This is a genomic window from Acetoanaerobium sticklandii (assembly GCF_000196455.1).
Classification (GTDB): domain Bacteria; phylum Bacillota; class Clostridia; order Peptostreptococcales; family Filifactoraceae; genus Acetoanaerobium; species Acetoanaerobium sticklandii.
The window spans coordinates 2,080,295-2,137,965 of record NC_014614.1 but is presented as its reverse complement, the minus strand read 5'-3'; the positions used below and the strand labels follow the sequence as shown (position 1 = coordinate 2,137,965).

Annotated in this window: 56 protein-coding genes, 1 other RNA gene and 1 other annotated feature (2 of these 58 running past the window's edge); of the genes, 40 read left to right on the top strand and 17 right to left on the bottom strand. The window is 33.5% G+C overall.

From position 1 onward, the window contains the following. Together CLOST_RS10110 and CLOST_RS10105 are read right to left on the bottom strand one after the other, a co-directional pair. A protein-coding gene (locus CLOST_RS10110) for a bleomycin resistance protein (RefSeq protein ID WP_013362217.1) crosses the window boundary here: on the bottom strand, positions 1-38 show its start. 376 nt of this gene lie to the left of the window's left edge; the window shows 38 of its 414 coding nt (coding positions 1-38); the start codon lies at positions 36-38; its stop codon lies beyond the left edge, outside the window. Positions 39-88: 50 nt separating this feature from the next. Next, positions 89-829, bottom strand: a complete 741-nt coding sequence (locus CLOST_RS10105; RefSeq protein ID WP_013362216.1) for a stalk domain-containing protein — start codon at positions 827-829, stop codon at positions 89-91. 194 nt (positions 830-1,023) lie between these two features. Here CLOST_RS10105 and CLOST_RS10100 point away from each other — a divergent pair, with 194 nt between their 5' ends. From CLOST_RS10100 to htpG, 16 genes are all read left to right on the top strand, one after another. Continuing rightward, positions 1,024-1,545, top strand: a complete 522-nt coding sequence (locus CLOST_RS10100; protein ID WP_013362214.1) for a transcription repressor NadR — start codon at positions 1,024-1,026, stop codon at positions 1,543-1,545. A 63-nt stretch (positions 1,546-1,608) separates the two neighbouring features. After that, positions 1,609-2,610, top strand: a complete 1,002-nt coding sequence (locus CLOST_RS10095) for a PTS sugar transporter subunit IIC (protein ID WP_013362213.1) — start codon at positions 1,609-1,611, stop codon at positions 2,608-2,610. Positions 2,611-2,724: 114 nt separating this feature from the next. Beyond that, positions 2,725-3,342, top strand: a complete 618-nt coding sequence (locus CLOST_RS10090; protein ID WP_013362212.1) for an acetate uptake transporter — start codon at positions 2,725-2,727, stop codon at positions 3,340-3,342. A 198-nt stretch (positions 3,343-3,540) separates the two neighbouring features. Then, complete coding sequence (locus tag CLOST_RS10085; protein ID WP_013362211.1) at positions 3,541-3,927, top strand: RrF2 family transcriptional regulator; 387 nt, start codon at positions 3,541-3,543, stop codon at positions 3,925-3,927. 112 nt (positions 3,928-4,039) lie between these two features. Further along, positions 4,040-4,957, top strand: coding sequence for a 2-thiouracil desulfurase family protein (locus CLOST_RS10080; protein WP_013362210.1), 918 nt, complete (start codon positions 4,040-4,042; stop codon positions 4,955-4,957). Positions 4,958-4,982: 25 nt separating this feature from the next. Then, positions 4,983-5,885: a zinc transporter ZupT gene (gene zupT, locus CLOST_RS10075; RefSeq protein ID WP_013362209.1), complete on the top strand. Its 903-nt coding sequence runs from the start codon at positions 4,983-4,985 to the stop codon at positions 5,883-5,885. 114 nt (positions 5,886-5,999) lie between these two features. Beyond that, a complete protein-coding gene (locus CLOST_RS10070; RefSeq protein ID WP_013362208.1) occupies positions 6,000-6,704 on the top strand; it encodes an ATP-binding protein in 705 nt (234 codons plus the stop codon). A 364-nt stretch (positions 6,705-7,068) separates the two neighbouring features. Beyond that, positions 7,069-8,523 carry an anthranilate synthase component I family protein gene (locus CLOST_RS10065; RefSeq protein WP_013362207.1) on the top strand — a complete coding sequence of 485 codons (1,455 nt, stop codon included), beginning with the start codon at positions 7,069-7,071 and terminating at the stop codon, positions 8,521-8,523. A gap of 3 nt (positions 8,524-8,526) precedes the next feature. Further along, complete coding sequence (locus tag CLOST_RS10060) at positions 8,527-9,114, top strand: anthranilate synthase component II (RefSeq protein ID WP_013362206.1); 588 nt, start codon at positions 8,527-8,529, stop codon at positions 9,112-9,114. Then, positions 9,111-10,127: an anthranilate phosphoribosyltransferase gene (gene trpD / locus CLOST_RS10055; RefSeq protein ID WP_013362205.1), complete on the top strand. Its 1,017-nt coding sequence runs from the start codon at positions 9,111-9,113 to the stop codon at positions 10,125-10,127. The genes CLOST_RS10060 and trpD overlap by 4 nt, the downstream gene beginning before the upstream one ends. Beyond that, positions 10,120-10,908, top strand: coding sequence for an indole-3-glycerol phosphate synthase TrpC (gene trpC / locus CLOST_RS10050; RefSeq protein ID WP_013362204.1), 789 nt, complete (start codon positions 10,120-10,122; stop codon positions 10,906-10,908). The genes trpD and trpC overlap by 8 nt, the downstream gene beginning before the upstream one ends. Further along, complete coding sequence (locus tag CLOST_RS10045; protein WP_013362203.1) at positions 10,905-11,510, top strand: phosphoribosylanthranilate isomerase; 606 nt, start codon at positions 10,905-10,907, stop codon at positions 11,508-11,510. Before trpC ends, CLOST_RS10045 begins: the two co-directional genes overlap by 4 nt. Positions 11,511-11,513: 3 nt before the next feature. Beyond that, positions 11,514-12,323, top strand: a complete 810-nt coding sequence (gene aroF, locus CLOST_RS10040; protein ID WP_013362202.1) for a 3-deoxy-7-phosphoheptulonate synthase — start codon at positions 11,514-11,516, stop codon at positions 12,321-12,323. A gap of 25 nt (positions 12,324-12,348) precedes the next feature. Then, complete coding sequence (gene trpB, locus CLOST_RS10035; RefSeq protein WP_013362201.1) at positions 12,349-13,539, top strand: tryptophan synthase subunit beta; 1,191 nt, start codon at positions 12,349-12,351, stop codon at positions 13,537-13,539. Continuing rightward, positions 13,536-14,306 (top strand): tryptophan synthase subunit alpha, encoded by a 771-nt coding sequence (trpA, locus tag CLOST_RS10030; RefSeq protein ID WP_013362200.1) that lies wholly within the window; start codon positions 13,536-13,538, stop codon positions 14,304-14,306. Before trpB (CLOST_RS10035) ends, trpA begins: the two co-directional genes overlap by 4 nt. A gap of 259 nt (positions 14,307-14,565) precedes the next feature. Beyond that, entirely contained in the window at positions 14,566-16,446 is a 1,881-nt protein-coding gene (gene htpG / locus CLOST_RS10025; protein ID WP_013362199.1) for a molecular chaperone HtpG, read from the top strand. Positions 16,447-16,512: 66 nt separating this feature from the next. Here the strand turns inward: htpG and CLOST_RS10020 are convergent, their stop codons facing one another. Together CLOST_RS10020 and CLOST_RS13610 are read right to left on the bottom strand one after the other, a co-directional pair. Continuing rightward, positions 16,513-17,247 carry a TraX family protein gene (locus CLOST_RS10020; RefSeq protein ID WP_013362198.1) on the bottom strand — a complete coding sequence of 245 codons (735 nt, stop codon included), beginning with the start codon at positions 17,245-17,247 and terminating at the stop codon, positions 16,513-16,515. Between the two features lie 9 nt (positions 17,248-17,256). Further along, positions 17,257-17,940: an MgtC/SapB family protein gene (locus CLOST_RS13610; RefSeq protein WP_049779793.1), complete on the bottom strand. Its 684-nt coding sequence runs from the start codon at positions 17,938-17,940 to the stop codon at positions 17,257-17,259. Between the two features lie 357 nt (positions 17,941-18,297). Between CLOST_RS13610 and CLOST_RS10010 the strand changes: the two genes are divergently transcribed. The 6 genes from CLOST_RS10010 to trpB (CLOST_RS09985) all read left to right on the top strand — a co-directional run bounded on the left by CLOST_RS10010 (position 18,298) and on the right by trpB (CLOST_RS09985) (position 26,261). Continuing rightward, entirely contained in the window at positions 18,298-19,404 is a 1,107-nt protein-coding gene (locus tag CLOST_RS10010) for a PfkB family carbohydrate kinase (protein ID WP_041487188.1), read from the top strand. A gap of 15 nt (positions 19,405-19,419) precedes the next feature. Beyond that, positions 19,420-20,334, top strand: a complete 915-nt coding sequence (locus CLOST_RS10005; RefSeq protein WP_013362195.1) for a pseudouridine-5'-phosphate glycosidase — start codon at positions 19,420-19,422, stop codon at positions 20,332-20,334. 30 nt (positions 20,335-20,364) lie between these two features. Next, positions 20,365-22,959 (top strand): ATP-dependent chaperone ClpB, encoded by a 2,595-nt coding sequence (gene clpB, locus CLOST_RS10000; protein WP_013362194.1) that lies wholly within the window; start codon positions 20,365-20,367, stop codon positions 22,957-22,959. An 87-nt stretch (positions 22,960-23,046) separates the two neighbouring features. Beyond that, positions 23,047-24,216, top strand: a complete 1,170-nt coding sequence (locus tag CLOST_RS09995) for an AI-2E family transporter (RefSeq protein WP_013362193.1) — start codon at positions 23,047-23,049, stop codon at positions 24,214-24,216. A gap of 43 nt (positions 24,217-24,259) precedes the next feature. Beyond that, positions 24,260-24,718 (top strand): methylated-DNA--[protein]-cysteine S-methyltransferase, encoded by a 459-nt coding sequence (locus CLOST_RS09990; protein ID WP_013362192.1) that lies wholly within the window; start codon positions 24,260-24,262, stop codon positions 24,716-24,718. Between the two features lie 66 nt (positions 24,719-24,784). Then, positions 24,785-25,019: a binding site (T-box leader), on the top strand. A gap of 54 nt (positions 25,020-25,073) precedes the next feature. Beyond that, positions 25,074-26,261 (top strand): tryptophan synthase subunit beta, encoded by a 1,188-nt coding sequence (gene trpB / locus CLOST_RS09985; RefSeq protein ID WP_013362191.1) that lies wholly within the window; start codon positions 25,074-25,076, stop codon positions 26,259-26,261. Between the two features lie 60 nt (positions 26,262-26,321). Here trpB (CLOST_RS09985) and CLOST_RS09980 read toward each other — a convergent pair whose 3' ends face one another. The 6 genes from CLOST_RS09980 to CLOST_RS09955 form a co-directional block, all read right to left on the bottom strand. Beyond that, positions 26,322-27,311 carry a D-cysteine desulfhydrase family protein gene (locus CLOST_RS09980; protein WP_013362190.1) on the bottom strand — a complete coding sequence of 330 codons (990 nt, stop codon included), beginning with the start codon at positions 27,309-27,311 and terminating at the stop codon, positions 26,322-26,324. A 102-nt stretch (positions 27,312-27,413) separates the two neighbouring features. Next, the gene (locus tag CLOST_RS09975) at positions 27,414-28,046 is read right to left on the bottom strand and encodes a cyclase family protein (protein ID WP_013362189.1); all 633 of its coding nucleotides are present in this window, start codon (positions 28,044-28,046) and stop codon (positions 27,414-27,416) included. A 155-nt stretch (positions 28,047-28,201) separates the two neighbouring features. Beyond that, the gene (locus CLOST_RS09970) at positions 28,202-28,552 is read right to left on the bottom strand and encodes a PqqD family peptide modification chaperone (RefSeq protein WP_013362188.1); all 351 of its coding nucleotides are present in this window, start codon (positions 28,550-28,552) and stop codon (positions 28,202-28,204) included. Next, positions 28,539-30,458: an OPT/YSL family transporter gene (locus CLOST_RS09965; RefSeq protein WP_013362187.1), complete on the bottom strand. Its 1,920-nt coding sequence runs from the start codon at positions 30,456-30,458 to the stop codon at positions 28,539-28,541. Before CLOST_RS09965 ends, CLOST_RS09970 begins: the two co-directional genes overlap by 14 nt. Before the next feature lie 377 nt (positions 30,459-30,835). Next, on the bottom strand, positions 30,836-31,333 hold the full coding sequence (locus CLOST_RS09960) for a GNAT family N-acetyltransferase (protein WP_013362186.1): 498 nt from the start codon (positions 31,331-31,333) through the stop codon (positions 30,836-30,838). A gap of 15 nt (positions 31,334-31,348) precedes the next feature. Next, positions 31,349-33,082 carry an EAL domain-containing protein gene (locus CLOST_RS09955; protein WP_013362185.1) on the bottom strand — a complete coding sequence of 578 codons (1,734 nt, stop codon included), beginning with the start codon at positions 33,080-33,082 and terminating at the stop codon, positions 31,349-31,351. 256 nt (positions 33,083-33,338) lie between these two features. Here CLOST_RS09955 and proC point away from each other — a divergent pair, with 256 nt between their 5' ends. From proC to CLOST_RS09930, 5 genes are all read left to right on the top strand, one after another. Next, complete coding sequence (gene proC, locus CLOST_RS09950; protein ID WP_013362184.1) at positions 33,339-34,139, top strand: pyrroline-5-carboxylate reductase; 801 nt, start codon at positions 33,339-33,341, stop codon at positions 34,137-34,139. Between the two features lie 164 nt (positions 34,140-34,303). After that, on the top strand, positions 34,304-34,690 hold the full coding sequence (locus tag CLOST_RS09945; protein ID WP_013362183.1) for a DUF302 domain-containing protein: 387 nt from the start codon (positions 34,304-34,306) through the stop codon (positions 34,688-34,690). Between the two features lie 367 nt (positions 34,691-35,057). Further along, positions 35,058-36,605 carry a type I restriction-modification system subunit M gene (locus CLOST_RS09940; protein WP_013362182.1) on the top strand — a complete coding sequence of 516 codons (1,548 nt, stop codon included), beginning with the start codon at positions 35,058-35,060 and terminating at the stop codon, positions 36,603-36,605. A 14-nt stretch (positions 36,606-36,619) separates the two neighbouring features. Continuing rightward, positions 36,620-37,819, top strand: coding sequence for a restriction endonuclease subunit S (locus CLOST_RS09935; protein ID WP_231853130.1), 1,200 nt, complete (start codon positions 36,620-36,622; stop codon positions 37,817-37,819). Positions 37,820-37,821: 2 nt separating this feature from the next. Next, a complete protein-coding gene (locus tag CLOST_RS09930; protein ID WP_013362180.1) occupies positions 37,822-40,920 on the top strand; it encodes an HsdR family type I site-specific deoxyribonuclease in 3,099 nt (1,032 codons plus the stop codon). 275 nt (positions 40,921-41,195) lie between these two features. Here the strand turns inward: CLOST_RS09930 and CLOST_RS09925 are convergent, their stop codons facing one another. After that, the gene (locus CLOST_RS09925; RefSeq protein WP_049779792.1) at positions 41,196-41,543 is read right to left on the bottom strand and encodes a winged helix-turn-helix transcriptional regulator; all 348 of its coding nucleotides are present in this window, start codon (positions 41,541-41,543) and stop codon (positions 41,196-41,198) included. Positions 41,544-41,751: 208 nt separating this feature from the next. On the opposite strand from CLOST_RS09925, the gene CLOST_RS09920 reads away from it, so the two are divergent. Next, positions 41,752-42,546 carry a PhzF family phenazine biosynthesis protein gene (locus CLOST_RS09920; protein WP_013362178.1) on the top strand — a complete coding sequence of 265 codons (795 nt, stop codon included), beginning with the start codon at positions 41,752-41,754 and terminating at the stop codon, positions 42,544-42,546. Positions 42,547-42,599: 53 nt separating this feature from the next. Beyond that, positions 42,600-43,580 carry an NADPH:quinone reductase gene (locus CLOST_RS09915; protein ID WP_013362177.1) on the top strand — a complete coding sequence of 327 codons (981 nt, stop codon included), beginning with the start codon at positions 42,600-42,602 and terminating at the stop codon, positions 43,578-43,580. A gap of 141 nt (positions 43,581-43,721) precedes the next feature. Here CLOST_RS09915 and CLOST_RS13805 read toward each other — a convergent pair whose 3' ends face one another. From CLOST_RS13805 to CLOST_RS09895, 3 genes are all read right to left on the bottom strand, one after another. Beyond that, a complete protein-coding gene (locus CLOST_RS13805; protein ID WP_081455111.1) occupies positions 43,722-44,327 on the bottom strand; it encodes an SDR family oxidoreductase in 606 nt (201 codons plus the stop codon). Between the two features lie 546 nt (positions 44,328-44,873). Further along, positions 44,874-45,359 (bottom strand): hypothetical protein, encoded by a 486-nt coding sequence (locus CLOST_RS09900; protein ID WP_013362175.1) that lies wholly within the window; start codon positions 45,357-45,359, stop codon positions 44,874-44,876. Between the two features lie 21 nt (positions 45,360-45,380). Next, positions 45,381-45,593: a hypothetical protein gene (locus CLOST_RS09895; RefSeq protein WP_013362174.1), complete on the bottom strand. Its 213-nt coding sequence runs from the start codon at positions 45,591-45,593 to the stop codon at positions 45,381-45,383. A 291-nt stretch (positions 45,594-45,884) separates the two neighbouring features. On the opposite strand from CLOST_RS09895, the gene CLOST_RS09890 reads away from it, so the two are divergent. Next, the gene (locus CLOST_RS09890; protein WP_013362173.1) at positions 45,885-47,183 is read left to right on the top strand and encodes a S41 family peptidase; all 1,299 of its coding nucleotides are present in this window, start codon (positions 45,885-45,887) and stop codon (positions 47,181-47,183) included. A 43-nt stretch (positions 47,184-47,226) separates the two neighbouring features. Here CLOST_RS09890 and ssrA read toward each other — a convergent pair. Beyond that, positions 47,227-47,579: a transfer-messenger RNA gene (gene ssrA, locus CLOST_RS13800) on the bottom strand. 171 nt (positions 47,580-47,750) lie between these two features. Between ssrA and CLOST_RS13930 the strand changes: the two genes are divergently transcribed. Continuing rightward, positions 47,751-47,909: a hypothetical protein gene (locus CLOST_RS13930; protein WP_013362172.1), complete on the top strand. Its 159-nt coding sequence runs from the start codon at positions 47,751-47,753 to the stop codon at positions 47,907-47,909. A 1-nt stretch (position 47,910) separates the two neighbouring features. Here CLOST_RS13930 and CLOST_RS13600 read toward each other — a convergent pair whose 3' ends face one another. Beyond that, the gene (locus CLOST_RS13600) at positions 47,911-48,681 is read right to left on the bottom strand and encodes a purine nucleoside phosphorylase YfiH/LACC1 family protein (protein ID WP_013362171.1); all 771 of its coding nucleotides are present in this window, start codon (positions 48,679-48,681) and stop codon (positions 47,911-47,913) included. 117 nt (positions 48,682-48,798) lie between these two features. Between CLOST_RS13600 and CLOST_RS09880 the strand changes: the two genes are divergently transcribed. From CLOST_RS09880 to CLOST_RS09870, 3 genes are read left to right on the top strand one after another with little or no spacing between them, the layout of a single operon-like run. Then, positions 48,799-49,719 (top strand): alpha/beta hydrolase, encoded by a 921-nt coding sequence (locus tag CLOST_RS09880; RefSeq protein ID WP_013362170.1) that lies wholly within the window; start codon positions 48,799-48,801, stop codon positions 49,717-49,719. A gap of 44 nt (positions 49,720-49,763) precedes the next feature. After that, positions 49,764-50,237 carry an HAD family hydrolase gene (locus CLOST_RS09875; RefSeq protein ID WP_013362169.1) on the top strand — a complete coding sequence of 158 codons (474 nt, stop codon included), beginning with the start codon at positions 49,764-49,766 and terminating at the stop codon, positions 50,235-50,237. 21 nt (positions 50,238-50,258) lie between these two features. Beyond that, positions 50,259-51,191, top strand: a complete 933-nt coding sequence (locus tag CLOST_RS09870; RefSeq protein ID WP_013362168.1) for a magnesium transporter CorA family protein — start codon at positions 50,259-50,261, stop codon at positions 51,189-51,191. Positions 51,192-51,251: 60 nt separating this feature from the next. On the opposite strand, the gene CLOST_RS09865 is transcribed toward CLOST_RS09870, so the two are convergent. Further along, positions 51,252-51,530 (bottom strand): hypothetical protein, encoded by a 279-nt coding sequence (locus CLOST_RS09865; protein ID WP_041487186.1) that lies wholly within the window; start codon positions 51,528-51,530, stop codon positions 51,252-51,254. Between the two features lie 121 nt (positions 51,531-51,651). Between CLOST_RS09865 and CLOST_RS09860 the strand changes: the two genes are divergently transcribed. The 6 genes from CLOST_RS09860 to CLOST_RS09835 form a co-directional block, all read left to right on the top strand. Then, the gene (locus CLOST_RS09860; protein WP_013362166.1) at positions 51,652-52,230 is read left to right on the top strand and encodes a glycerol-3-phosphate responsive antiterminator; all 579 of its coding nucleotides are present in this window, start codon (positions 51,652-51,654) and stop codon (positions 52,228-52,230) included. Between the two features lie 251 nt (positions 52,231-52,481). Continuing rightward, a complete protein-coding gene (locus CLOST_RS09855; RefSeq protein ID WP_013362165.1) occupies positions 52,482-53,189 on the top strand; it encodes an MIP/aquaporin family protein in 708 nt (235 codons plus the stop codon). Between the two features lie 66 nt (positions 53,190-53,255). Continuing rightward, the gene (gene glpK / locus CLOST_RS09850; protein WP_013362164.1) at positions 53,256-54,755 is read left to right on the top strand and encodes a glycerol kinase GlpK; all 1,500 of its coding nucleotides are present in this window, start codon (positions 53,256-53,258) and stop codon (positions 54,753-54,755) included. A gap of 92 nt (positions 54,756-54,847) precedes the next feature. After that, positions 54,848-56,290 carry an NAD(P)/FAD-dependent oxidoreductase gene (locus CLOST_RS09845; RefSeq protein ID WP_013362163.1) on the top strand — a complete coding sequence of 481 codons (1,443 nt, stop codon included), beginning with the start codon at positions 54,848-54,850 and terminating at the stop codon, positions 56,288-56,290. Continuing rightward, positions 56,290-57,543, top strand: a complete 1,254-nt coding sequence (locus CLOST_RS09840) for an NAD(P)/FAD-dependent oxidoreductase (RefSeq protein ID WP_013362162.1) — start codon at positions 56,290-56,292, stop codon at positions 57,541-57,543. Before CLOST_RS09845 ends, CLOST_RS09840 begins: the two co-directional genes overlap by 1 nt. Further along, positions 57,536-57,671 carry the 5' portion of a DUF1667 domain-containing protein gene (locus tag CLOST_RS09835; protein WP_041487185.1) on the top strand. The gene runs 227 nt beyond the window's last position, so only the first 136 of its 363 coding nucleotides appear in the window; its start codon is at positions 57,536-57,538; its stop codon lies off the right edge, out of view. The genes CLOST_RS09840 and CLOST_RS09835 overlap by 8 nt, the downstream gene beginning before the upstream one ends.

The following is a 57,671-nucleotide window of genomic DNA, read 5'->3' as shown; positions in this document are numbered from 1 at the left end:
GTTACAGTGATTTCAGGTATCAGTCTGTTATAGGTCATAAACTCCTCCTAGTTATAAAAAAATAAATTATACTCTAATTATAATGTATTTAATAATAAATGGATAAAATTTTTGTTTGAGCACCCCAGGCATAATCTGCGCCAAAGGCATCCACTATAAATGAAATAGGAACCATAGTTCTATTATTTAATATTATAGGAGCCGTATCTATACTTACATTCTCGCTATCAACACTTGCAACAGCACTATTTATTGTAAGCTTTACTGATTTTGGGCCGCTTGTTAAGGTAACTGTTTTGTCTGATTGATTCCAGTTTACTTCATAATCAAAATTCGAAGCTATTGTTGAAATAGGAACTAACATTCTATTGTTTATTATGACAGGTTTTTGCTCCAAAACTATTTGCTCGCTATTTATATAAAGTTTGATATCATCTGAAAGTTCTGTTATATTGTTCCAATTGACACTAGATTCTGCTACATATTTATAGGGATAAGTGACAGGAGCTGTTTTGTTCATAGCACCAGTAAAGAAAAAAGATTCCCCTGGTTCAAAGCTGATAGCTTTTAAATCATCTATCTCAAAAGTTCCTTGCGCAATTAGCTCGTCATTCATACTTTTCAAAACTACATCGATATCATTAAAACCATTTATATTTGTATTGCCTAGGTTGTAAACTATAGCTTGAATTATTACACTTTCTTCATCCTCGTAAATATCATTGACTTTAAAATTTACATCTACGATTGGAGATTGTGCATAGCTAGGATTTAGTCCAAACAAACAAGAAAATATAACTGAAGTTATTATAATATATTTTTTTAACATAATTAAGACTCCTTTAAAAATAAAATGGATGGTGAATAAAATCAAAAACAATGGAGGTTCCATCGTAGCCTCCATTATACTATATAAATAATAATATAGAATAGGCTTGATAGTTAAAAGTGCAAATTATGATATAATTGAAATCAAAATTAAAGATATATTCCGAATAAGTTTAATTGCAGGAGATGATAACAATGGAAGCAACGAAAAGAAGACTGGAGATAGAAAAAAGATTGGTAGATAGCGATATTTATTTAAGTGGGTCAGAGCTAGCTAAGGAATTTAAAGTTAGCAGACAAGTAATAGTTCAAGATATTGCGATACTGAGGGCTAAAGGTATTCCAATCCTTGCGACACCTCAGGGCTATATCATTTCAAAAATAAATGAAGAAGGCTATAGAAAGGTAATTGCATCAAAACATGATACCTTGGAAGATTTAGAGGAAGAGCTAAAAATAATTGTTGATAATGGTGGAAAGATATTAGATGTAATTATAGAGCATGATATATACGGCGATATTAGAGTTGATTTAGGTATTTCATCTAGAAAGGAGCTTAAAAATTTTATTGCAAAGCTCTCAACGGGAAACTCAAAGCCATTGTCGGCAATAACTGATGGAGTTCATTTTCACACTATAGAAGTAAATAAAAAAGATGATATGACAGACATCCTAAAAGAGCTAGATGAAAAAGGATACTTGATTGCAGAACAATAAAATAGTATACTTGTTTAGTAGCTGACAAGACAGGTGTTTTACATATGAAAGGAGGTGTGTAGTGTGAAAAATTATTTGATAAAAACCCTCAACGGAATGGCTCTAGGATTGTTTTCATCGCTTATTATTGGACTTATACTCAAACAAATCGGAGATCTGAGTTCTATAGAGCAGTTATCTTTATTCGGTAGAACTGCACAGTTTATGATGGGACCAGCTATTGGAGCAGCAGTAGCTCATGCCATAGGGGCAGGACCTCTTGTGATTTTTGCTTCACTTGTAACTGGAGCAATGGGAGCAGGCACTGTAAAGTTCGTAGAGGGCGTCGCAACTATAGGAATAGGTGAACCTATGGGGGCATTTGTAGCAGCTCTTATAGGAGCAGAGATAGGAAAAAGGATTACAGGAAAAACAAAAGTTGATATAGTGCTAGTACCAGCTATAACTATTATAGTAGGGAGCTTAGCAGGAATATTTATAGCACCTTTTGTAGCTATGATGATGAAGGCGATAGGGTCTTTGTTAAATAGAGCAACGGAGCTTCAGCCAATACCTATGGGAATAGTACTTGCAGTATTTATGGGTATGATTCTAACTCTTCCGATAAGCTCAGCGGCACTATCTATTGCGTTAGGATTAGAAGGCTTGGCAGCGGGGGCTGCACTTACAGGCTGTTGCTGTCAGATGATAGGTTTTGCAGTTATGTCTTATAAAGAAAACAAAGTAGGTGGGTTGATTTCTCAGGCATTAGGTACATCAATGCTTCAGATACCAAATATAATAAAAAATCCTCTTATTTGGATACCGCCTACATTAGCAAGTGCACTACTGGGACCTATTTCAACTACAGTTTTCAAAATGAAAGCTGATAGCGTTGGCGCAGGTATGGGAACTAGTGGACTAGTAGGACAGTTTTCAACATACTCCGTTATGGGAAATGAAGCGTTTATAGGTATAGCCTTACTTCATTTTTTACTTCCAGCTGTGCTTAGCTATGTAATTGCTATGTACATGAGAAAAAAAGGATATATTAAAGAAAATGACTTGTTGCTACAAAATAAGTAAGATTTATATATAATAAAAATTATGGTTGTATATTATACAAATTTGATTGACTTTTGTTTGTGAATCTGTTAACTTATGTAGGAATATATATTTTTTTACATATTGGAGGGAAGTATGCAAAACAATCAAATTATTGAAAACAAAGTAGTTACTGCAGATCCTACGGCATTAGGTCAGTTTGGTCTAGCAATGGTAACTCTAGTAGCAGCATCACAAAAACTAGGATTAACTGAAGGAACTGCTCTTGTAATACCATGGGCTATTTTCTTAGGAGCCTGCGCACAGCTTTTTGCTTCATTTAAAGATGCTCAAAAGAACAACATTTTCGGAACTACAGTTTTTGGAGCTTACGGGTTTTTCTGGCTAGGAGTAGCTATGACTTGGATGATTCAAAACGGAGTGTTTGGAGAAGCTATGGCAGCAAAAGCAGATGTTCGTCAGCTAGGAGTCGCATTTATAGGATACTTTATATTTAGTATGGGAGCTACACTTGTAGCTGCTGAAACAAACAAGCACTTATTCATAGTTATGTGTTTTATCGACTTACTTTTCTTAGGTCTGTTCTGCTCAGTTCTTGGAATCATGGAGCATGAAATGCATTTATTAGCAGCTTATTCAGAACTTATTATTTCATTACTTGCTTTCTACGGAGCTATAGCACATTTAGCAAACAACCATTTTGGAAGAGTTTTCCTTCCACTTGGAAAGCCATTTGGAATATTTAAAAAGTAATTAAGACATAAATACTCAAGGCGACTTGGGTATTTATTTTGCCAAAATTTCAATATTTGAGTTATAATTTAAATAATTTATCAAATTAGTATAAATTTTATTTTCTAGCATTTGACAGATTTAGTTTTAGGCGGTAATATTTTGTTATATAGAAAAGAATTAAAATGCATATTTATGCATAGATTGGGGTAGTTTTGTATGAAAATAACTCAAGAGTCAGATTATGCGCTTAGGATAGTACAATACTTGGCAAACCAAGAAGAGAGCAGAGTAGGTGCCTCCATAATTGCAAAAGAGCAGGATGTACCCCTTAGATTTGTTCTGAAAATTCTTAGAAAACTCAATGCTGCTGGTATAACAAAAGCTTATAGAGGAGTCTCAGGTGGCTATGCCCTGACAAAAGAGCCTGGTGACATATCATATAAAGAAGTAATAGAAGCTATCGAAGGTGACATTTACTTAAATAGATGCCTTGCAAATAAAACAAATTGTACTAGAGATGCAGCTGATAAATGCTCTATACATAAAAAACTTTTAGGAATCCAGAAATTTTTAGATGAAGAACTAGGAAAAGCTAGATTCTAATCACATAAGTTAGAAAAAAAAAGCTCTTTTGAGCTTTTTTTTACTTTCTATATTAATTCTGCTAGATTTGGGTATTAATGGCTTAGAGTTTTGTATGAGAGGGGATTAGTTTATGGATACAGTTCTAAAAGAAAAAATAAATTTAGGAATAAGTGCTTGTATGTATGGGTGCAAAGTGAGATACAATAAAAAAGGCTGGAATATGTCAGAGCTTTTTGGAAGAGATCAGACTTCATTTATTTGGCATCCTGTGTGTCCAGAGAGTTTATCTGGAATGGGGATTCCTAGAAGTCCTATCAGAGTCATAGGCGAAAGTGGAAGAGCTGTACTAGAAGGAAATGCAAAGATTAAAAATAGGGAAGGCAAAGATGTTACTGATATGCTCATAAAAGGCTGTAATGCCAGTATAGAAGCTCTTGAAAGGGCAAATGTCTTTGCTTTTGTATATATGGAAGGTAGTCCATCATGTGGAGTATATAGAACTACGCTCAAAAACAATCGTATGGGAAAACCACCAGGAGTTTTTGGAGCTATGCTTCTTGACAGAGATTTTTTCCTTATACCTGCAAATGACCTTCAAAGTCCAGTTAGAAGATGGGACTGGAAGAGAAGACTCTATGCTTTTGCTTGGGCAAAGGAAGTGGATATAAATAGTAAGGATGATTTGTTTCAGTTCTGGCATATAGTCAAGTTTTTGTGCCAAGAGATTGATGAAAAAACTGCTAGAGAAATAGGAAAAAGGCTAGCCGAGCTTCCAAAAGGATTTGATAAAGAGTCAGCTGAAACCTTAAGACACGAAGTAATGATGATATTAAGGCAGCCTTCTAGCTTAGAGAAAATCAAAAATAGACTTTGGAAGCACTATATGTATTTTAAAAGAAAAACAGGGGTAGAGCTTGAAAATGTAATGGAGCCTACTGATATGAGAAATATGAATCACATTGCAGATGAGCTTATGCTCATGGAAAAAACATCATTTAGTACAGAGGTGCTTTTTGGAGCAGCTCCTATACTATACAGAGGAAGATAAAATGACATAAGAGAGGAAAGAATCTATGGATAACGTTTTATTAGCATTTGGACTTACAGTTTTTGCTGGATTATCCACTGGGATAGGAAGTGCTATTGCTTTTTTTGCAAAGACAACTAGCAAGAAGTTCTTATCTATATCACTTGGTTTTTCAGCTGGAGTTATGATTTATGTATCTATGATTGAAATATTTTTTAAGGCTCAGGATTCTCTCATAGCTGCTCTTGGAGAAAAAAATGGAAGCTGGACTACAATTGCAGGCTTTTTTGGTGGGATGGCAGTTATAGCTCTAATAGATAAAATGATACCTTCTCATGAAAATCCCCATGAGGTTAGAAATGTAGAGGATATGCAAATTCAAAATGAACCTGAAGATGTAAGAGAGTATTGTCAAAAAATAGCTAACAAGGATAAAAGCGAAAAGATAAACGCAAGCAGAGAATTACAAGCAGAGGAATATGATGAAAAGGATAAGCAAAAGCTTATGAGAATGGGTGTATTCACTGCACTTGCAATCACTATACACAACTTTCCAGAAGGACTTGCTACCTTTGCATCAGCACTCCATGATCCTTCACTTGGTATAGCAATTGCAATAGCAGTAGCTATTCACAATATTCCAGAAGGAATAGCTGTGTCAGTGCCGATTTATTTTGCTACTGGAAGTAAGAAAAAAGCATTTATGTATTCTTTTTTATCAGGGCTTTCAGAGCCAGTAGGAGCTATAGTTGGCTATACGATTCTTAGACCATTTTTTAATGATGTGACCTTTGGTATTTTGTTTGCAGCTGTAGCTGGAATTATGGTATTTATTTCATTTGACGAGCTATTGCCTTCAGCTAGAGAGTATGGAGAGCATCATCTTTCTATATATGGATTAATCGGAGGGATGGCAGTTATGGCTGTCAGCCTTGTGTTATTCATGTAAAAAATATCCTCATAATGTGTAACCTATGTTACTGCGTATATTAGAATTATTCATTAGAATATGACTTATAGAGTATGAATATAAAATTCAAAGTGAAAAACATTGGAGGATATTATGATTAGAAAGATAATAACAATAGATGAAGAAAAATGTAATGGATGCGGACTATGCGTAGATGCCTGCCATGAAGGTGCAATAGCTATGATAGATGGCAAAGCCAAGCTTATTTCAGATGAATACTGCGATGGACTAGGAGACTGCTTGCCAGAATGTCCTACTGGAGCTATTAAGCTTGAGGACAAAGAGACTATGCCATTTAATAAAGAGCTAGTAGAAAAGAGAATGGCTGAAATCAAAGGGCAAAAAGAAAAGGAAAAAGAAAAAGAAAAAGAGAAAAAACCTTTATTTCTAGCTGATATGCCTCCGATGTTTGCAAATGTTCATGGAAGTGGAGATTCTCAGCTGAAAACTTGGCCTGTTCAGATTAAGCTAATGAACACCAAAGCAGGATGCCTAAAGGATGCACATCTTTTAGTAGCGGCAGACTGCACGGCCTATGCTTATTCTAAATTCCATGAAGAGTTTATAAAAGATAGAGTAGTGCTTATAGGATGTCCGAAACTAGATGACAATGAATTTTATATAGAAAAGCTAACTGAGATATTTAAGTCTAACGATTTGAAAAGCATTACAGTAGTTAAAATGGAAGTACCTTGCTGTAATGGAATGACCTACGCTGTAAAGCAAGCTATGCTTAAGTCAGAAAAAATTGTACCATATAACGAAGTTACTATTACTACTGAAGGAAATATCCTTTAGCATTTGCATTTCAAAAATAAATCTATTGACAGAGTACTATTTAGATGATAGTATTCTTTTAATTTAAAAAACCGTTGATACGGAGATAAAGGTGATTATGATCCCACAGAGAGCCCGCGAAGCTGAGAGTCGGGTGGAAAACAAATCATCAAATGGACCGTTGAGGGCATAGTCAAAGGCTTAGCTGAGTATTCTATGACGTGGAGACATACGTTAGTTGTCGGGGATATGATAGTATCCTACTAAGTGTGCGTTTTTTCGCAAATCAAGGTGGCAACGCGGATAATTGTAATTTTATTCGTCCTTGACAGATTATTTAATCTGTCAAGGACTTTTTTGTTGCTTAAATTTTTAGGAGGGAAAAATGATAAAACCAGATTTTAAGCTATTAAAAGAGCTATCGAAACAAGGAAAGTTTGATATTACACCAGTTAGTATAAGTTTTAAATCTAATAGTAAGCCCATAGATGTGTTTAATTTATTAAAAGAAAAATTTGAATGCACATTTATACTTGATGTAGATGATGAATATGGGAATTATGATAGATATACATTTATTGGATTCAATCCCAAAATGAAGGTGAGCTGTAAGGATTCAAATATGTGTTTAGGAGAAAAACGTATTTTTACAAAAAAACCTTCTGAAGTTCTCAGAGGAATTTTAAAGGAAAACAGAAGTCCTAAATTTGACTTTTTACCTCCATTTACAGGAGGGTTTGCAGGATATTTTTCTTATGATTATTTTAAGTATATAGAGCCAAGTGTTAAATTTACATCTGATAATACTTGTAACTTTAATGATTTAGAACTTTTTCTATTTGACAAGATAGTTGTTTTAGATAATTTAAATAATCTAATTACTATTATAGTTAATACTTCTCTATTAGAAATAGAAAAAAACTATACAAAAACTATTGAAGATTTAAATTGTATAAAACAAATTATATCTCAAGAAAACGAAAATTTAATGAAAAAAGGTAAATTAAAGAGTGAATTTTCTCCTGCTGTGAGCAAGAACGACTATATGCAGATGTTAGAAAAGTCTAAAAGTCATATATTTGAAGGAGATATTTTTCAAATAGTACTTTCGAATAAGGTTGAGGCTGAGTTTGAAGGTAGCTTGTTAAACGTATATGAAAATTTACGATTAATAAATCCCTCTCCATACATATTTTATTTGTCTACAGAAGATATAGAAATAGCTGGAGCCTCGCCAGAAACTTTAGTTAAACTTAAGGATAAAACATTAAATACATATCCGTTAGCAGGGACACGTCCTAGAGGAAAAACTGCTGAAGAAGATTTTAATTTAGAAAAGGAACTCCTTTTAGATGAAAAGGAAGTTGCTGAGCATAATATGCTTGTTGATTTAGGGAGAAATGATCTTGGAAAGATAAGTAAGTTTAATAGTGTGGAGGTTGAAAAGTACAAGATGGTAGAAAGGTATTCTCATGTTATGCATATAGCTTCATCTGTAAAAGGAGAAATATGTGATGGCAAAGATGCACTTGATGCTATTGAAGCTGTTCTTCCTGCCGGAACTCTTTCAGGAGCGCCAAAAATAAAAGCAGTTGAGTTGATAGATAAGCTTGAAAAAGATAGAAGAGGTATTTATGGAGGAGCACTAGGTTATATTAGCTTTACAGGAGATATGGATATGTGCATTGGGATAAGATTAGCGTATAAGAAGGGTGACAAAGTTTTTGTAAGAAGTGGAGCGGGAATTGTATCTGATTCTATACCAGAGAGTGAGTATAACGAATGTATAAATAAATCAGGAGCAATGATTGCCACTATAAATCTTTTGAAGGAGGGTTAGGACATGATTTTGCTAATAGACAATTATGATAGTTTTTCATTTAATCTATACCAAATATTTGGTTCTATAGAACCAAATATTAGAGTAATACGAAACGATGAATTGACTGTAGATGAAATAGATCTACTTTCACCAGAAGCAATTATTTTATCACCTGGGCCAGGAAGACCTGAAGACGCGGGGGTATGCATGGAAGTGATTAAAAAGCTTGGACACAAATATCCTTTACTTGGCATATGCTTAGGACATCAGGCAATATGTAGTGCTTATGGTTTAGAAATTGTTTATGCAAAACAACTAATGCATGGAAGGCAATCAGAAATCATTCTTGACAAAGAAAATACACTTTTTAATGATTGCAAAGAAAATATATTAGTAGCAAGATATCATTCTCTGGCTGCTTCAGATATAAATTTATCTAATGAGATAAGTATTATAGCAAGAGCAGAAGATGGTGAAATAATGGCAGTAAAGCATAAGAAACTAGATATCTATGGATTACAATTTCATCCAGAGTCAGTAATGACAGATGAAGGGGCAAAAATAATTAAAAACTTCTTAGAAATAGCAAGAAAAAAGGAGATAGCATGATAAAAGACGTAATAATTAAATTAGTTAACAAGCAAGATATCAGTTATCAAGAAACCTATGAAGTTATCAGTCAAATTATTAGTGGAAAAAGTACTATGGTTCAAAATGCTGCATTTTTAACAGCCCTTTCAACTAAAAATACAAAGTCTGAGACTATAGAGGAGATATTAGGAGCAGCTTTAGCAGTTAGAGATAATGCTTTAGAAATAAAACATGATATGGAAGTTTTAGATATTGTAGGAACAGGCGGAGATAATTCAGGAAGTTTTAATATATCTACTACTTCAGCAATCGTATTAGCAGCAGGAGGGATTAAAGTTGCGAAACATGGAAATAGAGCAGCTTCTTCTAAATGTGGGACTGCTGATTGTTTAGAAGCACTTGGAATTAATATAAATTTAAGTCCAGAAAAATGCAAAACATTGCTTGAAAAAATAGGAATATGTTTTATTTTTGCTCAAAACTATCACGAATCAATGAAGAATGTTGCACAAGTAAGGAAGGAACTTGGATTTAGAACGATTTTTAATGTGATAGGACCATTGGCAAATCCATCTAAACCATCAATACAATTCTTAGGAGTTTATGATGAGTCATTAGTTGAACCTATGGCAAAAGTACTTGCAAGTTTAGGTGTAGAAAGAGGAATGGTAGTATATGGGCATGATAAACTAGATGAAATTTCTATTAGCTCAGAAACTACAATTTGTGAATTTGCAGGAAAGCAAATTAATAAATATTTAATAAAACCAGAAGATTTTGGCTTAAGAAGATATAAAAAAGAAGATATATTTGGTGGAAACCCTAAAGAGAATGCAGATATTTTAAAATCAATATTAGAAGGAGAACAAGGTGCACGTAGAGATATAGTTAGCATAAATGCTGGAGCATGTTTTTATAGTGCGGGAAAAGTAGGGAGTATATCTAATGGAATATCTTTAGCAAATCAAATAATTGATTCAGGATTAGCACTTAAAAAATTAGAAGAGTTTAGGAAGATGTCAAATGAATAATATACTAAAAGAAATAGTGGGCTATACAAAATTTAGAATAGATGAAGAAAAGATGAAGATTTCGCTTGAAAAAACCATAGAGTTAGCGTTTTCTATTCAAACTGAATCAAATTTTAGATTTGAGAATGCGCTTAAAACTAAAGAAATCTCCCTTATATGTGAATGCAAAAAAGCTTCACCATCTATGGGAATAATAGATTACAACTATAATTATATAAATATTGCAAGAGAGTATGAGGCTTCAGGTGCATCATGTATATCAGTATTAACTGAACCAAAATGGTTTATGGGAAGTGATGATCATTTAGTGGATGTTGTAAAAAATGTTTCCATTCCATGCATAAGAAAAGATTTTATAGTAGATGAATATATGATTTATCAATCTAAAATTATAGGTGCTTCTGCAGTTTTGTTAATATGTTCTGTTTTAGATAAGGATAGTCTAAGAAGATACTTAAGAATATGTCAAGATTTAGGATTATCAGCACTAGTAGAAGTTCATACTGAAAATGAGATTGATATTGCACTCGAAGTAGGTGCTAGAATTATAGGAGTAAACAATAGAAACCTTAAGGATTTTTCAGTTGACATAAGAACTAGTGAAAGATTAAGAAAAGTTGTTCCTAGTGACGTGCTCTTTGTTTCTGAAAGTGGAATAAAAACAGAAAGTGATGTTAGAAGGCTAATAGAGATAGGCGTAGATGCAATGTTGATAGGAGAAGCATTTATGAAGTCGGATAATAAGTCCAAATTAATAGATAGCTGGAGAGGGAAAAAATGAGCAATTTAAAAATTAAAATATGTGGCTTGAAACATAATGAAGATATTGAATATGTAAATTCCGTAGATATTGATTATGTAGGATTTGTTTTTGTAGAAAAAAGCTCTCGTTTTATTACAGCAATTAAAGCCAAAGAATTAAAAAACAAGCTATCACCAACCATAAAAGCTGTAGGAGTTTTTGTTGATAAGCCTATCGAATATATTGTAGAACTAGCAAATAATAATATCATAGATATGATTCAGTTACATGGAAATGAAAATGAAAAGTATATTCTAGATTTAAAAAAAATCACAGATAAATCTATAATAAAGGCTTTTCAAGTTAATTCAAGTGAAGATTTAATAAAAGCAGAAAAATCATCAGCAGATTATATTCTTCTCGATGGTGGAAGTGGTGGAAGTGGTATTTGTATTGATTGGTCTATAATATATGAACTTGATAGACCATTTTTTTTAGCAGGAGGCTTAAATGCTGATAATGTAGCTAGAGCAGTAAGTATAGTTAACCCATATGCAGTTGATGTAAGCTCTGGAGTAGAAGTTGACTCAAAAAAAGACTTAGATGAAATAAAAAAATTTGTTATAGCTGCAAGGAGGTAAGTTATGAAATTTATACATAGTAGGGAAAATAATGCACCATATACTGTTATAAATGTTGGTGATATAAAGATTGGAGGAGGAAATTTTACAGTAATATCAGGCCCATGTTCTATTGAAACAAGAGAACAAATGAACTTAATTGCAAAATCAGTAAAAAAAAGTGGAGCTAAAATTTTAAGAGGAGGAGCATTTAAGCCTAGAACATCTCCATATTCATTTCAAGGTTTAGGAGAAGAAGCTTTATTGTTTCTCATAGAAACAAAAGAACGATGCAATATTCCAGTGATAACAGAAATTATGAACCAAACTCAGCTGAATTTATTTGACAAAGTAGACATAATACAAGTAGGAGCTAGGAATATGCAAAACTTTGATCTTTTAAAAGCTGTAGGAAAAACTAATAAACCTGTATTGCTTAAAAGAGGTATGGCAAATACTATTGAGGAATTACTTATGAGTGCAGAATACATTATGTCAGAGGGAAACAAAAATGTAATACTTTGTGAAAGGGGAATTAGAACTTTTGAGAAGGCTTCAAGAAACACTCTTGATCTTTCTGCTGTAGCTATACTTAAGGAAAAAACACATCTACCTGTTTTTGTAGATCCAAGTCATGCATCTGGAATAAATTTTTTAGTTGCTCCGTTGTCAAAAGCAGCAATTGCTGTAGGTGCAGATGGATTAATGATAGAAACTCATAATAACCCTCAAGCAGCGCTTTGTGATGGAGAGCAATCGCTTGATTTAAATGAATTCGAAGAACTTATGAAAGATGTAAAGAAAAGAGTTGAATTTGAAGGTATGATTTTATGATATATAAAATAAAAGGAGAAATAAAATGATTAAATCAAATGGAAGATTTGGAATTCATGGGGGACAATATATACCTGAAACTTTAATGAATGCTATAAATGAACTTGAAAAAGCATATAATTATTACAAAGAAGATGAAGATTTCAATAAAGAACTAACAGTTCTATTAAATGAATATGCAGGAAGGCCAAGTAGATTATATTATGCAAAAAAAATGACAGAAGATTTGGGAGGAGCCAAGATTTATCTAAAAAGAGAAGATTTAAATCATACAGGGGCTCATAAAATAAATAATGTTTTAGGACAAGCACTTCTTGCCAAAAAAATGGGAAAAAAAAGAATTATTGCTGAAACTGGTGCAGGTCAGCATGGAGTCGCATCTGCAACTGCTGCGGCTCTTATGGGGATGAAGTGCGTTGTGTTTATGGGAGAAGAAGATACAAATAGGCAGGCGCTAAATGTTTATAAAATGAAACTCCTAGGAGCAGAAGTTGTAAGCGTAAAATCAGGGACAAAGACACTTAAAGATGCTGTATCAGAAGCGATGAGGGAGTGGGTAAGTAATATAGAGGATACTCATTATTGTCTAGGCTCAGTAATGGGACCACATCCGTTTCCTGTAATTGTAAGAGATTTTCAAGCAATAATATCAAAAGAAATAAAATATCAAATAATTGAAAAAGAATCAAGGCTTCCAGATGCAGTTATAGCCTGCGTTGGAGGAGGGAGTAATGCTATAGGTGCATTTTATGATTTTATTCAAGACAAAGATGTAGCACTAATTGGTTGTGAAGCAGCAGGACTTGGAATAGATAAAATTGAAACAGCAGCAACTATAAATACAGGTAAAATAGGGATATTTCATGGAATGAAATCATATTTTTGTCAAAATGAGTATGGACAGATTGCACCAGTATATTCAATTTCTGCTGGACTTGATTATCCAGGAATAGGACCAGAGCATGCATATTTAAGTGATATAAAAAGAGTGAAGTATGTAGCAATCACAGATGATGAAGCGGTAGATGCTTTTGAATATCTTTCTAAAATAGAAGGAATAATACCTGCGATAGAATCTTCACATGCAATAGCGCATGCAATGAAAATTGTGCCAAATATGGATAAAGATAAGATAGTAGTAATAAATCTATCTGGTAGAGGAGATAAAGACTGTATTTCAATTGCAAAATATAGAGGGGAGAATATTTCTGAATGAATAATATAGAAAGAGTATTTAAAAATAAAAAGGCATTTATACCATTTATAACTTGTGCAGACCCGAATCTTGAAACTACAAGAGAGATAATCTTTGAGCTAGTTAAAAATGGAGCAGATATAATAGAACTTGGAATTCCTTTTTCTGACCCTACAGCAGAAGGGGAGGTTATTCAATCTGCAAATACAAGAGCGCTGCTAAATGGAGTAACGACTGATGAAATATTAGATTTTGTACAAGAGGTTAAAAAGAATCTTTCGACAGTACTTGTATTTATGACATATGCTAATGTTATATTTTCATACGGGGCAGAAAAGTTTATAAAAAGATGTTCTGAAATAGGAATTGAGGGAATAATTGTACCAGATCTTCCTTACGAAGAAAAAAATGAATTCTATCCTTTTTGTAAAAAATATGAAGTTAACCTTATTTCAATGATAGCACCAACTTCTGAAGATAGGATATCGATGATAGCCAAAGAAGCAGAAGGCTTTTTATATATAGTTTCTTCCATGGGAGTTACTGGAGAAAGAACCAACATAACAACTGATTTGGAAAAAATTATTAATATAGCAAAATTAAACAAAGATATTCCGTGTGCAGTTGGGTTTGGGATATCAACTCCATCCCAGGTGTCAAAAATATTAGAAATTGCAGATGGAGTTATTGTTGGAAGTGCAATTGTTAAAATAATAGAAAAGCATTCTATAAATTCGGCCAAATATGTAGGAGAATTTGTTAAGCAAATGAAATCAGAGATAAAATGAATAAACGAATTATGTATTTAGATTTACTATATAAAAATTATTCAATTATAAAACTAAAGACAATTTTACTCTTGGAATATAAAGTGTTTATTGTGTAGAAGTATAATTGTTTGAGGGAACATAAGATTTGTTAGAGCTTAAATAAGCTATTGACAAATCTATTTTTTTTGGTAAATTATAGTTAGCACTCGAATTAAGTGAGTGCTAACTATAACGAAAAATCTTAAATATAAATATCAAGTGAAAGGGAGTTATATGAATGGCAAAAAAGGAATTTAAAGCGGAATCCAAACGTCTGCTTGATTTGATGATTAATTCTATTTACACCCACAAAGAAATATTTTTAAGAGAGTTAATTTCAAACTCTAGCGATGCTATAGACAAGATATACTACAAAGCTCTTACTGATGAAAATATCAGTTTTTCAAAGGATGACTATTTTATCAAAATCGAAGCTGATAAGGATAATAGAATCCTAAAAATCAGTGATACTGGAATTGGTATGACAAAAGATGAGCTAGAGGAAAACCTTGGAGTAATAGCAAAAAGTGGCTCATTTGCATTTAAAAAAGAAAATGAAATTAAAGATGGATTTGATATTATAGGCCAGTTTGGAGTAGGATTTTACTCTGCGTTTATGGTTGCTGACAAAGTAACTGTAATTAGTAAAGCTCTAGGCGAAGAAAAGGGCTACAAATGGGAATCAACTGGAGCAGAAGGCTACACTATAGAAGATGCTGATAAGGCTGAAGTAGGAACTGAAATTATTCTTCATATCAAGCCAAATACAGAAGACGAGAGCTATGACGACTACCTTAATGAATATAGACTTCGCTCTATTGTTAAGAAATATTCTGATTTTGTGAGATATCCTATAAAAATGGATATGAAAACAAGCAAGCTAAAAGAAGGCAGTGAAGAAGAATTTGAAGAGGTAGTAGAAGAAGAAACCCTAAACAGCATGGTGCCACTATGGAGAAAAAATAAAAGTGAGCTTACTAAAGAAGACTACGAAAACTTTTACTCAGAAAAGCATTATGGATTTGATAAGCCTCTAAAGTACGTTCATATCAGTGCTGATGGAGCTGTGAGATATAACGCTATACTATATATCCCAGAAAAAATGCCATTTGATTTTTACACCAAGGAATATGAAAAAGGTTTGGAGCTATATTCTAGTGGAGTAATGATAATGAATAAATGCTCTGATCTTCTTCCAGATTACTTTAGCTTTGTAAAAGGGATGGTTGATTCTGAGGATTTATCTCTAAATATCTCTAGAGAGCTTTTACAGCATGATAGACAGCTTAAGCTAATAGCTAAGAAAATCAAAGATAAAGTAAAAAGTGAGCTACTTAGCCTACTTAAAAACGACAGAGAAAACTATGAAGAGTTTTTCAAAAACTTTGGAAGACAATTAAAATATGGAATCTACAGCAACTATGGAATGGAAAAAGAAGTACTTCAAGATTTGCTTATGTTCTACTCTTCTACTGAAAAGAAAATGGTTACGCTTGATGAGTATGTAGAGCGTATGAAAGAAGATCAAAAATACATCTACTACGCAGCAGGAGAATCAAACGATAGACTTGACAAGCTTCCTCAGACTGAGCTTCTTACCGATAAAGGCTATGAAATTCTTTACTTTACAGATGAGGTTGATGAATTTGCAATCAAGATGCTAATGTCATATAAAGAAAAAGAGTTTAGATCTGTATCTAGCAAGGATTTAGGAATAGATATGGAAGAAGAAAATAAAAAGACAGAGAAAATAAAAGAAGAAAATAAAGACCTGTTTACATTTATGAAAGAAGCTCTAGAAGGAAAAGTTACTGATGTTAGACCGTCTGTAAGATTAAAAAACCATCCAGTTTGTCTATCTGCTGATGGAGAGTTAAGCATTGAGATGGAAAAAATCTTAAGCGCTATGCCAAATGCTGAAGGAGCAAAGGCTGAAAAAGTATTAGAATTAAATATAAATCACGAAATATTCGAGAGCTTAAAGGCTGCTTTTGAAACTGATAAAGAAAAACTTAAAATGTATACAAACCTTCTTTACAATCAAGCTCTATTAATTGAGGGGCTAAGCATAACAGATCCTGTAGAGTTTACAAACAATATCTGTAAGCTAATGTCATAAACTATAAACTATCAAAATTAACAAAGGCCCCAGCAAAATCTGCAGGGGTCTTTAATATACAAAAAACTAAAACTGTCTCATGATAATTCCAAGTATTAAAAGATGAGCAGGATAAAATCCATAATATACCCATCTTGGGAGCATATTTGGAGCTACATCCTTAAATCGCTTGATGATTGGAACCGTAAGTAAGGAAGCGCTTTGAACTATCATAGTAGAAACATTAATAAGCAAAGGCAGAATATATATGAGCTTAGGGTAGATGGACTTTTCTTCAATAGAAAAGTTATAAAAGACTAGAACCATTGCTACTCCATACATCATATAGTCAGTTCTCAAAAAGAAAGCTACTAATATCATAGCTACTACTCCAAGATAACTAAGAGCTACATTTTTTCTGTCGTTTTTATATTCCTTTGCTTGGTTTATAAACTTAATAGCCATAAGTGCAAAGCAAAAAGTAAATCCGATATTTAGCCCTGGATGACCTATAATTGCTGGACTTGCAAAGAAAGTAACCCCAGGCAAAAATGATTTAAATGAAAGCTCAAGTAGTGACATATCAGCCATGCTTACTGAAGGTGACGAGTAAACAAATGGAATTTGTGAAATAAAGGCAAAAATGAGCATTCTAGATATATAAATATCTAAATCCCTTGTTCTTTTGGCCCCAGTTGCAACCATATAGGCAAATATTGGAAAAGATAACCTTCCTATAATGCGCAGGAAAAAAAACTGAGGGAGTAACTTAGCACCGATATGGTCGATTAGCATAACTACAAGTGCGATGAATTTTAGCATGATATCCTCCTAAGCTTCTAATTCATAGCTATATGAATATATATCATATTTATTATGAATATAGTTTAATGTTTTCCAGATGTCTTCTTCATTCTGACCAAAAGTAAGAATATAAATTTTGATGCTCATGTGGTTTGTTTCATCAGAGCGTCTGCTTTCTATTCCTCTAATAGTAATATTTTTGTTTTCAACAGAGGATCTAAAGCTTTTTATAACTTCCTCTTCCTGAGCATCATTGCATTGAAGCTTTATTTTATAGTTGAACTCTGTATCTCTATTGCCGTATTTGCTATGCTCGACTCTTATCGCAAGAGGTTTTAGAAAAATATTAGCACCTAGAATAAAAGCAGTTCCTACAAAGGCATAGTTTATATACCCCTGGCTGATAAGCAGACCAAGAGCCGCAGAGCACCAAAGTGTGGCAGCAGTGTTTAATCCTCTAATGCTAAAGCCATCTCTGATTATAACTCCACCACCAAGAAAACCAATTCCAGATATGACCTGTGAGGCTAATCTCGCTTGTTCATTCGCAGAGTCATGCATGGCAAAGGATAAAAATAAAAATGAGCCCATACAGACTAAAACATTTGTAACTACCGCTGACATCTTGTGCCGCAGCTGTCTTTCTAAACCGATAATTAATCCGCAAATGAAAGCAATAAATAGTCGCTGGATGAATATATCTATAGGCATAGGAACCTCCGTTAATATTACGTTTTTTATAATTATCATTATACTACTTTAGTTATGATATCAGTAATTTTTAAACTATTTCTGATTTATAAATTTATCTGCTAATAAGCGTTTTTTATTTATGTTACTTTTATTTATATCTTAAATTATAGCTAAGTGCAATTGATTAATTCTAATTATTGGGTATTAATAAGATGTAAAATCAATATAATAGTACTTTTAAACCTAATATTCTATTTAGAAAAAATTTATGGATAATATATTGCGTTTAATAAACAAAAATGATACAATTAAACAAAAGTTATATTAATAAACAAAAGTTTAATTTTGTAAGTTGGAGAAGGATTGGAGGTTGGCATGACTTCTAGAGAAAGAGAAATATTGGAAATACTAAAAAAAGAACCCATGATAGCTCAGCAAGCCCTAGCAGATAGACTGAAGCTTAACAGGTCATCGGTGGCTGTTCACATAGCGAATCTTATGAAAAAAGGTTATATTATGGGAAAAGGCTATATAGTGAGCGAAGAAAAAAAAGTCACTGTAATTGGAGGCTCAAACATAGACCTTCAAGGATTTCCAAATGAAAGCTTAAAGCTATATGATTCAAACCCAGGAAAGATTGAGACATCGCTAGGTGGAGTAGGTAGAAACATATCAGAAAACCTAGCAAAGCTCGATATTCCAGTGAGACTTATATCGGCAGTAGGCAATGACTTTTACGGACAAAAGCTCATAAAAGAAAGCGAAGATATGGGTATAGATATGAAAAGCTCCTTGATATCTGATAGCTATCCTACATCGATGTATTTATCTATAATGGATGAGCAAAATGACATGCGAGTTGCTATATCTCAAATGGAAATATACGAGCTAATAGATGAGACCTTCATTCAGGAAAATCAGCTGCTTTTAAAAAATGCCAATATAATCGTACTGGACACCAACATTCCTAAAAAAACTATAGATTATATTGGGATGAATTTTTCAGATATCCCGATATTTGTAGACCCAGTATCCAGTAAAAAAGCTATGAGATTAAAGGATTCACTAAAGTATATCCACACTATTAAACCTAATAGACATGAAGTAAGCGACTTACTTGGAATTCCAGCAGATACCATAGATGATATAAGAAAAGCTGGAGAAAAATTCTTAGAAAAAGGCTTGAAGCAAGTATTTATAAGTATGGGCAGTGAAGGTGTGTTTGCCTGTGATGAAAAAAGTGAAGTTTTTCTTAAGGCAAAAGCAAAGGATATAAAAAGTGCAACAGGAGCAGGAGATGCTTTTATGGCTGGGATTATCAGCTCCTATCTAAAGGGAAGTCAGCTTGATAAAGCCTGCACCTATGCGACTGGAGCTTCACTTACAGCACTGAAAAGCTACAGTACAATTAATCCAGCAATGTCAGAATCAGAAATAGAAAAAACGCTAACTGATATAGAATTTGAAATTAAATTATATTAAAAACGGAGGATAATTATGAAAAATTATTTAGAACTTAGTCCAGAGGTAGAAAAAGCAATAGTGGAAAAAAGACCAGTAGTAGCACTTGAATCGACCATCATATCACATGGTATGCCTTATCCACAGAACCTAGAAACAGCTCTTAAGGTAGAAGAAATCGTAAGATCATATGGCGCAGTACCTGCCACTATAGGAATAATAAAAGGTAAGCTAAAGGCAGGACTTACAAGAGAGGAACTAGAATATTTTGCAACAGCTAAAGACATAGTAAAAGCAAGTAGAAGAGATTTACCTTATATCACAGCAAACAAAATGAATGGAGCAACTACAGTAGCATCTACTATGATAATTGCTCACATGGCAGGAATAAAGGTATTTGTTACAGGAGGAATAGGCGGAGTGCATAGAGGCGCTACAGATACCTTTGATATCTCAGCAGACCTTATGGAGCTAGCTCAGACACCTGTTGCAGTAATCTGTGCAGGAGCAAAATCTATACTAGATATCGGACTTACGTTAGAGTATTTAGAAACTCAAGGAGTTCCCGTACTAGGCTACCAAACAGAGGATTTCCCAGCTTTTTACACTAGAGAAAGTGGATACAAAGCTGACTATAGTATAGAGAGTCCACAGCTAATGGCAAGGGTTATAGCAGATAAATGGAACATGAAGCTAAAAGGTGGAGTAGTAATTGGAAATCCTATCCCAAAAGAGCATGAGCTAGAGCCAACATTTATCAATAAGTCTATTGAAGAAGCTTTAGAAAAAGCTGAAGCAGGTGGAATAAAAGGAAAGAAGGTAACACCATTCTTACTTGACTACCTTAAGAGTGCAACAAAAGGAGATAGCCTAGCTGCAAACATAGAGCTAGTATATAACAATGCGAGAGTAGGCTCTCAAATAGCAGTAGAGCTAGCTAAATTAGATTAATTTGATAAACTAACAAAGAGGTGAACATAAATGAACATGGAGAAATTAACTCAAAAGTCTCAAGAAGCCATAGTTCAATCACAAGAAATGGCTTTGAGACTTGGCCATCAGCAGATGGAAACAGAGCATCTGCACTATGCACTGCTTGCAAGCGAGGATAGTCTCATATCCAAGCTACTGACTATGATGGGAAAGAATGTCTCAGCAATTTTAATAGACCTTGGAAATCATCTAGATAAGCTTCCAAAGGTTCAAGGAGAGTCAGTAAGCAGTGTATATCCATCCAGAAGATACAACGAAGTTCTTGTAAAAGCTCAAGACGAAGCTAAAGTATTTCAAGATGAATATATATCTGTGGAGCATTTGTATCTTGCTGTTTTAGAGCAAAATCAAGGCTATACTAAAGACATCATCAGCAGATACCATATTGATAAAAATGAATTTCTTCAGGCTCTAAGCAAGGTGAGGAGTAATCAAAAAATAACTAGCCAAAACCCAGAGGATACCTATGATGTTCTAAACAAATACGGTAGAGATTTGGTTGAGATGGCTAGAAAAGGCAAGCTCGACCCTGTAATTGGAAGAGATGAAGAAATAAGAAGAGCTATTAGGATTCTATCTAGAAGAACTAAAAACAATCCTGTGCTCATCGGAGAACCTGGAGTAGGTAAAACTGCTGTAGTAGAAGGGCTTGCCCAAAGGATAGTAAATCACGATGTGCCAGAAGGCTTAAAGGATAAGACTATATTTGCACTGGATATGGGAGCCCTCATAGCTGGAGCAAAATACAGAGGAGAGTTTGAAGAAAGGCTCAAAGCTGTACTAAATGAAGTTTCAAAGTCAGAGGGACAAATTATTTTATTTATAGATGAGCTTCACACTATAGTAGGGGCAGGTAAAACTGAAGGTGCAATGGATGCAGGAAACCTCTTAAAGCCTATGCTTGCAAGAGGAGAGCTTCACTGTATAGGAGCTACAACTTTAGATGAATATCGTAAATATATAGAAAAAGATGCAGCTCTAGAAAGAAGATTTCAGCCAGTTCTAGTAGACCAGCCAGATGTAGAGGATACCATATCCATATTAAGAGGGATAAAAGAGAAATTTGAAATTCATCATGGAGTTAGAATCACTGACAATGCTATTATTGCCTGCGCAGTGCTGTCAAATAAATACATCTCAGACAGATTCCTGCCAGATAAAGCCATAGACCTTATGGATGAGGCAGCTTCAATGATAAGAACAGAAATTGACAGCATGCCTACGGAGCTGGATGCAATAAGCAGAAAAATCATGCAGATGGAAATAGAGCAGCAAGCGCTTAAAAAAGAAACAGATACATCATCAAAAGCAAGACTAGAAGACCTTCAAAAAGAGCTAGCAATATTAAAAGAGCAGTATAGCTCAATGAAAAGTCAGTGGGAGCTAGAAAAAGAAAATATAATAAAAATAAAAGACCTACAAAAAGAAATAGAACAAACTAGACATAAGATAGAAGATGCAGAAAGAAGATATGATTTAGAAGAACTAGCTATGCTAAAGCATGGAAAGCTTCCAGAGCTTGAGAAAAAGCTAGAAAGTGAAAGAGAAAATCAAGCAAAAAGTAAAGCCCAGCTATTAAAAGAAGAAGTAACAGAAGACGAAATTGCTGAGATTATATCAAAATGGACAGGAATACCTGTAACAAAGCTAGTAGAAAGCGAAAGAGAAAAACTACTGCATCTTCCTAGCCTTCTTCACAACAGAGTAATAGGACAAGACGAAGCAGTGGACTTAGTAGCTGATGCAGTGCTAAGAGCAAGAGCGGGACTCAAAGACCCAAGAAGACCTATAGGCTCCTTCATATTCTTAGGACCTACAGGTGTAGGAAAGACGGAGCTTGCAAAAGCTTTAGCCCAGGCTCTGTTTGACACTGAAGAGAATATCGTAAGAATAGATATGAGTGAATATCAGGAAAAGCATACAGTAGCTAGACTTATAGGAGCTCCTCCAGGATATGTAGGCTATGAAGAAGGTGGACAGCTCACTGAAGCGGTAAGAAGAAAGCCATACAGCGTGATATTATTTGACGAGATAGAAAAGGCTCATCCAGAGGTATTCAATACCTTGCTTCAGCTGCTTGATGATGGAAGATTGACAGACTCCAAAGGCAAGACTGTAAACTTCAAAGACACTGTAGTTATTATGACTTCAAATATAGGAAGTAATCTACTTTTAGATGGTATGCAGGAATCTGGGGAAATCTCAGATGCAGTGAAAGAAAACGTACTAAATACACTAAGAGCTAACTTTAAACCAGAGTTTTTGAACAGAATAGATGATATAGTGATGTTCAAACCTCTTACAAAGAGTGAAATAGTAAAAATAGTAGAGCTTAGTCTAGTAGATATTCAAAATAGACTAAGTGATAGAAATATCAAGCTAGAAGTAAGTGATGATGCAAAGAATTTCATTGCAGATAATTCCTACTCAAAAGTATACGGAGCAAGACCAGTAAAAAGGTATCTGCAAAAGCATATAGAAACTCCTATTGCTAGATTGCTAATTCAAGGTGAAGTTCAAGATTATCAGACGATTTATATTGATAAGCATGAAGCAGACCTATCAATTGGCAGTAAAATCTGATAAAATAAAAATTAGATATAATTTTTTAATTAAGGAATGGCTATGCCATTCCTTAATTTGAATTTAAAAGCGAAAAGAGGAACTAAGATGGACCTGTCTAAAGCGAATATCAAAAAAATACTGGGAATAATAACCTTTGCTATAGCTCTCTATGCTATCATGTCTAATTTGCCAAAAGTACTATCAGTCATAGGTTATGTGGTTTCACTTTTGACACCCTTTATTGTAGGGCTGTGCATAGCATTTATACTAAATGTGATAATGAGACTGATTGAGGATTTTTTAAAAAAGCGATTAGAGCAGTCTACTAATACTAAAAATCCTTCGAAAATTGAAAAATGGATAAGACCAATTTCATTGCTATTAAGCTTATCCTTAGTAGTTGCCATGGTGTGGATTTTACTATTTTTAATTGTACCCGAATTTAAAAACACAGTAGAAATAGTGTCTAAAGAATTTCCAGATTTCATGAAAAAAATTCAAAATTGGCTAGGTGGGATATTGGCATCTCTTCCATTTGAAATAAATTCAATTGCATTTTCGGATTTAAACTGGGAAAAAATAGGGCAGTGGATATCTCAGTTTCTATCAAGAGGAAGCTCAGCACTTTTCAATACCACTATAGGAATTACATCATCGATATTTAGTGCATTATTAAACTTTGTGCTTGGGCTAGTATTTGCAATATATGTACTACTTCAAAAAGAAACCCTATCTAAACAATTTAAAAAGCTATTATATGCTTATCTTCCGGAAAATATCGTAATAGAAATTCTAGATATTGCTAAGCTTTCAAATGGAATTTTCTCAAGCTTTGTAACAGGACAGTTTTTAGAGGCTGTTATTATAGGAGTGCTTTGCTTTATAGGAATGCTGATACTTAGACTCCCATACGCTTTAGTAGTTTCAGCACTTGTGGGATTTACTGCACTTATCCCTGTATTTGGTGCATTTATAGGAACTATAGTTGGAGTGTTTCTTATACTCATGGTCAGCCCTATAAAAGCCCTGTGGTTTGTTATATTCTTCTTGGTATTACAGCAGCTAGAAGGAAACTTAATATATCCAAAGGTAGTAGGTGGTTCGATTGGACTTCCAAGCATTTGGGTGCTTGTAGCAGTTACACTAGGAGGTAGTGCTTATGGGGTGCTTGGAATGCTACTCGGAGTTCCGCTTAGCTCAGTACTATACAGTCTACTTAGAAAATCAGTTCATAAAAGACTGGCAAAAAAAGAAATTGAGCCTGATAGTGTATAAAGAATAATTGAGACAAGTTTTGGTTTAAGTGGAGGATGAGTAAATGAAAAAGCTACTAGTAATGGATTCGCCTATAGGAAAGCTTACACTGATAGAAGAAAATAAAGAATTAATCTGCTTAGATTTTGGAGAGATAATAATTAAAGACATCCCTAGAGAAGAAACTGCATTTTTGAAGGAAGTAAAGAATCAGCTAGCAGAGTATTTTGAAGGAAGAAGACAAAGCTTTGATGTAAAGCTTAACCCAAAAGGTACAGAATTTCAAAAGAAAGTATGGACTAACCTTTTAACTATCCCATATGGAGAAACGGCAAGCTACAAAAAAATAGCTATACTATCAGGAAATGAAAAAGCTTCTAGAGCAGTAGGCATGGCAAACAATAGAAACCCTATACCTATAATAATTCCATGTCACAGAGTAGTAGGAAGCACTGGAAAGATGGTAGGCTACGGTGGAGGACTCGAAATTAAAGAGTATCTTCTGAAATTAGAAGAAAAATAAAAAAATACTTGACATATGGTTTTATTACTCGTAATATAGTCAGTAATTAAAAATATCCATAAATTATGAAAAGCGTTGAGTAAGGATAGTAGTAGTGTGAAAGGATTACAGAGAGTCGGCGTAGGTGAGAGTCCGATATCAATAAATACTATGAATGGGCTTACGAGTGGAGACTGAATTAAAGTAGGAACCCCGGGTTCTCCCGTTATAGAGATAGAATATCGGCCATTGTGGCCCGTATTTGAATGAGTGGGTTTTTCTATACCAATTTGAGGTGGCACCGCGAGCAATCGTCCTCTATACATGAGTTATTTATGTATGGGGGCTTTTTTTATGGAAAAAAGGAGGAAATGTAATGGAAAGAAATAATGGTTATTTTGGACAATTTGGAGGAGCCTTTGTACCTGAGGAATTAAAAAATGTACTAAAAGATGTAGAGGAAGCTTTTTATAAGTACATAGAAGATGAGGAGTTTTTAAGTGAGCTTGCCTACTACCAGCGCCAATATATAGGACGTGAAAATCCTCTATACCTTGCAAAAAGATTATCTGAGCAACTAGGAGGAGCTAAGATTTATTTGAAAAGAGAGGATTTGAACCATACAGGAGCTCACAAAATAAACAATGCAATGGGACAGGTGCTTTTGGCAAAGAGAATGGGCAAAAAGAGAATAATAGCAGAAACTGGAGCTGGACAGCATGGAGTGGCAACAGCAACGGTATGTGCTCTGATGGGACTGGAATGCATCATCTACATGGGAGCTATAGATATAAAAAGACAAGAGCTAAATGTCTTTAGGATGGAGATGCTAGGGGCTAAAGTAGTTCCTGTAACTACAGGGACAGCAACTCTAAAGGATGCAGTAGACGAAGCTTTAGCTGATTTTGTTGCAAATGCTCACGATACATTCTATCTTCTAGGCTCAGCAGTTGGACCACATCCATATCCTACAATGGTAAGAGAATTTCAAAGCGTAATAGGAAAAGAAGCAAGAAAGCAAATCTTAGAAGTAGAAGGTAAACTGCCTGATTATATAGTAGCCTGCGTAGGAGGAGGAAGTAATGCAATAGGATTGTTTGCACCATTTGTAGATGACCTCTCAGTAAAAATTGTAGGAGTAGAGCCAGGAGGAAAAGGACTAGACACAAATGAACATGCTGCATCTATTTCTAAAGGAAGCGTAGGAGTTATTCATGGCTTCAAATGCTATACTTTACAAGATGAAAATGGTGAGCCTCTTCCAGTTCATTCTATAGCTGCTGGACTTGACTATCCTGGAGTAGGGCCAGAGCATAGCTATTACAAAGAAAGTAATAGAGCTGAGTACATTGCTATAACAGACGATGAGGCGATGCAGGCATTCTTTCTTCTATCTAGAACTGAAGGCATAATACCAGCGATAGAAAGCGCTCATGCGGTTGCATATGCAGTAAAGCTAGCAAAAACCTTGTCAAAAGATCAGACGATCATTGTCAATCTATCAGGTAGAGGAGATAAAGACGTAAATCAAGTAAAAGAAATGAACTTATTAGATAAAAACTGAATAGAAAAACCCTAGATTATTCTGTGATAAAACCATCACTATGAGTAATCTAGGGTTTTATTAGAAATTCTTTATAATATCTCTTTGCTCAGCTTTCCAGCCGAAAATTCCACCAGTATGAATAAAGAGTATATTTTTATGATTAGATAAATTTCCTTTCTTAATTTCATTATATAGACCATAAAATGCTTTGCCAGTATACACAGGGTCAAGAGCTACACCTTCTAAGCTAGCTATGTATTTTATAAAATCTATTTCCTCTTTAGTACTAAGTCCATAACCTCTTCCGGCATATCCATCAATAATAGAAATTTCATCGTAAGAAAGGCTGATATTCTCTCCAGTATACTCATTCATCTCAGCTATGATTTTTTTAGTTTCACCAGCGAAATACTCTCTGTCAGCTGAGATATTTATACCATAGACTACAGCATCATTTTTTACGAGGGTGTTGGCATAGAGAAGTCCTGCAAAAGTACCAGCAGAACCCACAGTTGTAACTATAGCATCAAAGTGGATACCTAGAGTTTTTTCTTGCTCTAGAATTTCATTCATGGCATAAAAATATCCAAAACCACCGATACCATTTGATGCTCCAATAGGGAGCACGTAGCCTTTTCTTCCTTTAGACTCTAGCTCATCTTGCTTTGCTTTTAGTAGTTTATCTATATTCTTAAATTCTTCGCTATCCACAATATCAATACTTGCTCCAAATAATCCATCTAAAAAGTAATTTCCTTCAAAGACATCTTCACTACTTCCTCTTAAAATCAGGTGACATTTTAAACCAATCTTTGCGGCGGCTGCAGCAGTAGCTCTGGCATGGTTTGACTGGACAGCTCCACAGGTGATAAGAGTATCATAACCGTTATCAATAGCTTCAGCTATAGCAAATTCCAGCTTTCTGATTTTATTTCCAGACACCTCAGTTCCAGTTTGGTCATCACGCTTAAGATAGATAGCTACATTTCCAAGCTCTGATGATAATCTTTTTAAATGTTCGATATTTGTTGGTAGATTAGCAATAGTTAGCTTTCTTGGCATCTTCATATTTATGAAGCCTCCTTAAATTGATTTCTTTATTTTGGATTCATTGTGAATACAGAATATTTTGGGACAGCTTTATTGTTATAATTGGCGTATTTCTTATTATTACAGCATTGCTATAGCTCTTGTTGGAGAACCATCAGCATCAAAGGTCTTAAGTGGTAGAGCACTAAATGTAAATTGCTTTTCTGGAATTTCACTCAAATTAGTTAGATTCTCTATAATTATGAAATTTTGGTTAAGAAATACATAATGATTGTCAAAATCTACAGTATCTACAGCATCTATAGAGATAGCGTCAATACCTATTCCTTTAAGCTTGAAGTTAGAGAGCCATTTTGCCGCATCGTGCTCTAAAACTGGAAAGTTGTCAAAATACTGCTCTGAACCCCAGTACTTGCTCCAGCCTGTATAAAAAATTACGAAATCACAGCTTTCTATAAATCTTTCATAATCAATCAAATCTGGGAGAGTAATGTTATCTGATACCTCTGTTACATCAATTAGAATAGCTTTTCCTACAAATTTTGATATATCAAAATCATCAAGTCCTAGCCCTTCTTCTACCATGTGCTTAGGAGCATCTATATGAGTCCCTGTGTGAGAATACATACTAAACAGCTTTTCAGCAAACCCATCTACCTCTATAGTATTAGTATTTTTAAGTGATGGGGGCTCGGTTCCTGGATAAACTGGCATTTGTTCTTTAATCATATGAGTTAAATCGAATATTTTCATAGTATCCACCGCCTGTTCTTTTTTTTAGTCTATCATGTAAAAATAAATAAAAAAAGCCCATAAAAAAATACTCCTCTTGAAATAAGCTTATTTATCTTGCTTATAATACAAAAGGAGTATCTTAATATACATTTTATACAGAAAATTAATATAAACTAATTTTCAAATTTAGTAATATAACGGCTATTGACTTCTATATGATTTAGAAATAAAAGCAGTCTTTCATATACTGGATGAGCTTTGTCACCGAATTTAAGTTCAAGAGCTTCTCCTATTTCTTTAACAGTTTTTATTCCATCTATTTGAAGGAACACAAAACTTGCATACTCATCAAAAGCTATTTTTTTATATTCAGGTATTTTAAACTTTAGTTTTCTAAAGAAATTTTGAACCTTATGATTTTGCTTTTCTAAAATCGTCACTACGCCTTTGTTGTCTACATCATAGGTAAGGTTCTCATTAATTTTATAAACTATATTTAAAACATCGTCATTATTTTTGTACATTTTTTACCTTACTATTCATGATAGGAATAATAGTAGCAACTATAAGACCAGCTAATATTATAAATGCCATGCCGTTTGATGCAGCAAATCCGCTTGGACCGGCACCTTTAATAACACCAGCTACTTGCAATATAATACCGATTAATCCGATAATTGATCCACCAGCAACTAATCCAGATGATAAACTGATTCCGTTAGAAACCTTTGTATCTTTTTCTACATCTGATTTAGAAGTTCTTTCGATAAATACTCTAACTAATGCTCCAACTAAAATGATAGAAGTAGTTGCGATAGGAAGATAGAATCCTATAGCTACTGTCATAACTGGAAGGTTAAGAAGGAATAAAACAACTCCCATAACTGATCCAACGATAATCATTACCCATGGAAGCTCTCCAGACATGATACCTGCTGTAAGTGTAGACATTAAGTTAGCTTGTGGAAGTGCAAATGGAACGTTAGCTCCTGTCATAGCCAATTGGCTAGATAGTAGCATAATAGTACCAACAACAACTGCAACACCAACTATACCAGAAATAGCAAAGTATTTATCCATTTCTGATTTATCTCCACCAACTATAAAAGTAACCTTTTGTGACTGAGAGTATCCTCCAGCCATAGCTATAGCTGTAACTATAAATGTACCAAATAGTAATAGAGCTTTGTTGTGCTCTGGATTAGTCCAGCCCATAGCAACAAACAGTAAAGTTACTAAAACTATAGATGCTATAGTCATACCTGAAACTGGAAGATTTGATGTTCCGATTGTTCCAGTTAAACGTCCAGCAACGATAACAAATAGTAGTGATAAGAATAATGATAAAATAGAAGCTGTGATAGCCATCATAATATTTCCACCAGAAACAACAAATCCAGCTAGAAAACCTACTACAAGTCCGCCAAGTAAAATCATAGTACCGATTTTAGATCCGCTGTTTCCAGAAGTTTTAGCATTTAAAGTTTCTTTGATTGAAGAAATAATTGTAGGGATAAGCTTTATAGCCCCGATAAGTCCACCAGAAAGCATCATACCAGCTCCGATGTATTTTACATAGCTACCAGCTATATCGCCAACTCCCATAGCGTTAATAGAAACATCAGGGTTATTCCAAACTACAGCGCCTTCTTTTCCTAGCTCAGAGAAATAACCGATAAGAGGAAGAATACCGAAGTTTGAAAGAAGTGAACCAGCAAACATAGTAAGAGCAACTTCAAGACCTACTATAAATCCGATTCCTAATAAAAGAGGGTTTACTTCAAGCTGAAGTCTCCACTTGTAAAAGCTTTCATTAACATAGCTGATAACGTTATTTGTAACATTTAAGAAAGAACTAGTTACAACAGTTATAGCACCACCGATACCAAAACCGATTCCCATGAACTTCATAGAATCTCCAGCACCTTCTGAAGCAACAAGTGTCTCAGAAATAGCCATTGACTCTGGGTACATAAGCATTCCGTGCTCTTCAACTATTAAGTAGTTGTATACTAGAGATGCAATACCTATTCCAAATAGTACTCCACCAACTCCTACAAGAAAACCTTCTAGGAATGAAATTTGAGAACCAATTAATAATACAGCTGGTAATACGAAAATAATACCACTAGCTACAGACTCTCCACCACTTGCCATACCTTGAACAAGGTTTTTGCCAAGGATACCCTTTTGCTTAGCAAAAGCAGCTATAAATGCAGAACCTATAATTGATCCTGGAATACCAGCAGCAACTGTAAGACCAGATTTCATACCTGAGTATGCAGTAGATGCTGCAAAGATAACAGCAAGAATAATACCGATAATTAAAACAACTGTATTTCCGCCTGATTTAGAACCAGTAGAAATATATGGAACGTAATCTTTTCCAGCTACGCCACCATATGCATCTTTTGATAACTTATGATCCATAAGTCTACCTCCTTAAAAAGTTTATAATTATTAATGCAAAACACATTATATCATATACTTTACATATATAATGTTAATTTTTTATATAAAATAAAAAGTAAAACAATTAGCAATATTGCAATAATTACGATAATCAGAATTGAGAAAAAACGTTTGCAAATCGCGTATAAGTTGTATTTTATGTAAAAAACATTTACTGAATATTAATGAATAAAATATGGGTTAATATTAAATGATAAGTAAAATTTAGTAATAAGAGTGTATTCATCACAAAAATCTAAGCGTGTATATAAAGCTTGAGTTTTTTATACAGACAATAAAAAAATAGCTCCTACATAAAATAAGAGCTATTTTAAATAACTTATTGAATTAAAAAACTATAATTGTACTGACTGAAGTGACACTTCTTTTTTTCCACCTGCGACCATCTGTTTTCCTACTTCTTTAAATCCAAAAGCTTCATGGAATTTTAATGACACTGGGTTCGGTGGTTTAATATCGATTTCAGCAGTTATTCTATCAACACCAGTAGAGTTTGCATGGTTAAAAACTTCGTTATAAATAAGTCTTCCTATTCCCATGTGCTGATAATCCTCTGATACCACCACTCTGTCCACATATAAGAATTTATCGTAATTATCTAAGAACCATTTGTAATTTACACTAGCATAAGGCTTGTTTTCTCTTACTGCAATTAAAAAAGCAGCAACCTTTCCATCTACTTCTACCACTTTGAACATCTCAGCCATATTACCAAGCTCTGTAAGTGAAGCCATATCCAAATCTGAAAGAAAATGTACTAAATCTTGATTTAATTTTAGAATTTCTTGCATATGATTATTTGAAGCATTTAATAAAACTGGTATTTTACTCATTAGAATCTCCTTATATTATAAAATTTTATTTAGAGTTAAGCGAAAATCACTTGCACAGCAAGGTTTATGTATGAGAAAGCCCTGTCCTTCATCACATAAAGTTTTTTGGATTATTTTAAGCTGCTCATAAGTTTCTATACCTTCTGCGACAGTGCGAATACTTAGATCATTTAATATAGAAACTAAACTACTAAAAAGTACCTTTGCTTTTGAATTCTTATCTATGTTATTTACTAGACTTCTATCAATTTTTACGATATCTATTGGAAAATCGTTAAGAAGAGATAAGGATGAATAACCAGCCCCAAAATCATCTAAAACAATAATAAAACCTTTATCCTTGAGACGATTTAATTTTTCAAGTGCTGTATCATTATCATCAATAATTGTTCTTTCTACGATTTCGATTTCTATAGAACTATTTGGAACATTGTAAATCAAACATAGTGATTCCAATAATTTTGGAAGGTCTTGATTTAGTAGTTGATAAGGAGATACATTAATACTCAATTTAAAGTCAGGGAAATATTTAATAATCGAGGATAAATCCTTGATAGCTTGTCCTATTAGCATCTCGCTTATTTCTATCATTATACTTTTATTCTCAATAATATCAATAAATTCGCTTGGAGAAATTATAGTTCCGTTTGATTTCTTCCAACGAATAAGCATTTCTGCACCTAAAATACTTTGATTTTTTATAGACCATTTTGCTTGGTAAAATGGTACAAATTCATTGTTTGGAATTGCTTCAATTATCTCCTGAAGTTTATCATTTAAATTAGTACTAATGGGTCTATTGAGTAAGACAATATCATTTAGCAAAGCAACTTGTGAATTTAATTGGTCATTAAGAGCTTGTAGTTTATGCATTGAATCTAGATTAAAAAAATCTTTAACTGCATTTTTTGAGTTTATTGTATTATTTTTTTGACATATTTCATCAGTGAAAACTTTATAATAGTATGCTAATATTTGGTTGGCTTTATCTGGTTGATTATTTTTTTTATAAAATTCATTTATTAAAAGAGCAGAATTTTGAAGATATAATGCAAAATCATTTTTTTCAATTAATTCAAGAGTAAATGCAGAATAACTAGTTGAAGATTTATCTAAATTTAAACATTGACATACTTCACTTATATTCATAAGCAGAATCATGTAATTAAAATATTTTTCTTTATCAGTAACACCGTTATAATATTCTTCTGCAATCTTATAAAATTTATAGCTTTCATCATAGCGATTTAGTTTAAGTAATACAGTTCCTAAAGTCATATATATATCACAAATAATTAATGTATTTGATAGTCGTGAAATAAGGTGGACTGCTTTTTCTGCATATTCTAAAGAATTTTCGTACTGATTAAGCTGATTATAAGCAGAAGCTATATATATTAACGATCTAGCAATTAACTCATAATCATTAATAATGAGCGCTAAATTATATGATTCAATAAAAAAATTAAATGCTTCAGGAGCATTATAAATGCTTCTCATTTTGACACCACTTATGGTTAAATAAAAATAGTGTAGGATTGGATCTTCTTTTGACCAGTCAGTTTTTGAAAGAACTTGATTAATTTTTTCATAATGTTCTTTATATTCAAAGGATGTTGCAGAAAATAAAAGACACAGATAATCTATAGTTGCTAAAGTTTCTGGGCTGTTCAAAAAAACACCTATGTTGTGATTAAAGTAGATTTGCGGATTTTTTCTAACTTCTTCCATTTGAAACTTGAATTTCATTATCGACTCCTTTTATTAAATGAATAAAAATAAAAAAAATTTACCATATTGGCTATAAAAATAAATATTATTCTATAACTATATAATTATACCATATCTAATAAAATGTTATATATTCATTATTTTTATATATAAATTTTATGAACTTTAGATTATATTTAAGATAAAACTATTTGAATAAATGATATTATAATTATGAAGTAATTCAAAGATAATTGTCATGATTGAGAATAAAATATTTTGGAGGGAAGAATTAATGGATAAAAAAATTGGATTTATAGGATGCGGAAATATGGCTCAGGCAATGATATCAGCTTTAGTCAAATCAAAGCTAATAGAGTCAAATCAAATAATAGTAAGCAATCGCTCAAAAAATATACTTGAAAAAATGAACAAGGAATATGGCATTACTATTGCAGCTAACAACATAGAAGTAGCAGAAAAATGCGACATCGTGTTCTTGGCTGTAAAGCCAAACCTTTATGAAATGGTTATGAAGGAAATCAAAGACAGCGTAACAAAGGATAAGATATTTGTTTCAATAGCACCAGGAAAGACTATGGAGTTTCTAGAGGCTCATCTAGGAGCATATGCTAAAATTCTTAGAACTATGCCAAACACTCCATCTATGGTAAGCGAAGGGATGACAGCTATTTGCCCCAATTCTAACATAGCTTCAGAAGAGCTAGAGCTACTTGTTAAGCTAATTGAAAGCTTTGGAGCAGTAGAAATAATAGAAGAAAAATTGTTTGATGCTGTAGTTGCAGTATCAGGCTCATCTCCAGCCTATGTATTCATGTTTATAGAAGCCATGGCAGATGCCGCAGTGATTCAAGGGATGCCTAGAGCTCAGGCATATAGATTTGCAGCTCAAGCAGTGCTTGGAAGTGCAAAAATGGTACTAGAATCTAAGAGCCATCCTGGAGAACTTAAAGACATGGTATGCTCGCCTGGAGGCACTACTATAGAAGCAGTAGCAGTGCTAGAAGAAAGAGGGATGCGCTCGGCTGTAATAGAGGCAATGAGAAAATGCGCTCAAAAATCCAAGGAGATGTAGAGTGTAAGAATATATTGAAATAAACTTGTTTAGACTTAGTTTATACTTTAAGACCTTGGGTATTCCTTATATAATAATCTAAAAAAATTTCAGATATATAAATTTTCTTAACTTAGTCTTAAGTGTGAATAATAATTTGATTGAAGTTTAAAGGAGGAATGAACGTGGGTTTAGTTTATGAAAAAAGTACAAATAAAAGTCTAACTGAGGCAATCAGTTCTTTAGAGAGTAATTTAAAGGAAAGTGGTTTTGGTATACTATGGCAGCTTAATTTCAAAGATAAATTACAAGAAAAAGGTCTAGAATTCAAAAATGATTTTGTGGTATTAGAGGTATGTAACCCAAAGCAAGCCAAAGAAGTGCTAGAGGAAAACATCCACATAGGTTATGTGCTTCCATGTAAGATGGTAGTTAGAAGAGAAGACGATAAAACTTATATAGGAATGACAAGTCCAGAGGTTCTTATTGGATTGTTCGAAGGTAGTGACTTAAAAGAAGTTGCTAAAAAAGTTGAAGAATCTCTTAAAAATTCAATAGAAGCTTCACTGTAATTCTAAGCCTTGCAAATGCAGGGCTTATTCTATTCTATCGATGTTAGTGATAGAATAGTGGGAGAAGTGATAGAAATTCAAACAAAGGGTGTAGGGATGTATTGAAGTAATAAGTTGTTAAAGAAAGCTTTATTCTATGCAATAAAATAGATTTCGATATAACGAAAACAACTGCGAAAAATAGCTTTACTGTTCGATATAAATGGTTAAATAATTTTTACCTCAAACAAACCCTAGAAAATATTGTATACATTGGAGTATTTAAAATGTCTCTATCATTGCTAAACCAATATCAAAGCGATAAAATAGAAATAGTATATATAAAAATATCCCCAAACAATTAAGTAAACTAACTGGAGGAATAAACATGACAAGTGCAGCTCAAAGAGCGGAATTACAATCACAAATATGGAAAATAGCAAATGATGTAAGAGGTTCTGTAGACGGATGGGATTTCAAACAATATGTCCTAGGAACATTATTTTATAGATTTATAAGTGAAAACTTTTCTAAATACATAGAAGCAGGAGATGAAAGCATAAACTACGCAGAGCTTCCTGATGATATCATAACTAGCGAAATCAAAGACGATGCAATCAAAACAAAAGGCTACTTTATATATCCTAGCCAGCTATTTGAAAATATTGCAAAAACTGCCAACACAAATGAAAGTCTAAACACAGACCTAGCAGCTATATTTTCAGCTATAGAAAGCTCAGCAAATGGATATCCATCTGAGCTAGATATCAAAGGACTATTTGCAGATTTTGACACTACTAGCAATAGACTAGGTAACACAGTAAAAGATAAAAATTCTCGCCTAGCCGCAGTTATAAAAGGAGTTGCAGGGCTTAAATTTGGTGAATTTGAAGATAACCACATAGACCTTTTCGGGGATGCCTATGAATTCTTAATATCAAACTACGCTGCCAACGCTGGAAAATCTGGAGGAGAATTTTTTACTCCTCAGAGCGTATCTAACCTTATCGCAAAATTAGCAATTCATGGTCAATCCTCAATCAACAAAATTTATGATCCAGCGGCTGGTTCTGGGTCACTCTTGTTACAAGCAAAGAAGCAATTTGATGAGCATATAATAGAAGATGGATTTTACGGTCAAGAAATAAATCATACTACATATAACCTTGCTCGTATGAATATGTTTCTACATAACATAAATTACGATAAATTTCATATAGCACTTGGAAACACTTTACTAGACCCTCATTATGGAGATGATAAGCCTTTTGATGCAATAGTATCTAATCCACCATATTCAGTAAACTGGATAGGTAGTGATGACCCTACCCTTATAAATGATGATAGATTTGCACCTGCAGGAGTACTAGCTCCAAAATCAAAAGCAGACTTTGCCTTTGTACTTCACTCACTGAGCTACCTATCAAGTAAAGGTAGAGCAGCTATAGTATGCTTCCCTGGAATCTTCTATCGTGGTGGAGCAGAACAAAAAATCAGAAAATATCTAATAGACAACAACTTTGTAGAGACAGTAACATCACTAGCTCCAAATCTTTTCTTTGGAACTTCTATAGCTGTCAATATTCTAGTCCTATCAAAACATAAAACAGATAACAAAACCCAATTTATAGATGCAAGTGGAGCAGATTTTTACAAAAAAGAAACCAATAACAACGTCCTAACAGAAAAACATATAGAAGAAATAATGACGATATTTGACACTAAAGAAGATATCCCTCATGTTGCAAAATGCATTGATTATGAAGCTATAGTAAGTAATGATTATAACCTTTCAATAAGCTCATACGTAGAGGCAAAAGACACAAGAGAAGTAATAGATATAAATGAGCTAAATAAAGAAATAAAGACTACTGTAGCAAAAATAGATAAGCTTAGAACTGAGATTGATGAAATAATCGAGGTGATAGAGGTATGATACAGTCAAATTTTATGGATAAATTACTTGATGGGGTTGAGGTTGAGTGGAAAACACTAGATGAAATAGCTTTAAAAATTTCATCAGGGGGAACTCCAAGAACTGGGGTTTCTGAATATTATAATGGAAATATTCCTTGGTTACGTACTCAAGAAGTTGATTTTGGTGAAATATGGGATACAGAGATAAAAATTACAGATGTAGGTCTAAAAAATTCCAGTGCAAAATTAATTCCAGCAAATTGTGTAATTATTGCAATGTATGGAGCAACAGTTGGTAAAGTAGGTATCAATAAAATACCTTTGTCTACAAACCAAGCTTGTGCTAATATTCAACTGGATGAGAAAATAGCTGACTATAGGTATGTTTTTCATTACATATCAAGCAAATATGAACATATAAAATCACTCGGAACGGGCTCTCAAACTAATATTAATGCACAAATTGTAAAAAACTATATAATCCCTATTCCCCCTCTAAAAGTGCAAGAGGAAATCGTCCGCATTTTAGATACCTTTACAGAGCTTACAGCAGAGCTTACAGCAGAGCTTACAGCTCGTAAAAAGCAATATACTTATTACAGGGATAAGCTACTTAGTTTTGAAGAAGGGGAAATTGAGTGGAAGGAGCTAGGAGAAATCTTTAATCTTAAAAATGGGTATACTCCTTCAAAAGCAAATAATGAGTATTGGACGAATGGTACTATTCCATGGTTTAGAATGGAGGATATTAGAGAAAACGGTAGAATTCTTAGTAAGTCAATTCAATATGTAAATAAAAGTGCTGTAAAAGGGGGAAAAATATTTCCTGCTAATTCTATCATTATATCCACATCTGCAACTATAGGCGAGCATGCTTTAATTACAGTACCATATTTGTCTAACCAAAGATTTACAAATCTCAGTTTAAAAGATGATTATATTAACAAATTCGTAATTAAATTTCTTTACCATTATGTTTTTTTATTAGATGATTGGTGCAAAAATAATATAACAGTAGGGAATTTTGCGGGTGTGGATATGAATAGTTTTAAAAAATTCAAAATTCCAATACCACCCCTAGCAGAACAAGAACGCATAGTATCCATCCTAGATAAATTCGATGCCTTAACTTCATCAATCACAGAGGGTCTACCTCGTGAGATAGAGCTTCGTCAAAAACAATACGAGTACTATAGAAATATGCTTCTTAGCTTTCCAAAACAGGAGGTCTAGTCATGGCAGAGTATAAAACTATTGCAGAATCAAAGAAATTCATAGTTCTAGATAAATACATTAAGTGTCCACAGGTAAATGAAGCCTATCAGAGTGAATACAATCTAGAGAGGGAATTTATCACTGATTTAGAAAATCAAGGCTATGAATATGTACAGGGAATGAATACTACCCAGAAGATGTTATCTAATGTGCGTATTCAGCTAGAAGAGCTTAATAAAGTTAAGTTTACTGATGCTGAGTGGGTCAGATTTTGTGAGCAGTATTTAGACAAGCCTAGTGATAATCATATTGACAAGACTCGTAAGATTCACGATAACTATATATTTGATTTTGTGTTTGATGATGGGCATATTCAAAACATCTATCTAGTAGATAAAAAGAATATTGCAAGAAATAAAGTGCAGGTCATTTCTCAGTTTGAGCAAAAAGGCTCTCATGCCAATAGATATGATGTGACTATCTTGGTAAATGGTCTACCTCTAGTACAAGTAGAGCTGAAAAAAAGAGGGATAGCTATACGAGAAGCTTTTAATCAAGTTCATAGATATAGTAAAGAGAGCTTTAACTCTGAGAACTCTCTATATAAGTATGTGCAGATTTTTGTGATTTCTAATGGTACTGATAGCAGATATTTTGCTAATACTACTAGGCGTGATAAGAACAGCTTTGATTTTACTATGAACTGGGCAAAATCAGATAATACTCTTATTAAGGATTTAAAGGATTTTACTGCTACTTTTTTTCAGAAGAATACTTTGCTAAGTGTATTACTCAAATACTCAGTGTTTGATACTAGTGATATTCTCCTTATTATGCGTCCATATCAGATAGCTGCTACTGAGAGAATATTATGGAAGATAGAAAGCTCATATCAAGCCAAGAAGTGGAGAACTACTGAAAGTGGTGGGTATATTTGGCATACTACAGGCTCGGGTAAGACTCTTACAAGTTTTAAAGCGGCTAGACTAGCTACTGAGCTGAGCTTTATTGACAAGGTGTTTTTTGTAGTAGATAGAAAGGATTTAGACTATCAGACTATGAAGGAATATCAGCGTTTTTCTCCTGATAGTGTCAATGGCTCAGAAAACACAATTGGGCTAAAGCGAAACATAGAAAAAGATGATAACAAGATTATAGTTACTACTATTCAAAAGCTAAACAATCTAATGAAAAGTGAAACAGACCTAGCTATATATGATAAGCAGGTGGTGTTTATTTTTGATGAAGCCCACCGCTCACAATTTGGTGAGGCCCAAAAAAATATAAATAAGAAGTTTAAAAAGTTCTATCAATTTGGCTTTACTGGTACCCCTATATTTCCAGAAAATGCTCTAGGCTCTGAAACTACAGCAACTGTATTTGGCAGGGAGCTACATTCTTATGTAATAACTGATGCCATAAGGGATGAAAAGGTACTTAAATTCAAAGTTGATTACAATGATGTGCGTCCAAAGTTTAAAAATATAGAGACTGAGCAAGATGAAAAGAAGCTATCGGCTGCGGAAAATAAAGAAGCTCTCCTTCATCCTGAGAGAATTAAAGAAATATCTCAATATATCCTTAATAATTTTAAGACAAAAACTCATAGATTAAATGCAAATGGAAAAGGGTTTAATGCTATGTTTGCAGTTAGTAGCGTAGATGCGGCAAAGCTATATTATGAAGCCCTAAGTAATCTTCAAAAGGGCAGTGAGAAACCTCTTAGGATTGCTACTATATTTTCGTTTGCGGCAAATGAGGAGCAAAACGCTATAGGTGAGATACTAGATGAGACATTTGAGCCTTCTGCTATGGATTCTAGTGCAAAAGAGTTCCTAGGCTTAGCAATAAAGGATTATAATGCTATGTTCAAAACAAACTACAGCGTAGAAAGTAGTGAGTTTCAAAATTACTATAGAGATTTAGCCAAAAGAGTAAAGGAAAAAGAAATTGATTTACTAATTGTTGTGGGGATGTTTCTGACAGGATTTGATGCTCCTACTTTAAATACTTTATTTGTGGACAAAAATCTTAGGTATCATGGACTTATCCAAGCATATTCTAGGACCAACCGTATATATGATTCGACCAAAACCTTTGGCAATATCATCACATTTAGAGATTTAGAAAAAGCAACTATAGATGCTATTACTTTATTTGGAGATAAAAATACCAAAAATGTAGTTCTAGAAAAAAGCTATACGGAATATATGCAGGGCTTTACTGATGTAGCAACTGGAGATGCTCGTAGAGGATATGTAGATGTAGTAAAGGAATTAAGTGAGAGATTCCCAGATATAGATAATATAGTTACGGAAAAGGATAAAAAAGATTTTGCTAAGCTATTTGGAGAATACCTAAGAGTTGAAAACATCCTGCAAAACTACGATGAATTCACAGCTTTAAAAGCTATACAGCAGCTTGATATTGCTGATGAAGAGCAAGTAGAACAATTTAAAGCTACTTATTATTTAAGCGATGAAGAAATACAGACTATGAAAGAAATAGAAGTTCCAAGCGAAAGAACCATCCAAGATTACCGTTCTACCTACAATGATATACGTGACTGGCTAAGAATGCAAAAAGCTGGAGCGAAAATAGAAGAATCTACTATTGATTGGGATGATGTGGTGTTTGAAGTAGACCTACTTAAATCCCAAGAAATCAATTTGGATTATATTCTAGAGCTTATATTTGAGCACAACAAGAAATCAAAGGATAAGGAAGCCCTAGTTGAGGATGTGCGTAGACTCATTCGTTCTAGTGTGGGAAACCGTGCGAAAGAAAGCCTAGTAGTTGACTTTATAAATCAAACAGACCTAGACAAAATCAAGGATAAGGCTAGCATCATAGATGAATTCTTTACATTTGCCCAGGCAGAGCAACAGCGTGAAGCAGAAGAATTGATAATCTCAGAGAAGCTCAATGAGGATGCGGCTAGAAGATATATATTAAGCTCATTAAAAAGAGAATACGCAAGTGAAAATGGAACAGAGCTAAATGAAATCCTACCTAAAATGAGTCCTCTTAACCCTGAATATCTAACAAAAAAGCAGAGCGTATTTCAAAAGATAGCTGCTTTTGTGGAGAAGTTTAAAGGGGTGGGGGGGAAGCTATAATTTATTTTATGGAATAAGCTAGATGTTCATATCAACATCCAATAGATTTTCAAGAACGATATAATTTATATGAAGATTGTAGCGATGAAATTAATATAGGATATATGAGGGTAAAACTAATTATATTATAGAACAATTTTTTTCATACACAAGACTATAGAACATATTTCAAAAAAATGGCTGTCTTTATAGGCAGCCATTTTTAGGTTTGAATTTTTATTATAGATACAAAATGTATTTTAGTGACATATAAGCAATCGTTTAGTGTTCTATTCTTATTCACTTTGACCAATCATTCTATCACGTCCCCAATTATAAATTGTTTCTAATGCTGGAACAAGCTCTATGCAGTTTTCGGTTAATGAATACTCCACTTTTGGAGGAATTTGATTTAACTCAACTCTATTTACAAGTCCATTTTCTTCTAAACTTTGAAGAGATCTCGTAAGCATTATATTTGTAATGCCAACTAAGCTTCTTTTGAGTTCATTATAGCGCATTGTTTTATTTTGATAGAGTTTCCATAATATGGGCAATCTCCATTTTCCTCCTAAGATATCCATGGCATGTATCATTACACAGTTGCGACTTGAGACAATTTCTTCATGTTCGATTTTTTTCATTATATCCTCCAAATAAGGCACAAAAATGTGCGTACTTGCATATTTGTTTCTTATTATTTATATTGAGTTTAACATCTAAAATAAAAAAAGAAAACAAGTAAAAAATATCAGAGAGGAGATTTAATATGAAAAAAATCAAATCAAAATACCATTAGGCGCTTTAGTTGAAATAGATGCTATAGCACATATGTAGAAAAGGAGGATAATTATGCTGAAATATTATGTAGCTGATGCATTTGCAGACAACATATTTGAAGGGAATCCAGCTGGAGTTTGTATACTTGAGCAATGGATTTCGGAAGAAAAGATGAATAAAATAGCGAAAGAAAATAATTTGTCAGAGACGGCTTTTGCAGTTAAAGAAGGAGATAATTATTCACTAAGGTGGTTTACACCTGATGGAGAAATTGACCTTTGTGGACATGCAACTCTTGCAACCGCATATATCTTATTTAGATTTTATGAAACTGATTCAAATGTAATCCATTTTAATACTATAATGAAAAATTATCATCTTATTGTAACTAAAAAAAATGATTTGTATGAAATGGATTTTCCAACATTAATACCTGAAAAATATAATTTGACAGATTTAATGATTGAAGCTTTAGGAGCTCAGCCAACTGAGGTTTTGAAAACTCATAGAGATTTAATATTTATTTTTGATTCAGAAGATACTGTAACTACTTTAAAACCTGATTTTGCAAAACTTAAAGAAATTCCAGAAGGGCTATCAGCTTTTGTTACAGCAAAAAGTGATAATTACGATTTTGTGGCTAGAGCATTTTGGCCTAAGATAAATATTAATGAAGACCCAGTATGTGGATCGATGTATTGCAGCCTTATTCCTTATTGGAGAGAGAAGATAGGACTTGATAAAATGGTAGCGAGACAGGTTTCAGAGCGTGGGGGAACAGTGTATTGTGAATTTAACGGAGATAGGGTTAAATTAAGTGGAAAAGTAGCTCTTTATTCTATAGGAGACATATGTGTGGATGAATAATTAGATTTTACTAATAAGATTTAAAATCCAACTAGTGCATAGGAGGTAATCGGATGAAAGCGATAGAAATATCTGAATTTGGTGGGCCAGAAGTTCTAAAGTATAAAGAGGTTGCTGAACCTAGTCCTAATAAAAATGAAGTTAGGGTGCGGTTATTTGCGGCTGGAGTCAATCCGAATGAGGCATATATAAGAACTGGGACTTATTCGTTTTTTATTCCTAATTTACCCTATATTCCTGGCTTTGATGGAGCTGGAGTTGTAGATGAAATTGGTGAAGATGTAAATAATATAATGGTTGGGGATAGGGTTTTTGTTGCTGCTTTACTTGCGAATAGAAACACAGGAACATACGCCCAAAAAGTTGTTTGTGATGCAAGTGTAGTTCATAAGTTACCGGATTCAATATCATATGAGGAAGGTGCTTCTCTTGGAATACCAGCTTTAACAGCGTATAGAGCGTTGTTTCATAGAGCAAAAATAAAACCAGGAGAAACAGTATTAATACATGGAGCAAGTGGAGGGGTAGGTTCTTTAGCAGTTCAAATGGCTAAAGGAATAGGAGCTATAGTAATAGGCACAGCAAGCTCAGATGATGGAAAAAAATTTATAGTTACTTCAGGAGCTGATTATGCAATTGACCATGTTAATGAAAATAATAAAGAAGAAATAATGTCTATAACTAAGAATAAAGGGCCAGATGTGATTATAGAATTTTTGGCAAATATTAATTTAGAAACAGACTTGAAAATAGTTGCTCAGTATGGTCGGATTGTAGTTGTTGGGAACCGTGGGAATATAGAGATTAATCCTAGACTAGCTATGATTAAAGAAGCAGATATTTTAGGCTTAGCTCTGTGGAATGTACGACCGAAAGAATACAATGAAAGTTTATATGCTGTTGAAGCTTTACTAAAATCGGGATTATTAAAACCAAAAATGGGAGATGTATTTAATCTGGAAAATGCAAAGTTAGCCCATGAGCAAATAATGAGCAAAAAATCACCTGGAAAGATTGTACTTTCCATTGATTAAAAAGGATTGATTATGCTTGAATATTTGTGGATATTATTAAGATAAACATATTTTAAAATACCCATAGAGCAAAATTAATTGCTTTATGGGTAAAGGATATGCTATTTCTATGATGAGTTTTACTAGTGATAAATTTATTAACTATCCGTTAACTATTTTTCCCCCATTTATATGAATCGTTTGACCAGTTATAAAGCTAGATGCATGCTCCCAAGCTAAAAACACATAAGCTTCTGCAAGCTCAAGAGGTTGACCTGGCCTTTTGAAAAGAGTGTCTGCTCCAAAATTATCTACATGGTCTTTACTAAATGTAGATGGGGTAAGTGGAGTCCATATAGGACCAGGAGCCACTTGATTTACTCTTATTTTTTTATCAGAAAGGTTTATAGCAAGAGATCTAGTAAATGAAGAAATAGCACCTTTTGTAGAAGAATAATCTAAAAGAACAGGATTACCTTCAAATGCAGTTATAGATGAAGTATTTATTATGCTACTTCCTTCTTTCATGTGTGGGAGAATTTCTTTTACTAAATAAAACATAGAAAAAATATTGGTTTTAAACGTTTGTTCTAGTTGCTCATCGCTAATATCTAGTATACTTTTTTGTGGATGTTGCTCAGCAGCGTTGTTTACTAAAATATCAATCTGATGAAATTTATCTATTACTTTTTTGATACTAGCTTTACAAAACTTAGGGTCGGATATATCGCCTTCTATACCTAAACTTGTAACTCCGAGGTTGTTTATATATTTAAGTGTATCTTGTTATATTCTCTACCAGGTCGATTATTTAGCTGCTGTACATTAATTTCCTCTGATGATGGAAATTTAATTTCAGACATTTGTAATCCTCCTTTTTATAACATAAGAAACTACAAAATGTGCAAGCATAAAAAATAACTTATAAAAAAGTTATATATATATAAATACCCTATATGGTTTTAGATAAACTATATTAACTATGCCAAAAAAAGTTGAAAATTATATTGAGTAAAAGTCTAGCGAATAAAAGGATAGTTATGTATACACAAAAGACTATCATTTTTCTTAACACAGGATTATCTACCTTATTTTTTAATATTTTTTTTGCTTTATAATAAACATCAGTTGTTTTATAGATATATATAAAACTTATAATTAAAGGTATTAATATTATAAAAAAAAGTAAAAATATAATAAACTTTATGCCTTCTTGATTTACCATAAAATTATTCTCCTATCTTTGTTTTGTATAAACATAATTAGTTATATTTTTAAGAGAGTTGTTTTTCGACAGGATTTTTTATTTTAGATTTAATTTAAATTGAATATTTCTAAAACCAAGCCTTTTAATTTAACTTCTTTATAGTAATCGTCAAAAGTATATTTATATAAAATGTCATCTTTGTTATCATCTGTTTCATAAGATTTAGCCTGAGCTTCTTTAAAATTTTTAAAGTGTTTTGGGATCATATCATCTTTTGGTGATTCACCATTGACTATTATATCTGGAGGCCCAACTATGCTTTGATATTCCCAGAAATATTTGAAATCATATACTGTTGATTCTTCATCAACAAATTTAACCCCAGCAGTATATCTATCACCCCAAACTTTATCTCTACCAGACCAAGAGTCTTCAATATACTGAAAATCATCTGTTTTCTTTAGAAAACTATGAACAGCATGTAAAGCTATATCAGAACGTATCTTATGTTTTGCATATGAAAAATAAAATATACTAGAGAAAACAATAAAAACAACAATAATAACTATAATTTTTTTAATTAGTTTATTCATAATAAAACACTTTCTTTTTTATCAAATTGAGGTTAAAAGAGCTGCCCAAAATAATCCTAATGCCAACAGTAAACCAGCTAATATTGATACAAAAAATTTCAAATTTTTATTTTGTATTTTTGTTTTCTCTCCAAATAAATTCGCAAATTTATTAAACAGTTTTGGAGAAATTAATAATATAGACATTTTAAAAAACAAAATAGCTGACAAACTCATCATAATCCATTTAATCATAATTAACTCCACTAATAGATTTTTAAAACTTAAATATAGTCTAGCATTTTTTATAGGTATATAAATTACTATAAAGAAACAATTATAGTAATTAGTTATAAATTATATGAATGATGAGAATTGAACTCTTTTTCTAACTCGCATTTTTATAAAAATAATCTTTTATAAAGAAACTTGTAAAGAACTTGAGGTATTTAAAAAAGCGAGTAGAGAATCTATGAATGTATCATATATTTTTGCTTTAATATCTAACTCAAATTATTTATAAAATTAATGATAGGGGGAGAAAATATGATTAAGAAAAAATACATATTTTACATAATTATTATTGTAACTATAATTAGTATTATTATATCCTCAACCTTTTTGTTTTCTAATAAAGAGTTAGAAATGAGAATTAATGATGTGAATGTACAAGAAATTTCTTCTGACCAGATAAAAGAAGACCTTGATGTTTTGGTAGAAGCAATTAAAAATACTGGAACTGACTATATAGTAGACCAGAGGGTTTTCAATTTTGATATTGAGGATTTTAAAAATAAACTATATAAGAAAAACAAAGGTGAGTATACAGTCAGAAATCTATATGAAGTTTCCAAAGATGTATTGCCTAATAAAAATAGACACACCCGTTTAATGGAGCCTAAAGAAATATTAACAAACAAGACTTCTTTGTATTCTGAGAAACTTGAATCTCGCAAAATGAGATATGAAACTATAACAATAGAAAAAAATGAAAGTCTAAATAAAATGCTCAACAAATCAGCAGGCATCAGTAATTATAAAAATGATTTTTTTACTTCTTCGCTTTCTAATTCTGCAAATGGAATTCCGACAATGAAGATTTTGGAAGAAGGGAAGACAGCATATATAAAATTCCCGACATTTTCTATAAACGATTCCTATAAAATACCTATGAGTTATTTTATTGAAGAAATAAAAGATTACGATTACTTGATTATAGATATATTAGGAAATACTGGGGGCAAAATCGAACCATGGCATGATTTAATGAGTGAATTGACATCTACGGATCTTTATATGGAGTTTTATGTAGGATATAGAGATACTGAAATTGCTAAGATTGTAAAAGACGAGGCATTAGAAGGAAAAGCGACTAAAGGTGCGCCAGGATTTGAGAATTTGGAGTTTGAAGAAGTCCAAAGCCTGCCAAAAACCATGGATAATATCAATCAAGAAGATATTTCTAAATTGAAATATTATCTCAAGATAAAGGATAAGATAGAAGCAAAAAAGGAAAACAGCTTCAATGGAAAAATATATCTTCTAATAGATAATAAATGTTTTTCTTCAGCGGATTTGTTTGCTCATTATGTAAAATATACTAAATTTGCTACTATTGTAGGAAGCCCTGCAGCTGGAGATGGAACAGGTGGAATCGGATATCTGTATTTCCCATTTCCAAACAGTGGATTCATCTATCAGATACAGTGCGCATACGGATTCAATGATGATGGAAGCTCTAACTTTGAATCGGGAACCGAACCGGATATTGTAGCCGCAAGAAATAAAGAACTCGATTATGTGTTAAATGAAATAAAGAAAACTGAAGTTTCTCCAAAAAAATAACAAAAGCCTTGCATTTGCAAGGCTTTATGTTTGTTCTTCATATTGGTGGAGATGAGGAGAATCGAACTCCTGTCCGAAATCCATTCAATAAAAGCTTCTACGAGTGTAGTTGCTGAATTTGAATTTCGCTTACTGGGCGCCCCAACAACTAAGCTCCCTATCAGCTACATCTGAATTATTCTACTTTATGTCCAGATATCCACAAAGCAGTGCCCTACTATCTGACGTTTTCATCCAAGTCGTAGGAATCTCGGTGAAAACGAGCAGCAACTAAGCCGCTAAAGCGTAATTTTCGTTTGCGTTTAATTTAAGTTCCCCATAGTTTTACGTGATAAAGAGGAGTTACACGACTCGCTACCCGTACCTTCAAGACCCCGTCGAAACCATTACATCCCCGGTTGCAAACGTAGTATCTTAATGATATATTAACACAGAATCTTCAAAATTACAATTTACATAGAGATTACAAAATGAGATTCAAATGCTTAGTTTATGATATAGGAATAAAAGTTTAAAAGTGTTAAAATATACATAACATTTATATTATAGCAAAAGGAGAGCTTAATTATGCCTTGGAAATTAAAGTATGAAAAAGATGACGATATGGTAGCTTTAGATTTTGAAACAAAAAATCAACTAGATGATTATATTAAATCAAATAATCTAGAGCATGCCTGGAAAGTAGTAGAGCAAATTAAGGCTGTTGTTCCAGCTGATAAAGAATAAGCTAAATTTCCATAAGTAGAGCCATTCTGCCAGAGCTTTCTTTATCTCTTCTGTAGGAATGAAATCTCATATCAGAAAAAGTAGATAGGTTGCTCAGGTAGATATGCTCTTTTAAGAGGTTGTTATCAAGGGCAACTCTTTGAATTATAGATACCAAATCAATATGATATTTGTTAGCTTTTTTAGAGATTACTTCATCAGCAAAACTAAATGCATTACGAAATATTTTAGCTACATCCTCATCTACCTCAAAATCATCATATCCTATAGATGGCCAGATAAAGCAGTGAATATCTGATGGCTTTGAATCATAGTTTGAAATCATATCAGTTATTGCTGATTCGATTATTTTTAGTGATGTGCCTTTCCAGCCTGAGTGAACAGAAGCTAAAACTTTATTTTTAGTATCCCACAAGGTTATGGGTGTGCAGTCTGCATACTGAGTTATCAAGGTAATATCAGTTATGCTTGTTATAAGTCCATCTGTATTATCTAGATATCTGCCTAGGAAAAATTTAGTTCCATCCGTTAAGGAGTTTATTATTCCTATGTTTTTGTCGTGGATTTGCTGTGCAAAGTAGGTTTGCTTTGAGTTTAGCTTAGCAAATGCTTTTGCTTTATCATAGTTTTGAATTAGGTTTGATTTATCATTGTTTGTTTTTACTCCCATATCTTCTGGATATGTTGTAAAGCAGTGCTTGATTCCGAGGTTACTTAGCTCGTCCCACTGCATATAGCGTGATGATTCAGAAGCAATAAATTTAAGAGACATTGTTACCTCCTAGATTATTTTGTTTAATTTAATGGTAATTTGAGTATATCATATCATAGCATGAGTATCGATTCTTATATGATGTTTGTTGGCTTTATAAAAAGGAGATTGAGTGTTATGAAGTTTAGTGAAGGCTATTTTGATAGTCAAGGAGACATCAAGGTATACTATTATAGCTGGGTTCCTGAAAAACCAAAAGGAGTTATCCAGATAGCTCATGGAATGTGCGAGAAGGCTCTAAGATATAGTTATGTAGCTGAAAAATTAGCACAAAATGGATATGTAGTTTATGCAAATGACCATAGAGGGCATGGCAAAACAGCAGCTATGGAGTATGGATATATGGGCAAGGGTGATGGATTTTTACTTATGGTGAGAGATATGAAAAGCCTCACTGATATTATTGTGAAACAGCATCCAAATCTGCCGATATTTTTGCTGGGACATTCTATGGGCTCTTTTTTGAGCGTAAGATATGTTCAGCTTTATGCGAATCTTCTTTCAGGTGCTATTTTTTCTGGGACGGGAGGATTTGACCAAGTAGCATCAAGTAGAGCAGGAGCAAGGCTTGCTAGAATTTCTATGAGCATTTTTGGACCGAAAAGAAAGGCTTATTATATAGAAAAGACCACTAAAAAGCTATTTAATAAAAGAATAGATAAGGTTATTACTGGGGCTGAGTGGTTATCTAGAGACAACAAAGTAGGAGAAGATTTCGCAAGTAAAGCAGATTTGGGTTTTATCTTTACTTCTTCAGCATATTACTATATGTTTAGAGGGATAATAGAAAATTTTAATGAAGCAAATATGAAAGCTATTCCTAAGTCACTTAAGATATATTTATTCTCAGGGGAAGAAGACCCTGTTGGAAATTATAGTGATGGGGTAAAATATATGTATAGTCTTTACAAAGACAAACTAGGCATAGAGGATGTTACTCTCAGACTCTATGAAGGAGCAAGACATGAGATGCTCAATGAAATCAATAAGGATGAAGTAATAGAGCACCTGATTGATTGGTTAAATAATAGGAGTTAGTACGATTTGTAATAGATTTGAGATGAATTAAGGAGGAGTTATTTATGGTAAGTATAGACATTCCAGGTAAAGGGAAGATGAATATAGAAAATCTTGTACTTGATTTTAATGGTACGATAGCCTATGATGGCAACATTAAAAATGGCATTAGAGAAAAAATCCAAAGAGTACATGAGATGGGAATAAACGTATATATTTTGACGGCAGATACTTATCATCAGGCTGCTGAGCAGTGCAAGGATATGCCTGTTACTTTAGAGATTTTTGATGTGGATAACGCAGCTCTTAGCAAAAGAGAAATCGTGAATAACATAGATTCAAAGCTGACTATGACTATAGGAAATGGAAACAACGATGTAGAGATGTTTGAGGAAAGCATATTATCTGTTGCAGTAATAGGAGATGAGGGATGCGCAGTAAAAGCTATTTTTGCAGCGGATATCATAACTAATAATATCGACGATGCGATTGATTTATTATTAAATCCACATAGAATCAAGGCTACACTTAGAATGTAAGAACTAGAAAGGAGTGCGCTGATGCTTAGAATTTTTAAAACTATAGATGATGTGACTGGCGAGATAGATGAAATGGAAGATGGCGCATGGATATATATGGTTAGTCCTACCCCAGAGGAAATAGAAACCGTAAGGCTCAGATACAACGTAGATGAGAGCCACATGAAAGCAGCACTTGATGAGGAGGAAAGCCCTCGTATAGATGTTGAGGATGAAAGCACCCTGTTTATAATTGACGTCCCAGTTCCTCAGGAAGACCCTAGTGGTAGGCTTTATGGAACTATTCCTATAGGTATAATTATTGCAAAGGAAGCTATTATAAGCATATGTACTAAAGATGTAAAGATTCTTACTGACCTTATAAAAGGACGAATGAAAGGCTTTTATACTTACAAAAAAACTAGAATTATACTTCAAATCATGTACAAAGTAGCTACTTATTTCTTGCTTTATCTAAAGCAAATTGATAGAGTGAGTGTCCAAGTAGAAAGAGAGCTTCACAAATCGATGAAGAATAAAGAGCTTATTCAGCTATTATCTTTAGAAAAATCCTTGGTTTACTTTACGACGTCCTTAAGAGCAAATGAAATGGTGTTTGAGAAGATGCTAAGGCTCGATGCAGTTAAAAAGTATCCAGATGATAAAGAATTACTAGAAGATGTAATCATAGAAAACAAACAGGCTATAGAAATGGCAAATATCTATAGCAATATACTAAGCGGTACTATGGATGCCTTTGCTTCTGTGATTTCAAATAACCTAAACATAGTGATGAAAGTGCTTACATCTATTACTATAGTTATGGCTATACCAACTATTATCGCAAGCTTATTTGGAATGAACGTGCCAGTGCCTTTTGCTGCCAACCCAATGGGCTTTTGGATTATTATTTTTATAGCATCAGTGATGTCTTTTTTAGCTGCGCTAGTTATGGTGAAAAAGCAGTTGTTTTAATAGCAATAAAAGACAGTGTAAACTAAGGATCTATCATCCGAAAATATACACTGTCTTTTATTATGGATTTATAATATACTCAGGAGCAACCTGCGCCTCATCTGGATTTTCTGTGTAATTTTGTATTTTGTCACTTGAAGGTTCATCTGATTCTTTTGGAAGTAAAGGAAGCTCTTTTAAAAGATTTTTTGCTCCATTAAGATGAACATCGTTATGAGGGACAAAAAACATTTTATAGGAGGTATAAAATGATATTGAAAATACAATGGCAAACAGAGAAAGAATGATGACTAAGTATAGTATAAATCTTATAATTGCGTGTTTTAGTTTATTTTTCATAATCCACCCCTGAGGCTATTATACCCAAAAATAATAAATGAAATACAATTTTTAGAAAATTAAAATAGCTTTTCAGGAATAAACATTTATGTTATAATCGCGGATGATTGGAGGGGAAATTATGGTAAGTAAGAGACAGCTGACAAATATTTTGGAAAATACTCCTGTAATACCTGCTATAAAAAACGAGCAAGGATTGAGGAAGGTAATAGAAACAGATAATAAAATAGTATTTATTTTAAATGCGGATATTTTAGGAATAAGAAATATAATTGAAACTTTGAAAAAACACGATAAAATTCCATTTATCCATGTAGACATGATAACAGGATTTGCATCAAATCCTATAGTTATAGATTATTTAGTTTCCCAATATAAAAATGAATGTGGAATAATAACGACAAAATCAAGCATGATAAAAAAAGCTATGGAATCGGATGTAAGGGTAATACAAAGATTATTTGTATTAGATTCACTTTCTATAGAAACCAATATCCAGCAGATAAAAAAAATTCGTCCTGACGCAGTAGAGATTATGCCTGGAATAATTCCTAGAGTTATTAAAAGGATTAAGTCAGAAATACCTGAAATTCCAATAATAGCAGGAGGACTTATTGAATCAAAAGAAGATATTATGGATGTATTAAAAAGTGGAGGAATAGCTGTATCTACGAGCAAAGAATCTCTATGGGATATATAGAGTAAAGAAAGTGAAATCTATAGGTTATTGATATCAATATCTTTTGTCTAGATTAATATTTAGAATATTTAAAATAATTAAAAAAATTTAGGAAAACGTTTGACAAAATTTAAAACCTAGGATAATATAATTACAACAAGTCCATATAAAATTTATTTTCAATGACAGGAGATGGGAGAGTCGTGAAATTTCACGATTCTCCTTTTTTTGTTTTTTGAAAATAGGACTAACAATTTAAAGGGGGTTTTACTATGATTTCACCGTTTTTAGCAGAAGTAATTGGAACAGCATGTATTTTACTTTTTGGTAGTGGAGTAGTTGCAGGATGTGTACTTAAGGATTCAAAAGCCGAAAATGCAGGCTGGATAGTTATTACTTGGGCCTGGGGTATAGGCGTAATGCTTGGAATTTATGCATCAGGAAATATAAGTGGTGCTCATCTTAATCCAGCAGTAACCATAGCATTGGCTACTATAGGAGAGTTCCCTTGGGCGAGCGTTCCATCTTATATTTTGGCACAGTTTATAGGAGCATTTTTAGGATCGACTATAGTATGGGCAGCTTATTATCCTCACTGGGAGAAAACAGAAGATAAGGGAGCAAAGCTAGCAGTGTTTTCAACAGGACCAGCTATTAGAAATCTTCCTGCAAACCTTTTGACAGAAGCAATAGGAACTTTTATATTAGTTTTTGCAATACTGTTTATTGGAACAAACAATATAGCTGATGGTATGAATCCTTTTATAATTGGACTTTTGATATTGGGACTGGGGCTTTCATTTGGAGGACCAACAGGTTATGCTATTAATCCAGCAAGAGATTTGGGACCAAGAATAGCACATGCGATACTTCCAATAGCTGGAAAGGGTGATAGTGACTGGGGATATGCTTGGGTGCCAGTTGTAGGACCGATAATTGGTGGAGTACTAGGAGCTTTGACTTTTGCTATGATATTTTAATAAATGCGATTAGGTTTATGATTTTTGAATATATATCAAAATAAGAGAATAATTAGGAGGATATTTATGAAAAATTACATACTTGCATTAGATCAAGGTACAACTAGCTCTAGAGCAATAGTATTTGATAAAGACGGTATGATAGTCGGAACATCTCAAAAGGAGTTTACTCAGATTTATCCAAAGGCTGGATGGGTAGAGCACGATGCCATGGAAATATGGGGAACTCAAAGTGGTGTAGCTAGAGAGGTTCTTGAAAAAACAGGAGTTAGACCAGAAGAGGTAGCAGCTATAGGAATAACAAACCAAAGAGAGACTACAGTAGTTTGGGATAAGAATACAGGAAAGCCTATATATAACGCTATCGTATGGCAATGTAGAAGAACTGCTGCTATATGTGATGAACTAAAAGCAAAAGGCTTAGAAGCTTCAATTAAAGAAAAGACGGGTCTTGTTGTGGATGCATACTTCTCAGGAACAAAGGTTAAGTGGATACTTGACAATGTAGAAGGAGCCAGAGAAAAAGCTGAAAATGGAGAACTTCTATTTGGAAATATAGACACTTGGCTAATTTGGAATCTTACAAGAGGAAAGGTTCACGTAACTGATTATTCTAATGCTTCTAGAACCTTGTTATATAATATCAAAGAATTAAAGTGGGATGATGAAATTTTAAGTGAATTAGGGATTCCTAAATCAATGCTTCCTGAAGTAAAACCTTCTAGCTGTGTATATGGACATACTGACCCACAAACTTTTGGTGGAGCAGAAATTCCTATAGCAGGAGATGCTGGAGACCAGCAAGCGGCATTATTTGGACAGGCGTGTTTTGAACCAGGAATGGCAAAGAACACATATGGAACAGGATGCTTTATGCTTATGAATACAGGTGAAAAGCCAATTGAATCTAAGAACGGCTTGCTTACAACTATAGCTTGGGGAATAGGAGATAAAGTTGAGTACGCTCTTGAGGGAAGTATATTTATCGCTGGAGCATCTATTCAATGGCTTAGAGATGAACTAAAGCTAGTATATGATTCAGCTCAATCAGAGTATTATGCAAATTTAGTTGAAGATACAAATGGAGTTTATGTAGTTCCTGCGTTTACAGGACTCGGAGCACCGTACTGGGATATGTATGCAAGAGGAGCAATACTTGGACTTACAAGAGGTTCAAAGAGAGAGCATATCGTAAGAGCAACTCTAGAGTCTATAGCTTATCAAACAAAAGATGTTTTAGAAGCAATGCAAGAGGATTCTGGAATAACTCTTAAAGCATTGAAGGTAGATGGTGGCGCTGCTGCTAATAATTTCCTTATGAGCTTCCAATCTGATATCTTAAACGTACCAGTTAGAAGACCTCAAGTTCTTGAAACTACTGCTCTTGGAGCAGCATATCTTGCTGGCCTTGCAGTAGGATTCTGGAAAGACCAAGATGAGATTAAAGATAAATGGGCTGTGGATAGAGAATTTGAAATTAGCATGGAAGAAGATTTAAGAAACAAGAAGTACAATGGCTGGAAAAAAGCTGTTAAGAGAGCTATGGACTGGGAAACTGAAGAATAAAATATATTAACAAAAGCTTATTAGAAAATGGAGAAAAGCTTAGGCTTTTTCTCCATTTTTTGAATTTTGGACATAGTTTAGGAGGCGTAACGATGTATGATGTTACAATAATAGGAGCAGGGGTAGTAGGAGCTAGCATTGCTAGAGAGCTATCTAGATATAAGCTTAAAACTCTAGTTTTAGAAAAAAACATAGAGGTTTGTCAGGGGACGACCAAGGCAAATAGTGCCATAGTTCACGGAGGCTATGATGCATATGAGGGCAGCTTAAAGGCTAAGCTAAATGTATGGGGAAACAAGCTTTACTCTCAGCTTACAGAAGAGCTAGAGGTTTCTTTTGATAGAATAGGCTCGCTAGTTGTTGCATTTAATGAAGAAGAAATGAAGGAACTTGAGGTTTTATACAAAAGAGGGCTAAACAACCAAGTAGAAGGCTTGGAACTAGTAGATGGAGATAGAGCTAGAGAGCTTGAACCGAATTTATCAAAAGAAGTTATAGGAGCACTTTATTGTAGTAGTGCTGGAATAGTATGTCCTTTTAATATGACCTTTGCTTTGATTGAAAATGCTATAGAAAATAATGTAGAGCTAAAAACAAGTGAGATGGTTGAGTCTATAGAGAAACTAGATGAAGGATTTAAAATAACAACATCAAAATCAGAATATAAAACAAAATACATAGTAAATGCCGCAGGTCTATATTCAGATAAAATTGCTAATCTTATAGGAGACAATGAATTCGAAATTCTTCCTAGAAAAGGAGAATATAGAATTTTAGATAGAAATGCAGGAGATAATGTTACAAAGGTTATATTTCAGGCACCTACTAAGGTAGGCAAAGGGATATTAGTGGCGCCGACTGTACATGGAAATGTAATAGTAGGGCCAACAGCAGATAATGTTGATAGTGTTGAAGATACGACAACTTCAAGCTCAGGAATTGAGAAAGTTGATGAGCTATCAAGAAAATCAATACCGAATCTTCCTCTAAATCAAAGCATAAGAGTTTTCGCAGGAGTGAGAGCATCTAGTAATAAAAAAGATTTTGTGATTTATCCTTCGAAAAATGCCAAGGGATTTATAAATGTTGGAGGAATAGATTCGCCAGGGTTAGCATCTTCACCTGCTATTGCAAAGTATGTAGCGAAGCTACTTAATGAGCAAGGACTTGAATTAGAAGAGAATCCATCATTTAATCCTAAGAGAAAGGCTATTTTAGGATTTGAGCATATGAGTCTTGAAGAAAAGAAGGAAATCCTAAAGCAAAATCCTAAATACTCCAAGATAATCTGTAGATGCGAGAGTATAACAGAAGGAGAAATAATTGAGGCTATAAAAAGACCAGCAGGAGCTAGAACTCTTGATGGAGTAAAACGAAGAGTAAGACCAGGCTCTGGAAGATGCCAGGGAGGATTTTGTGCACCTAGGGTTATGGAGATTCTATCTAGAGAGCTAAACATACCTATAGAAGAGCTAGTTAAGGAAAATCACGGTTCAGCCCTTGTAGACTCAAAGATTAAAGGCGGTGACAAGTAATGAAGTATGAAGTAGTCGTAATAGGAGGAGGACCAGCTGGACTAGGAGCGGCTGTAGAAGCAAAAAAATGCGGGGCAAACTCAGTCCTTATAATAGAAAGAGACAGAGAACTTGGTGGCATCTTGAATCAGTGTATTCATAATGGATTTGGACTTCATGAGTTCAAAGAAGAATTAACAGGACCAGAATATGCACAGAGATTTATAGAGCAGGCTAAAAAATCGGATATAGAAATAATGCTAAACACCATGGTTTTGAATATAGATGATGAGAAAAAAATAATAGCACTTGGAGAGCAAGGAATTATGGAAATACGGGCAGGTGCTGTTGTGCTTGCTATGGGGTGCAGAGAAAGAACTGCTGGAGCTATTGCAATTAATGGATACAGACCAGCTGGAGTATATACAGCAGGAATGGCTCAGAGAATTATAAACATGGAAGGCTATATGGTAGGCAAGGAAGTAGTTATATATGGCTCTGGAGATATAGGTTTAATTATGGCGAGAAGAATGACTCTCGAAGGAGCTAAGGTAAAGGCTGTTGTTGAGATTATGCCATATTCTAGTGGACTTTATAGAAACATAGCACAATGTCTTGAGGATTATGATATCCCTTTGATGCTATCTCACAATATCCACGAGATTCATGGAAAGGATAGAATAAATGGAGTAACAATTTCAAAGGTTGATGAAAATAGAAGACCTATAAAAGGCACTGAGGAATTTATTTCATGTGACACCTTACTGCTTTCTGTTGGCTTAATACCAGAAAATGAGCTATCTCAAAAAGCAGGGATAGCAATTGATAAAATTACTAATGGTCCAATAGTTGATAGTAAAATGCACACTCAAGTGGATGGAATTTTTGCTTGTGGTAATGTTCTTCATGTGCACGATATAGTAGATTTTGTAACAAAAGAAAGCCGAATAGCTGGTAAAAATGCAGCCTATTATGTAAGACAGAGCCTAAATAAGGACAGCTATGTATCTACAAAAAGCGATAAAGGAATAAGATATATTATGCCTCACAAAATACTATTAAACAGCGAAGAGGATGTAAATCTTTATATGCGTGTAGATGGAATATATAAAGATTCAAAAGTTATAGTAAAATGCGATAATAAAGAGATACTTTCTAAGAAAATGAGGCATATGATACCTTCAGAGATGATTAATATAGTACTTAAAAATGAGCTTATAAAAGATTTGTCTGGAGAAATAACTGTGGAAGTGGAGGGCGAAAAACATGCATAGTGAATTGACTTGTATAGCCTGTCCTATGGGGTGCAGGCTTCAGATAGAGGAAACAGAAAATGGTTATATCATTGAAGGACATACTTGCCCAAAAGGCAAAAAATATGCACTTCAAGAATTAGAGGATC

Bases quoted from the DNA above. Each gene is read 5' to 3' on its own strand.
- CLOST_RS09925 (WP_049779792.1), bottom strand. From the start codon at position 41,543: ATGAAAAAAATCGAACATGAAGAAATTGTCTCAAGTCGCAACTGTGTA.
- CLOST_RS09930 (WP_013362180.1), top strand. From the start codon at position 37,822: ATGGCAGAGTATAAAACTATTGCAGAATCAAAGAAATTCATAGTTCTA.
- trpB (WP_013362191.1), top strand. From the start codon at position 25,074: ATGGAAAGAAATAATGGTTATTTTGGACAATTTGGAGGAGCCTTTGTA.
- CLOST_RS13610 (WP_049779793.1), bottom strand. From the start codon at position 17,940: ATGCCTATAGATATATTCATCCAGCGACTATTTATTGCTTTCATTTGC.
- CLOST_RS10090 (WP_013362212.1), top strand. From the start codon at position 2,725: ATGCAAAACAATCAAATTATTGAAAACAAAGTAGTTACTGCAGATCCT.
- trpA (WP_013362200.1), top strand. From the start codon at position 13,536: ATGAATAATATAGAAAGAGTATTTAAAAATAAAAAGGCATTTATACCA.
- CLOST_RS09995 (WP_013362193.1), top strand. From the start codon at position 23,047: ATGGACCTGTCTAAAGCGAATATCAAAAAAATACTGGGAATAATAACC.
- CLOST_RS09920 (WP_013362178.1), top strand. From the start codon at position 41,752: ATGCTGAAATATTATGTAGCTGATGCATTTGCAGACAACATATTTGAA.
- CLOST_RS09915 (WP_013362177.1), top strand. From the start codon at position 42,600: ATGAAAGCGATAGAAATATCTGAATTTGGTGGGCCAGAAGTTCTAAAG.
- CLOST_RS13600 (WP_013362171.1), bottom strand. From the start codon at position 48,681: ATGTCTCTTAAATTTATTGCTTCTGAATCATCACGCTATATGCAGTGG.
- CLOST_RS09955 (WP_013362185.1), bottom strand. From the start codon at position 33,082: ATGAAATTCAAGTTTCAAATGGAAGAAGTTAGAAAAAATCCGCAAATC.
- CLOST_RS10100 (WP_013362214.1), top strand. From the start codon at position 1,024: ATGGAAGCAACGAAAAGAAGACTGGAGATAGAAAAAAGATTGGTAGAT.
- CLOST_RS09865 (WP_041487186.1), bottom strand. From the start codon at position 51,530: ATGAAAAATAAACTAAAACACGCAATTATAAGATTTATACTATACTTA.
- CLOST_RS10010 (WP_041487188.1), top strand. From the start codon at position 18,298: ATGACTTCTAGAGAAAGAGAAATATTGGAAATACTAAAAAAAGAACCC.
- CLOST_RS09960 (WP_013362186.1), bottom strand. From the start codon at position 31,333: ATGAGTAAAATACCAGTTTTATTAAATGCTTCAAATAATCATATGCAA.
- trpD (WP_013362205.1), top strand. From the start codon at position 9,111: ATGATAAAAGACGTAATAATTAAATTAGTTAACAAGCAAGATATCAGT.
- CLOST_RS09895 (WP_013362174.1), bottom strand. From the start codon at position 45,593: ATGATTAAATGGATTATGATGAGTTTGTCAGCTATTTTGTTTTTTAAA.
- CLOST_RS09970 (WP_013362188.1), bottom strand. From the start codon at position 28,552: ATGTACAAAAATAATGACGATGTTTTAAATATAGTTTATAAAATTAAT.
- CLOST_RS09980 (WP_013362190.1), bottom strand. From the start codon at position 27,311: ATGAAGATGCCAAGAAAGCTAACTATTGCTAATCTACCAACAAATATC.
- CLOST_RS09860 (WP_013362166.1), top strand. From the start codon at position 51,652: ATGGTAAGTAAGAGACAGCTGACAAATATTTTGGAAAATACTCCTGTA.
- CLOST_RS10045 (WP_013362203.1), top strand. From the start codon at position 10,905: ATGAGCAATTTAAAAATTAAAATATGTGGCTTGAAACATAATGAAGAT.
- CLOST_RS10080 (WP_013362210.1), top strand. From the start codon at position 4,040: ATGGATACAGTTCTAAAAGAAAAAATAAATTTAGGAATAAGTGCTTGT.
- CLOST_RS09880 (WP_013362170.1), top strand. From the start codon at position 48,799: ATGAAGTTTAGTGAAGGCTATTTTGATAGTCAAGGAGACATCAAGGTA.
- CLOST_RS09965 (WP_013362187.1), bottom strand. From the start codon at position 30,458: ATGGATCATAAGTTATCAAAAGATGCATATGGTGGCGTAGCTGGAAAA.
- CLOST_RS09870 (WP_013362168.1), top strand. From the start codon at position 50,259: ATGCTTAGAATTTTTAAAACTATAGATGATGTGACTGGCGAGATAGAT.
- CLOST_RS09840 (WP_013362162.1), top strand. From the start codon at position 56,290: ATGAAGTATGAAGTAGTCGTAATAGGAGGAGGACCAGCTGGACTAGGA.
- CLOST_RS09875 (WP_013362169.1), top strand. From the start codon at position 49,764: ATGGTAAGTATAGACATTCCAGGTAAAGGGAAGATGAATATAGAAAAT.
- trpB (WP_013362201.1), top strand. From the start codon at position 12,349: ATGATTAAATCAAATGGAAGATTTGGAATTCATGGGGGACAATATATA.
- CLOST_RS10105 (WP_013362216.1), bottom strand. From the start codon at position 829: ATGTTAAAAAAATATATTATAATAACTTCAGTTATATTTTCTTGTTTG.
- CLOST_RS09940 (WP_013362182.1), top strand. From the start codon at position 35,058: ATGACAAGTGCAGCTCAAAGAGCGGAATTACAATCACAAATATGGAAA.
- CLOST_RS10065 (WP_013362207.1), top strand. From the start codon at position 7,069: ATGATAAAACCAGATTTTAAGCTATTAAAAGAGCTATCGAAACAAGGA.
- aroF (WP_013362202.1), top strand. From the start codon at position 11,514: ATGAAATTTATACATAGTAGGGAAAATAATGCACCATATACTGTTATA.
- CLOST_RS09855 (WP_013362165.1), top strand. From the start codon at position 52,482: ATGATTTCACCGTTTTTAGCAGAAGTAATTGGAACAGCATGTATTTTA.
- CLOST_RS09935 (WP_231853130.1), top strand. From the start codon at position 36,620: ATGGATAAATTACTTGATGGGGTTGAGGTTGAGTGGAAAACACTAGAT.
- CLOST_RS09845 (WP_013362163.1), top strand. From the start codon at position 54,848: ATGTATGATGTTACAATAATAGGAGCAGGGGTAGTAGGAGCTAGCATT.
- trpC (WP_013362204.1), top strand. From the start codon at position 10,120: ATGAATAATATACTAAAAGAAATAGTGGGCTATACAAAATTTAGAATA.
- CLOST_RS09975 (WP_013362189.1), bottom strand. From the start codon at position 28,046: ATGAAAATATTCGATTTAACTCATATGATTAAAGAACAAATGCCAGTT.
- CLOST_RS09990 (WP_013362192.1), top strand. From the start codon at position 24,260: ATGAAAAAGCTACTAGTAATGGATTCGCCTATAGGAAAGCTTACACTG.
- CLOST_RS09890 (WP_013362173.1), top strand. From the start codon at position 45,885: ATGATTAAGAAAAAATACATATTTTACATAATTATTATTGTAACTATA.
- CLOST_RS10070 (WP_013362208.1), top strand. From the start codon at position 6,000: ATGATTAGAAAGATAATAACAATAGATGAAGAAAAATGTAATGGATGC.
- zupT (WP_013362209.1), top strand. From the start codon at position 4,983: ATGGATAACGTTTTATTAGCATTTGGACTTACAGTTTTTGCTGGATTA.
- CLOST_RS10020 (WP_013362198.1), bottom strand. From the start codon at position 17,247: ATGCTAAAATTCATCGCACTTGTAGTTATGCTAATCGACCATATCGGT.
- CLOST_RS10085 (WP_013362211.1), top strand. From the start codon at position 3,541: ATGAAAATAACTCAAGAGTCAGATTATGCGCTTAGGATAGTACAATAC.
- glpK (WP_013362164.1), top strand. From the start codon at position 53,256: ATGAAAAATTACATACTTGCATTAGATCAAGGTACAACTAGCTCTAGA.
- CLOST_RS10005 (WP_013362195.1), top strand. From the start codon at position 19,420: ATGAAAAATTATTTAGAACTTAGTCCAGAGGTAGAAAAAGCAATAGTG.
- CLOST_RS09900 (WP_013362175.1), bottom strand. From the start codon at position 45,359: ATGAATAAACTAATTAAAAAAATTATAGTTATTATTGTTGTTTTTATT.
- CLOST_RS13930 (WP_013362172.1), top strand. From the start codon at position 47,751: ATGCCTTGGAAATTAAAGTATGAAAAAGATGACGATATGGTAGCTTTA.
- CLOST_RS10060 (WP_013362206.1), top strand. From the start codon at position 8,527: ATGATTTTGCTAATAGACAATTATGATAGTTTTTCATTTAATCTATAC.
- clpB (WP_013362194.1), top strand. From the start codon at position 20,365: ATGAACATGGAGAAATTAACTCAAAAGTCTCAAGAAGCCATAGTTCAA.
- proC (WP_013362184.1), top strand. From the start codon at position 33,339: ATGGATAAAAAAATTGGATTTATAGGATGCGGAAATATGGCTCAGGCA.
- htpG (WP_013362199.1), top strand. From the start codon at position 14,566: ATGGCAAAAAAGGAATTTAAAGCGGAATCCAAACGTCTGCTTGATTTG.